At 61.6% G+C, this 57671-nt stretch carries 50 protein-coding genes and 2 pseudogenes (1 of these 52 running past the window's edge); 21 read left to right on the top strand and 31 right to left on the bottom strand.

What is annotated here, in order from left to right; genetic code table 11:
* Both FFS45_RS30185 and FFS45_RS30190 read right to left on the bottom strand, forming a co-directional pair.
* A partial coding sequence (locus FFS45_RS30185) for a DEAD/DEAH box helicase (protein ID WP_137958300.1) occupies nucleotides 1-2034 on the bottom strand: 2034 nt, incomplete at its 3' end.
* Nucleotides 2031-3791, bottom strand: a complete 1761-nt coding sequence (locus FFS45_RS30190) for a VRR-NUC domain-containing protein (RefSeq protein ID WP_137958301.1) — start codon at nucleotides 3789-3791, stop codon at nucleotides 2031-2033. The genes FFS45_RS30190 and FFS45_RS30185, both read right to left, overlap by 4 nt.
* A gap of 185 nt (nucleotides 3792-3976) precedes the next feature.
* Here FFS45_RS30190 and FFS45_RS30195 point away from each other — a divergent pair, with 185 nt between their 5' ends.
* From FFS45_RS30195 to FFS45_RS30215, 5 genes are all read left to right on the top strand, one after another.
* The gene (locus FFS45_RS30195) at nucleotides 3977-5059 is read left to right on the top strand and encodes a histidine kinase (RefSeq protein WP_137958302.1); all 1083 of its coding nucleotides are present in this window, start codon (nucleotides 3977-3979) and stop codon (nucleotides 5057-5059) included.
* Nucleotides 5047-5751: a response regulator gene (locus FFS45_RS30200; RefSeq protein WP_137958303.1), complete on the top strand. Its 705-nt coding sequence runs from the start codon at nucleotides 5047-5049 to the stop codon at nucleotides 5749-5751. The genes FFS45_RS30195 and FFS45_RS30200 overlap by 13 nt, the downstream gene beginning before the upstream one ends.
* A 109-nt stretch (nucleotides 5752-5860) precedes the next feature.
* The gene (locus FFS45_RS30205; protein WP_137958304.1) at nucleotides 5861-6772 is read left to right on the top strand and encodes a sterol desaturase family protein; all 912 of its coding nucleotides are present in this window, start codon (nucleotides 5861-5863) and stop codon (nucleotides 6770-6772) included.
* Nucleotides 6773-6818: 46 nt separating this feature from the next.
* The gene (locus tag FFS45_RS30210; RefSeq protein ID WP_249362990.1) at nucleotides 6819-7403 is read left to right on the top strand and encodes a DinB family protein; all 585 of its coding nucleotides are present in this window, start codon (nucleotides 6819-6821) and stop codon (nucleotides 7401-7403) included.
* Between the two features lie 39 nt (nucleotides 7404-7442).
* Nucleotides 7443-7997, top strand: coding sequence for a class I SAM-dependent methyltransferase (locus tag FFS45_RS30215; protein WP_137958305.1), 555 nt, complete (start codon nucleotides 7443-7445; stop codon nucleotides 7995-7997).
* A gap of 52 nt (nucleotides 7998-8049) precedes the next feature.
* Here FFS45_RS30215 and FFS45_RS30220 read toward each other — a convergent pair whose 3' ends face one another.
* The 3 genes and pseudogenes from FFS45_RS30220 to FFS45_RS42515 form a co-directional block, all read right to left on the bottom strand.
* Nucleotides 8050-9150: a beta-eliminating lyase-related protein gene (locus FFS45_RS30220; protein ID WP_137958306.1), complete on the bottom strand. Its 1101-nt coding sequence runs from the start codon at nucleotides 9148-9150 to the stop codon at nucleotides 8050-8052.
* A gap of 79 nt (nucleotides 9151-9229) precedes the next feature.
* Nucleotides 9230-9670: a DUF1801 domain-containing protein gene (locus tag FFS45_RS30225; protein ID WP_137958307.1), complete on the bottom strand. Its 441-nt coding sequence runs from the start codon at nucleotides 9668-9670 to the stop codon at nucleotides 9230-9232.
* A gap of 16 nt (nucleotides 9671-9686) precedes the next feature.
* Nucleotides 9687-9837, bottom strand: a pseudogene (locus FFS45_RS42515) (helix-turn-helix transcriptional regulator); the annotation flags it as partial.
* A gap of 91 nt (nucleotides 9838-9928) precedes the next feature.
* On the opposite strand from FFS45_RS42515, the gene FFS45_RS30235 reads away from it, so the two are divergent.
* The gene (locus tag FFS45_RS30235) at nucleotides 9929-10357 is read left to right on the top strand and encodes a MarR family transcriptional regulator (protein ID WP_137958308.1); all 429 of its coding nucleotides are present in this window, start codon (nucleotides 9929-9931) and stop codon (nucleotides 10355-10357) included.
* Nucleotides 10354-11757, top strand: coding sequence for a DHA2 family efflux MFS transporter permease subunit (locus FFS45_RS30240; protein WP_137958309.1), 1404 nt, complete (start codon nucleotides 10354-10356; stop codon nucleotides 11755-11757). The genes FFS45_RS30235 and FFS45_RS30240 overlap by 4 nt, the downstream gene beginning before the upstream one ends.
* Nucleotides 11758-11839: 82 nt before the next feature.
* Here FFS45_RS30240 and FFS45_RS30245 read toward each other — a convergent pair whose 3' ends face one another.
* From FFS45_RS30245 to manD, 4 genes are read right to left on the bottom strand one after another with little or no spacing between them, the layout of a single operon-like run.
* Nucleotides 11840-12622 (bottom strand): GntR family transcriptional regulator, encoded by a 783-nt coding sequence (locus FFS45_RS30245; RefSeq protein ID WP_249362991.1) that lies wholly within the window; start codon nucleotides 12620-12622, stop codon nucleotides 11840-11842.
* 33 nt (nucleotides 12623-12655) lie between these two features.
* Entirely contained in the window at nucleotides 12656-13954 is a 1299-nt protein-coding gene (locus FFS45_RS30250) for an MFS transporter (protein WP_137958310.1), read from the bottom strand.
* A gap of 51 nt (nucleotides 13955-14005) precedes the next feature.
* The gene (locus FFS45_RS30255) at nucleotides 14006-15052 is read right to left on the bottom strand and encodes an L-idonate 5-dehydrogenase (protein WP_137958355.1); all 1047 of its coding nucleotides are present in this window, start codon (nucleotides 15050-15052) and stop codon (nucleotides 14006-14008) included.
* Nucleotides 15053-15088: 36 nt separating this feature from the next.
* A complete protein-coding gene (gene manD / locus FFS45_RS30260; protein ID WP_137958311.1) occupies nucleotides 15089-16297 on the bottom strand; it encodes a D-mannonate dehydratase ManD in 1209 nt (402 codons plus the stop codon).
* A gap of 93 nt (nucleotides 16298-16390) precedes the next feature.
* On the opposite strand from manD, the gene FFS45_RS30265 reads away from it, so the two are divergent.
* Nucleotides 16391-17863, top strand: a complete 1473-nt coding sequence (locus FFS45_RS30265; RefSeq protein WP_137958312.1) for a mannitol dehydrogenase family protein — start codon at nucleotides 16391-16393, stop codon at nucleotides 17861-17863.
* A gap of 30 nt (nucleotides 17864-17893) precedes the next feature.
* Here FFS45_RS30265 and FFS45_RS30270 read toward each other — a convergent pair whose 3' ends face one another.
* Entirely contained in the window at nucleotides 17894-18934 is a 1041-nt protein-coding gene (locus FFS45_RS30270; protein ID WP_137958313.1) for a helix-turn-helix domain-containing protein, read from the bottom strand.
* Between the two features lie 125 nt (nucleotides 18935-19059).
* Between FFS45_RS30270 and FFS45_RS30275 the strand changes: the two genes are divergently transcribed.
* Complete coding sequence (locus FFS45_RS30275) at nucleotides 19060-20031, top strand: LysR family transcriptional regulator (RefSeq protein WP_137958314.1); 972 nt, start codon at nucleotides 19060-19062, stop codon at nucleotides 20029-20031.
* A 2-nt stretch (nucleotides 20032-20033) separates the two neighbouring features.
* Here the strand turns inward: FFS45_RS30275 and FFS45_RS30280 are convergent, their stop codons facing one another.
* From FFS45_RS30280 to FFS45_RS30305, 6 genes are all read right to left on the bottom strand, one after another.
* The gene (locus FFS45_RS30280; protein ID WP_137958315.1) at nucleotides 20034-21512 is read right to left on the bottom strand and encodes a M81 family metallopeptidase; all 1479 of its coding nucleotides are present in this window, start codon (nucleotides 21510-21512) and stop codon (nucleotides 20034-20036) included.
* A 38-nt stretch (nucleotides 21513-21550) separates the two neighbouring features.
* Nucleotides 21551-22714, bottom strand: a complete 1164-nt coding sequence (locus FFS45_RS30285; RefSeq protein WP_137958316.1) for an iron-containing alcohol dehydrogenase — start codon at nucleotides 22712-22714, stop codon at nucleotides 21551-21553.
* Between the two features lie 24 nt (nucleotides 22715-22738).
* Nucleotides 22739-24133: an aldehyde dehydrogenase family protein gene (locus FFS45_RS30290; protein WP_137958317.1), complete on the bottom strand. Its 1395-nt coding sequence runs from the start codon at nucleotides 24131-24133 to the stop codon at nucleotides 22739-22741.
* A 21-nt stretch (nucleotides 24134-24154) separates the two neighbouring features.
* Nucleotides 24155-25552, bottom strand: a complete 1398-nt coding sequence (locus tag FFS45_RS30295) for a glutamine synthetase family protein (RefSeq protein WP_137958318.1) — start codon at nucleotides 25550-25552, stop codon at nucleotides 24155-24157.
* 406 nt (nucleotides 25553-25958) lie between these two features.
* On the bottom strand, nucleotides 25959-27230 hold the full coding sequence (locus FFS45_RS30300) for an HD domain-containing protein (protein ID WP_137958319.1): 1272 nt from the start codon (nucleotides 27228-27230) through the stop codon (nucleotides 25959-25961).
* 11 nt (nucleotides 27231-27241) lie between these two features.
* Nucleotides 27242-27967, bottom strand: a complete 726-nt coding sequence (locus FFS45_RS30305) for an epoxyqueuosine reductase QueH (protein WP_137958320.1) — start codon at nucleotides 27965-27967, stop codon at nucleotides 27242-27244.
* Nucleotides 27968-28277: 310 nt separating this feature from the next.
* On the opposite strand from FFS45_RS30305, the gene metE reads away from it, so the two are divergent.
* Together metE and FFS45_RS30315 are read left to right on the top strand one after the other, a co-directional pair.
* A complete protein-coding gene (metE, locus tag FFS45_RS30310; protein WP_137958321.1) occupies nucleotides 28278-30575 on the top strand; it encodes a 5-methyltetrahydropteroyltriglutamate--homocysteine S-methyltransferase in 2298 nt (765 codons plus the stop codon).
* Nucleotides 30576-30787: 212 nt separating this feature from the next.
* Nucleotides 30788-32071 (top strand): cystathionine gamma-synthase family protein, encoded by a 1284-nt coding sequence (locus FFS45_RS30315; protein WP_137958322.1) that lies wholly within the window; start codon nucleotides 30788-30790, stop codon nucleotides 32069-32071.
* 52 nt (nucleotides 32072-32123) lie between these two features.
* On the opposite strand, the gene FFS45_RS30320 is transcribed toward FFS45_RS30315, so the two are convergent.
* Both FFS45_RS30320 and FFS45_RS30325 read right to left on the bottom strand, forming a co-directional pair.
* Nucleotides 32124-33146: an SGNH/GDSL hydrolase family protein gene (locus FFS45_RS30320; protein WP_137958323.1), complete on the bottom strand. Its 1023-nt coding sequence runs from the start codon at nucleotides 33144-33146 to the stop codon at nucleotides 32124-32126.
* A gap of 127 nt (nucleotides 33147-33273) precedes the next feature.
* Complete coding sequence (locus FFS45_RS30325) at nucleotides 33274-34245, bottom strand: LysR family transcriptional regulator (protein ID WP_349292333.1); 972 nt, start codon at nucleotides 34243-34245, stop codon at nucleotides 33274-33276.
* A 249-nt stretch (nucleotides 34246-34494) separates the two neighbouring features.
* Between FFS45_RS30325 and FFS45_RS30330 the strand changes: the two genes are divergently transcribed.
* Entirely contained in the window at nucleotides 34495-35244 is a 750-nt protein-coding gene (locus FFS45_RS30330) for an aspartate/glutamate racemase family protein (protein WP_137958356.1), read from the top strand.
* 108 nt (nucleotides 35245-35352) lie between these two features.
* Here the strand turns inward: FFS45_RS30330 and FFS45_RS30335 are convergent, their stop codons facing one another.
* From FFS45_RS30335 to FFS45_RS30355, 5 genes are all read right to left on the bottom strand, one after another.
* On the bottom strand, nucleotides 35353-36387 hold the full coding sequence (locus FFS45_RS30335; protein ID WP_137958325.1) for an NAD(P)-dependent alcohol dehydrogenase: 1035 nt from the start codon (nucleotides 36385-36387) through the stop codon (nucleotides 35353-35355).
* Between the two features lie 48 nt (nucleotides 36388-36435).
* Complete coding sequence (locus FFS45_RS30340; protein WP_249362993.1) at nucleotides 36436-37404, bottom strand: sugar-binding transcriptional regulator; 969 nt, start codon at nucleotides 37402-37404, stop codon at nucleotides 36436-36438.
* 73 nt (nucleotides 37405-37477) lie between these two features.
* On the bottom strand, nucleotides 37478-38329 hold the full coding sequence (locus tag FFS45_RS30345; protein ID WP_137958357.1) for a carbohydrate ABC transporter permease: 852 nt from the start codon (nucleotides 38327-38329) through the stop codon (nucleotides 37478-37480).
* 29 nt (nucleotides 38330-38358) lie between these two features.
* Nucleotides 38359-39297 (bottom strand): sugar ABC transporter permease, encoded by a 939-nt coding sequence (locus FFS45_RS30350; RefSeq protein ID WP_171029794.1) that lies wholly within the window; start codon nucleotides 39295-39297, stop codon nucleotides 38359-38361.
* Between the two features lie 70 nt (nucleotides 39298-39367).
* Nucleotides 39368-40720, bottom strand: coding sequence for a sugar ABC transporter substrate-binding protein (locus tag FFS45_RS30355; protein ID WP_137958327.1), 1353 nt, complete (start codon nucleotides 40718-40720; stop codon nucleotides 39368-39370).
* A 247-nt stretch (nucleotides 40721-40967) separates the two neighbouring features.
* On the opposite strand from FFS45_RS30355, the gene ugpC reads away from it, so the two are divergent.
* From ugpC to FFS45_RS30370, 3 genes are all read left to right on the top strand, one after another.
* Nucleotides 40968-42092 (top strand): sn-glycerol-3-phosphate ABC transporter ATP-binding protein UgpC, encoded by a 1125-nt coding sequence (gene ugpC, locus FFS45_RS30360; protein WP_137958328.1) that lies wholly within the window; start codon nucleotides 40968-40970, stop codon nucleotides 42090-42092.
* Between the two features lie 293 nt (nucleotides 42093-42385).
* Entirely contained in the window at nucleotides 42386-42862 is a 477-nt protein-coding gene (locus tag FFS45_RS30365; RefSeq protein ID WP_212745778.1) for a nuclear transport factor 2 family protein, read from the top strand.
* 135 nt (nucleotides 42863-42997) lie between these two features.
* Nucleotides 42998-44470: a benzaldehyde dehydrogenase gene (locus FFS45_RS30370; protein ID WP_137958329.1), complete on the top strand. Its 1473-nt coding sequence runs from the start codon at nucleotides 42998-43000 to the stop codon at nucleotides 44468-44470.
* On the opposite strand, the gene FFS45_RS30375 is transcribed toward FFS45_RS30370, so the two are convergent.
* Nucleotides 44471-45124, bottom strand: a complete 654-nt coding sequence (locus tag FFS45_RS30375; protein ID WP_249362997.1) for a LysR substrate-binding domain-containing protein — start codon at nucleotides 45122-45124, stop codon at nucleotides 44471-44473.
* A 75-nt stretch (nucleotides 45125-45199) separates the two neighbouring features.
* Nucleotides 45200-45373 (bottom strand): annotated as a pseudogene (locus tag FFS45_RS42520) (LysR family transcriptional regulator); the annotation flags it as partial.
* A 176-nt stretch (nucleotides 45374-45549) separates the two neighbouring features.
* On the opposite strand from FFS45_RS42520, the gene FFS45_RS30380 reads away from it, so the two are divergent.
* The 3 genes from FFS45_RS30380 to FFS45_RS30390 are packed head-to-tail and all read left to right on the top strand — an operon-like array spanning nucleotide 45550 to nucleotide 48179.
* A complete protein-coding gene (locus FFS45_RS30380; RefSeq protein ID WP_171029795.1) occupies nucleotides 45550-45936 on the top strand; it encodes a nuclear transport factor 2 family protein in 387 nt (128 codons plus the stop codon).
* A gap of 21 nt (nucleotides 45937-45957) precedes the next feature.
* Nucleotides 45958-47184, top strand: coding sequence for an MFS transporter (locus tag FFS45_RS30385; protein ID WP_212745779.1), 1227 nt, complete (start codon nucleotides 45958-45960; stop codon nucleotides 47182-47184).
* The gene (locus FFS45_RS30390) at nucleotides 47184-48179 is read left to right on the top strand and encodes an SMP-30/gluconolactonase/LRE family protein (protein WP_137958332.1); all 996 of its coding nucleotides are present in this window, start codon (nucleotides 47184-47186) and stop codon (nucleotides 48177-48179) included. The genes FFS45_RS30385 and FFS45_RS30390 overlap by 1 nt, the downstream gene beginning before the upstream one ends.
* Before the next feature lie 68 nt (nucleotides 48180-48247).
* Here FFS45_RS30390 and FFS45_RS30395 read toward each other — a convergent pair whose 3' ends face one another.
* The 6 genes from FFS45_RS30395 to FFS45_RS30420 form a co-directional block, all read right to left on the bottom strand.
* Nucleotides 48248-49387, bottom strand: coding sequence for an FAD-dependent monooxygenase (locus tag FFS45_RS30395; protein WP_137958333.1), 1140 nt, complete (start codon nucleotides 49385-49387; stop codon nucleotides 48248-48250).
* A gap of 68 nt (nucleotides 49388-49455) precedes the next feature.
* On the bottom strand, nucleotides 49456-51147 hold the full coding sequence (locus FFS45_RS30400; RefSeq protein ID WP_137958334.1) for an AMP-binding protein: 1692 nt from the start codon (nucleotides 51145-51147) through the stop codon (nucleotides 49456-49458).
* 26 nt (nucleotides 51148-51173) lie between these two features.
* A complete protein-coding gene (locus FFS45_RS30405) occupies nucleotides 51174-52037 on the bottom strand; it encodes a VOC family protein (protein WP_137958335.1) in 864 nt (287 codons plus the stop codon).
* A gap of 15 nt (nucleotides 52038-52052) precedes the next feature.
* Nucleotides 52053-53312, bottom strand: coding sequence for an alpha/beta hydrolase (locus FFS45_RS30410; RefSeq protein WP_137958336.1), 1260 nt, complete (start codon nucleotides 53310-53312; stop codon nucleotides 52053-52055).
* 72 nt (nucleotides 53313-53384) lie between these two features.
* Nucleotides 53385-54080, bottom strand: coding sequence for a TetR/AcrR family transcriptional regulator (locus FFS45_RS30415; RefSeq protein ID WP_249362995.1), 696 nt, complete (start codon nucleotides 54078-54080; stop codon nucleotides 53385-53387).
* Nucleotides 54081-54166: 86 nt separating this feature from the next.
* Nucleotides 54167-54934 (bottom strand): SDR family oxidoreductase, encoded by a 768-nt coding sequence (locus FFS45_RS30420; RefSeq protein WP_137958338.1) that lies wholly within the window; start codon nucleotides 54932-54934, stop codon nucleotides 54167-54169.
* Nucleotides 54935-55211: 277 nt separating this feature from the next.
* On the opposite strand from FFS45_RS30420, the gene FFS45_RS30425 reads away from it, so the two are divergent.
* The 3 genes from FFS45_RS30425 to FFS45_RS30435 all read left to right on the top strand — a co-directional run.
* On the top strand, nucleotides 55212-56531 hold the full coding sequence (locus FFS45_RS30425; RefSeq protein WP_137958339.1) for an MFS transporter: 1320 nt from the start codon (nucleotides 55212-55214) through the stop codon (nucleotides 56529-56531).
* A gap of 28 nt (nucleotides 56532-56559) precedes the next feature.
* Nucleotides 56560-57330, top strand: coding sequence for an aldolase (locus FFS45_RS30430; protein ID WP_137958340.1), 771 nt, complete (start codon nucleotides 56560-56562; stop codon nucleotides 57328-57330).
* Nucleotides 57331-57424: 94 nt separating this feature from the next.
* Nucleotides 57425-57671, top strand: partial view of a helix-turn-helix domain-containing protein gene (locus tag FFS45_RS30435; protein WP_137958341.1) — the beginning only. The gene runs 782 nt beyond the window's last position; the window shows 247 of its 1029 coding nt (coding positions 1-247); it begins with the start codon at nucleotides 57425-57427; its stop codon lies beyond the right edge, outside the window.

Consider the following 57671-nt stretch of genomic DNA (forward strand, 5'->3'; position numbering starts at 1 on the left):
CACCGCAAAACCCACCCCCTGGCCCGTCGATCTGAAGCGCGCCAGAAAGGCTTCCCGCGCAGCCTCGTCCATGCCCTGCTCCTGCGCCCACACCGGCAGATCGGGATGGCGTTCGCGCATCAGCGCCACGACGCGCTGCAGATAATCGAAACTGCTCAGGAAACCCAGGTAATTGCCGGGTTGCGTGGCGTACTGCCGCGCAATCAGATCGACGATTGGCGCAAGCGAGCGCTCGCGGTCGCGCCAGCGGGTCGACACATGACCGGCCACATGCACTTTCAGTTGCTCCGCGCGAAACGGCCCCTCTACGTCGAGCCAGCGGGTGTTTTCCGGCAGGCCGAGCGTGTCGCGATAGAAATGATGCGGGCTAAGCGTGCCCGAGAACATCACCGTGGTGCGCGCCGCTGCGTAGCGCGGCGCGAGGAATGGCGCGGGAATCACGTTGCGCACGCACAGGGTCGAAGCGGTTCTGGGACGCGCGCCAAGGCGCTCCGGCGCGAGCGTGGTGTCGAACACCGAGTGCTCACTCAGTTGCTCGGCGAGCGCGACGAAATGCATCGCGTCGAAATAGAAACGCAGTTGGGTCTCGTCGATCGACAGCGGCGCTTCGGTCATCTGCGCGGTCACCGCGCCAATCAGGTTTTGCGCCGCGCTCAGGAGGCCGGGCGGGATGTCCGGGTGCACCTGGTAGACGTCGGTCTGGGCGCGATTCAACGCGTTCCACTCGCGATTGAGCCGCTCGAGCGGCTTGCGCAACGCAGTGGGGGCGCTCTTGCGGGCCGCCCGGAATGCGGTTTGCTCCAGCGCGGCCGAGTACATGCGGCGTGCGCGGTCCAGCAGGTTATGCGCTTCGTCGACCAGCACGGCGACCCGCCACTGGTTCACTTGCGTGAGCGCATACAGCAGCGCGCTGCTGTCGTAGTAGTAGTTGTAATCGCCCACCACCACGTCGCTCCAGCGTGCGAGTTCCTGCGCGAGGTAGTACGGGCAGACGTCGTGCGCGAGCGCCGCTGCGCGGACTGCCGAGCGGTCCAGGCGGCGCCCCGCCAGTGCCGCGCTGCGGGCGGCGTCGAGGCGGTCGTAGAAGCCGCTTGCGAGTGGGCAGGAGTCGCCGTGGCAGGCCTTGTCGGGGTGTTCGCAGGCTTTGTCGCGGGCGACCAGTTCCAGTGTGCGCAATGGGAGAGGCGGCCTGGCGGAGGAATTCACGACGGCGTTGCCGGGGCTCGCGCTAGCAGCAACGTCTGCCTCGGCGGCTGCACCGGCACTGGCGTGCAGCGTCTCGATCGCATCCAGCGCCAGTGCGCGCCCCGGCGTTTTGGCGGTCAGGAAGAAGATCCGCTCCACCTGATCCCCGGCGCAGGCCTTCAGCAGCGGAAAAATCGTTGCGAGTGTCTTGCCGATACCGGTTGGCGCCTGCGCCATCAGGTTCTGCCCATCGCGCGCCGCACGATACACCGAAACCGCCAGCTCGCGCTGCCCGCTGCGGAACTGGCCGTGCGGAAAAGCCAGCACGCTCAACGCCGCGTTGCGCGCGCTGCGATGCGCTTCCTCCTGCATGGCCCAGCCGATAAACCGTTCGCACTGCTCGACAAAAAACGCCTCCAGCTCGGCCGCACTGTGCGATTGCGTCAGGACGGTTTCCTTCTGGCTGCCAATGTCGAAGTACACCAGCGCGACCTGCAATTCGCCCAGCCCGCGTGTCTGGCACAGCAGATGCCCATAGACGAGCGCCTGGGCCCAATGCAGCACACGGTGATTGTCCGGCATCGCGTCGAGATCGCCGCGATAGGTCTTGATCTCCTCGAGCCGGTTGAGCGTCGCATCGTAACCGTCGGCGCGGCCGCGCACGCTGAGGCTGCGGTGCGTGCCGCCCAGTGTGATCTCCGATTCGTAGCCGCGCCCCCGCCGCGAAGCCACGGTGGCGTGTCCAGCAATCCCTTCCGCCGCCGTGGGCGCGGGGGTAAAGCGCAGGTCGAGATCGCCGCGCCGCGCGGTGAACTCGCACATCGCCCGCACCGCCACCACGTAGCTCATGCCGCCGCTCCGACGCCGGCTGCGAGTGCATCGTCGGCCCAGCGCACGTCGAGCACCCGCACCGGCATGCCGTGCTGCACGCAGTATTCCAGCCAGCGGATCTGGTTGTCCTGCAGACGATCGCCCGGCCCCTTCACCTCGATCAGCTCGTAGCGCCGCTCGCCCGGCCAGAAGCGCACCAGATCGGGCAGGCCGGACCGGTTGCTGCGGATATCGCGCAGCAAGCGCTCGAACCACAGTTTCAGATGCGTGGCCGGCAGACAGTCGAGCGCCAGCCCGACCAGTTCGGCTGTCAGCACACCCCAGAACACAAACGGCGACTGCAGGCCGGCTTTGCGCTCCATGTGCCGCAGGATCGTCTCGCGATATGCGCCGGTGTCCAGTTGCGCAAGGCAGGCATCAAACTGCGCGGCACGGCGCAGATGAAAATCCGGCGCATGCAGATCGGCCGGGCCGCGCTGGAACGGATGGAAAAACGCGCCTGGAATCGCCGCAAAAACCGGCTCCCAGCACAGCAGGCCGAATAGCGAGTTGATCAGCGCATTCTCGACGTAATGGACCGGCGCCTCCGCGCTGCTCAGGTGATCACGCGCGGCATACTCGACGGTAAGCGGCGCACTGGGTCTTGCCAGCACCAGCGCGCTGCGCTCGATACGGCCTGCCGCGGCCGCCCTCGCCACCGGCTGGCCCAGACGGCGCTGCAAACGCGGCAGCATGCGCGCCACGCGCTGACGCTCCTCTTCGCTTTCCGGCGCTTCGGCCGCCTGTGCCGCCAGCGTCAAAGCCGCGTCGAAACGATCGCAGCGCTCCAGCACCCGGATGCGCCGATGGCGTGCTCCGGGCCAGACACAGCCGCTATAGACGGCAAGCGCCGCGTCCCACTGACGGTGACGCTCGCAGTGCTGGCCGACGAGAAACAGCAGCTTGGCGCGACGCGTTTCCAGCCACGGGTTGGCGGTTTCGACGGCGCCGATCTCGCCGAGCAACGGCTCGACAGAATCGCCCTGCGCGAGCGTTTCAAGCGTTTCGCGGCAGGCTTGCAAGGCGAGATAGCGGTCCACGTCCTCACGCTGCTGGAACGCCCGCGACGACGGCGCAAACGGCACCGTTTCGTACTGGAACACCCCCAGGTCCGCGAGGACGAACTCGGACCAGTCCTGATGCAGGTTACCGAAAAACATCAGCCGCAAACGCTCGCACAGCGGCGCAATCACGACGTGGAAAACCGGCTCGGTGGACTGCGGGTTCCAGGCGCCAAAGGGACGCGCTTCGCCATGCGTGGCCCGCAGCGCGTCGAGCAGATCCGACTTGCGGCTGCCTTTGCGCGCAGGGGCATCGGTGAACATCTGCTGTAGTTCGGGGCGGGTCGCGAGCGCGAACAGTTCGTCAAGGCTCAGGTACGGCGCGGGGTCGATCCAGCCGAGCGCGATCAGCGGCGCGGCGGCTTGCAACGGACAGCCGATCTCGTCATACGTCAGCCGGCTCGCTCTGAACAGCGTACCCTTGCGCATCAGCATGCGTACCAGTAACGCCCGGGACGCCTGCGGCAGGCCGCGGAATGCGTCGAGAAAGCGGCGTTCGTCCGGGCCGAGGATGTCGTCATAGCGCTCGGCAAGCCATGCCAGCGCGCGCTCGAAGTTCAGCAGGTAGTAGAGGGCGGCGGCCGGCGTCTCAGGTGCGCCGGCCGTGGCTGAAGGCGCGCCGGCCGCGGCAAAGGGAACCTCAGCAGGAGCGACGGAGGGCGCGTCAGGAAGCATCTGTCACCACGGGGCGATCATGGGTAGCTGTATGTTTATACAGTAATGATAGCAAAACCAGTGGGACCGGCGCGCCTTCGCGATTACCATGGTCGTCGCCTGGCGACGCCGAACCGTCTCCGGCGTGCGCCTGACATGCCGTGCCTCGCGCCCCTACCCCAGACCAGCTCGAATGACCCGGGTCAATGAACACTAGCTGCCTCGTCGATGAACCCAGACCGCCCAACCCGTGGCGGCGCCTCGTCTGGCCCTGGGCCGCGTTCTGGCTGCTCATGCTCGCCGTCGGGATACAGCAGTCCCTCTGGACAGGCGAGCTGCATGTCTGGCGGCCGCTCGTCGACTACGGCACGTCCGCGCTCGGCGCCACCCTGCTCCTTGCCGTGCAGATGAAGCGCACCGCGCGGCTCGATCGCTTCCTGAACCATCCGCTGCAATGGTTTCTGCGCGCCTGCGCATGGATGCCGCTGCAAATGATCGCCTACCTCAGCGCGATGTTTGCGATGCGCATTGGCATCTACGCGCTGGGTGGCTTACGGTACAAGCATGGACCGTGGCACGAAGTCCTGGTCTACGAAGCGACGACTTTCACCCTGTACTACACGTTGTTCAGCGGCATTCATTTCGGCGTGCGCTCGTACCTCGCATGGGCGACCGAACGCCTGCGCACGGAACAGCAGGCCACCCTCGCTCGCGAAGCCCAGCTTGCGCAGCTGACCCAGCAACTCCAGCCTCATTTTCTGTTCAACGCGCTAAACACCATCTCAGCCCTGATGCACAGCAATCCCGACGCCGCCGACAGGGTGCTCACCCGCCTCGCGACCCTGTTGCGCGCGGCCACTGACGCGAGCCGGCGCCCCGAACAATCATTGGCCGAGGAGCTGACCTTGCTGCGCGCCTATGCGGACATCATGGTGCAACGCTTCGCCGACCGCGTGCAGATTTCGTGGCAGGTGGACGACGCGGCGCAGAACTGCCGCGTACCCACGCTCGGCCTGCAGCCGCTGCTGGAAAACTGCTTTCACCACGTGGTCGAGCGGCGCAATGCATTCACGCACATCGTGATACGGACGCAACTGAGCGCCGGCATGCTGCATGTCGAGATAGAAGACGACGGCGATTTGCAGCAGCTCCCCGCCACACGCGGAGTCGGTCTCGGCAATCTCGTGGACCGCCTGCAGTCGCTGTACGGAACGCGGGCGAGTCTCGAACTGAAGCTGCGGCCAGGCGGTGGCCTGATCGCGGAAGTGAGGTTGCCGTGCGCGCGCTGATTGTCGATGATGAAGCGCTCGCGCGCAGCAAGCTGCTGCGCATGCTTCGCGCGTTTGCCGATGTCGACGTGGTCGGCGAAGCCTCCGACGGCGCGGCGGCTCTCGCGCTGACGATGCAGTTGCGGCCCGACGTGATCTTTCTCGACGTACAGATGCCCGGGGTGGACGGTTTCGACGTCGCCGCGTCGTTACCGGACGACGCTCCGGCGCTGGTCTTCGTGACCGCCTTCGACCAGTACGCATTGCGGGCATTCGACACCCATGCCACCGACTATCTGCTGAAGCCTGTCGAACCGGAGCGACTCGAGCGTGCTGTGCAGCGGCTGCGCGATTCGGTGCGTGGCGCGACACGCCCGCGGATTGGTGCGCCAACCCAGTTGATGATCGCCGATCGCGGGCAAACCCATGTCGTGCGCTGTGCCGACATCGAATGGCTGGAGGCCGCCGGCAACTATGTCACGCTCCATCTGCCCGGGCGAACCCTGCTGATCCGCCGCACACTCGCTTCGCTGCTTGACGATCTCGACACCCTGTTTGTCCGCACGCACCGCGGCGCGGCCGTCGCGCTCACCGCCGTCGCCACCGTGCGGCCACGCAGCAAAGGCGATGCCGTCGTGACGCTGCATAGCGGCGCCGAGGTGCCGTGCAGCCGGCAGCATCGCGAGGCGCTTATGCAGCGCCTCTTGCAATAACGCCAATCGCCCGGTTCGTCACACGCAAGACCCGACTCGTCCCAAGTCAATTGCCAGGTAACTAGCCTCGAACTACGCTGAACAACATCATCCTGTCGAAGCTCCGATCATGGCCACCTTGCTCATCCTGCTCAAATACGCTGTGTACATCGTTCTCGCGTCCTCGATGGCCGAGGCGCTCGTGCTGTCGGTGCGGCACGGTTGGCGCGGCTATGACTGGCGCGCCACCTCCGTGTCGGTGATCGATTTCCTGGTTCGCGAGTATCCGTTGCAGTGGTTGCTGCCGCTGGCGTTCTGGGGCCATGCGATGGACTGGTTCTGGCAGCACCGGCTCTGGACCTTGCCGATGAACCATTGGAGCGGCTGGCTCGGCTGCTTCCTCGGCCAGGAGTTCTGCTATTACTGGTTTCACCGCGCGGCGCACCGGACGCGCTGGTTCTGGTGCAACCACTCGGTCCATCATTCGCCCAACCAGCTCAACCTCTCTGCCGCGTATCGCTTCGGCTGGTTGGGGCGGCTGACGGGATCCACGGCGTTTTTCGTACTCGCACCGCTGTTCGGCATGCCGCCAAAGATCGTACTCCTGATGCTTTCGCTGAACCTGCTCTATCAGTTCTTGCTGCATGCAACATGGATTCCGCGCCTGGGCCCGCTGGAGTGGATTCTGAACACGCCTTCCGCGCACCGGGTGCATCACGCGTCTAACCTCGAGTACCTGGATGGAAACTATGGCGGCGTGCTGATCGTGTTCGACCGTTTGTTCAATACGTATATTGCCGAAAAGCCTGGCATACCGTGCCGCTTTGGACTCGTTACGCCGATGACGACCTATAACCTGCTAACGGTCGAGTTCAATCAATGGCGCGCATTGTGGCGCGATCTGCTCGAGGCGCGGTCCATACGTGAAGTGTGCGGCTATCTCTTCATGCCGCCCGGGTGGCGCCCGGATGGCAAGGGGGAGACCACCGCGGATCTCAGACGCCGCATGACTACGCAGTCTTTAGGTGCGCGGCAACCCTAGGAGAATCCGCAAACGCAAGTAGACATACGAGGCCCGCGCGGAAATAATGTGGCACCAACCCCACATCTATTATTCCGGCGAGGAGATCGACACGATGGGTGCACGCGAACTGCTGCTCAAGATGTTCCGTTATCAGGCCTGGGCTAACGTCGAACTCCTCGACGCAATTGATAGCCTGAGCGCCGAGCATCATTCGGCGGAACGGCATCTTGCCATCCGGCTGATGAATCATTGCCTGGTGGTGAACCGGATATTCGCAGCGCATCTTTTGGTCGAAACACATCACTTCGAGTCGGACAATACGCCCCACACACCCGATCTCGCGGAACTGCGTGCCGGCCACGCGGCTACCGATCAGTGGTACCTCGACTACGTGGGGACGGTTACGCCCGCGATACTGTCCGAATCGGTAGCCTTTGCCTTCACTGATGGCGACAAGGGATACATGACGCGCGACGAGATGCTGACCCACGTCGTCACGCACGGTGGTTATCACCGTGGCGAGGCAGGACGGATTCTGGTCCAGGTTGCCAACGGTTCGGAACAGGCCGTTAAACTGCCTTGGGACACCTACGCCGTGCATCTCCACAGGACGGAGCCCGAGCGCCGGCTGCAAGGGCAGGCGAATTGACGGCGTTTCAACGGGAAAATAACAAACCGGCAGTCCGCCATGTCAGATATCGTATCGTTTCTCGTGATGTTCGCCGTCGTAGTCGGCTGCCTTTCGCTTGTTGTCGTTCAGCTACTCACCGGCGTCCCCTCCCTCTCCTCGAGCGCTGCTGAAGCCGCTGACGCAATCGCGCTATTGAAAGAAGCGAACCTTCCGCAACGGGCGATCATCTATGAACTCGGCAGCGGCTGGGGTGCGCTTGTGATCGCGTTGGCGCGCGCGTTCCCGGATGCCCAGGTGCGTGGGATCGAAATGTCGCCGCTACCCTACTGGATTGCCCGGCTACGGACTCGCAAGATGTCCAATGTGTCGCTGGTCTGGGGAAACTTCAACAAGTGCGACTTAGCGGACGCCGATGCGGTGACCTGCTATTTGATGCGCAGTCCTATGGTCAAACTGGCGGAGCTTTTCGACGGCATGTTAAAGCCTGGCACGAGTGTCGTCTCGGTGATGTTCTGGTTTCGCGGTCGCCAGGTCACGGCCACCCGGCAAGGACGCGTGCGGGGAAGCGTTGCGTTGTATAAATGGCCGGCGCTTGAGCGCAAAGCGCTCTAGCGAACCGCTGAGAGGCACGCATGCATGCATTACGTGCGCAGTGATGGCGGCGTCAGGACCGGCGCGCTTCGGCCATCAGCCGCTTGAACATCGGCAAGACCTGCTCGTCCGCCATGGCAAGCAGGCCGTCGCCGACGTAAATCTCAGCCAGACTCCAGCCCGGCACGCCCGACTCCCTGGCTCCGTTGAATAACCAGTACCCTTGCGTCGAAGCGATCGCATCGCGCCGATCGTTCAGTTCGTCGACGCCTGTCTCGAACAGGACGTGGAGCATATTGACTTGCGGAATACGCGGCAGCGTCCTGATCCCGTCAATCGCGTTCAGCCCTTCGGCAAAGCTTATGGTCCTCGCATAGAGAGGTTCCATCATGGCAATCCGTGCATCGAAATTCATTGCCGCGGAAACCAGCATCGGGCTTTGACTAATGAGTCTGCCGCCCATGCGCTGGCGCCAGAGTCTGGCTGCCGCAATGAAGTCTTCGCTGCCCGCGAGAACCGCACCCGCGATGCCGCCGATTCCCTTGTAAAGCGACACGTAGACCGAGTCGAATCCATCGGCTATTTCAGCGTATGAACGGCCGTAAAAAGCCCGGCACTCCCAAAGCCTGGCGCCGTCCATATGCAGCGGTATCCCGCGTTCACGAGAGGCCGACTTCAGGGATTCAAGCTCTTCCCATGACGGCAGGCGTCCACCGATCTCGCGCATCGGCAATTCGACGATCAGACATCCCAACGACTCAGCAAGGTTTGCAATATCGTCCGCCACAATAGGCCTGAAAGGCTGGCCGATTTTTACCCCCTGCAATCGGAAGAGCGCCTGATAGGCCTGCTCCTCGTGATTTTCCAGGTGCGAGGTGACATGCAGACCGATGCGCGCTGCGCGTTGCCGCTCGGTCCAGATTCGTACCGCGACGAGTTGGGCCATGGTTCCGCTTGGCACGAATACCGCAGCCGGCTTGCCGAGCAAGGCCGCGATCTTCTGCTCAAAATGCTCGATAAGATCGCCCTCGCCATAGCGATCGTAATCGACATGATTCGCTTCACACCAATCCGCCATTTGCCGAAATAGCGTTGCGGGCCTCGGCTCGATAAACCCGGACACCTGGTGCGGGCACTTGCGGCGTAAAAGCTTGCGATCTTGGGCGGATAACATGTTTGGCGGCGGCAGAGTCCGGTGTGGGAGTCAAATCTTAATCTATTTAGTGCCGCGCACTTCGGAGGCGGCAGCTTCATCAGGCCTCTTTGCCCTTCACTTTCGCCTTCACTTTCGCTTTCGCTTTCGCTTGCAGCCCCGCAGGCGCGTTCTTCTTCAATTTGCTCTGGTTGTATTCGATAGCAGCAAGGACGAGTTTTTTCAGGGCGCGCTCGTTAACCGCATCGCCCTCGAAGAAATCGATCGCTCGTCTTGCGTTGCCTTCCAGGCCCGCGTTAAAGAGCTTGTCGGGATCGGCGAGACCCGCCCCATGGGCAAAGGTCAGCTTCACCTTTCCCTTGTGGGCGTTAGCAACCGCGATCATTCCATCGCGGGACCACACAGGGCTTCCCATCCACTTCCATTCCTCGATGATCTCCCGGTCGGCGCCGAGGATAATCTTGCGGATACTGGCGAACGTCTTGCCGCGCCAGTCGGTGATTCCCGCTATCAGTTGATCGATCTGTTCCGATGCATCCATTGGCTCCCCCGCTTTGAATCAGGCCGGCCTGCTTCAGCAGCGCGAGATGCCCGAACACCGCCAGCTGTGAAATGCCGGCTTGGGCTGTCAGCGCCGCGAACGTTTGCCCTCCTTCGCGGCATACGCTCGAAGATAGCTCGCCGGGATGCATTACAGCTTACATTAATTCGCCAGCCAAAACTTAGAAGTTTACCTTGCAAGTTTATCTGTCTACCTTCATCATGAACGCAGACTCAAGCCAACCGTATTTGAACCACCATGCCCGTCACGCCCCTCGATCAAGCCGTTATCGATTTCATGCAGTCGCTGGGCCTGCTGATCCGGCGCACCCGCAGCGAATCCTATGCGGGAGAGTTGTCCATGACCGAAGCGGTCGTCATGTCGCGGCTGGCTAACGACGGCCCCGCCACTATCGCGGCACTGGCGCGAGCCGAAGGAATGCGGCCGCAATCAATGGGAACGACGATTGCGTCGCTCGAGGAGCTGGACATCGTCAAGCGCACGCCGCACCCTAGCGACGGCCGCCAACTGCTGATCGAGCTGACGCCAAAGGGTGTTCAGTTGCGCAAGAAGAACCGCGAGGCGAAGCAGATGTGGCTCTCGAAAGCGATCTCGGAGCTCGGCGCAGAGGAACGCGACACCTTGCTCAAGGCCGGTGAAATCATGAAGCGGCTGGCCGAAAAATGAGCGAGGCCAGTACGAGCGCCAGCGCGCCTCGCGGCATCGGTTCGTCGGTGTGGAAGGTGGCGGTTGTCGCCGTGATCGGGCCGTTTATGACACAGCTCGATTCGACCGTGGTCAACGTTTCGCTATCCACCATCAGCCACACGCTTGACGCCTCGATTGCCACTGCGCAGTGGGTCGTCAGCGGCTATCTGCTGGCCATGGCGCTGATGCTGCCGCTCAACGGCTGGTTCGTGGATCGCATCGGCGCGAAGCGGCTCTACCTTATCTGCTTCTCGACCTTTACGCTCGCCTCGATTCTATGCGGCGCGTCCCGAACCATGGGCGAGCTGATCGCTGCCCGCGTATTCCAGGGTCTCGTAGGCGGCGTGCTGGCGCCCATGACGCAGATGATGATTGCGCGCGTGGCCGGAAAAAACATGGCGCGCGTGATGGGCTACACCGCCCTGCCCATTCTGCTTGCGCCCATTCTGGGCCCCGTACTGGCCGGAACGATCCTCGCGCGGGCTGCATGGTCGTGGCTGTTTTATCTCAACGTCCCGATCGGCATTCTCGGTGTCGTACTGGCTGTGCTGCTGCTTCCGCGCGACACCATGTCTTTACAGAAACGCCCGTTCGACTTCCCCGGTTTCGTGTTGATATCGCCGGGCCTCGTTGCTTTCATCTATGGGCTGCAAAACGCGTCGCATACCGAGGGGCAATGGGTTCTGCTAGCCGGCGTCGTGTTTCTTGCGGGATTCCTCGCACACGCAGTGCGCAAAGGCAGTTCGGCACTGATCGATGTAACGATTTTTACGCAACGGACTTTCTCGGTCGCAGCGACCACGCAATTCTTCGCCAACGGCCTGTTGTTTGGCCGGCAACTTGTCGTGCCGCTGTACCTGATAGGAGGGTGTGGGTTGAGCGCCGCGCACGCGGGTTGGCTCATCGCGTCGACGGGTATTGGCATGATGTGCCTGTTTCCGTTGCTGGGATTTCTGACCGACAGATATGGTTGCCGCGCGGTCTCGGCAGGAGGCGCGCTGCTCGCTTTCCTCAGCACGCTCCCGTTCCTATGGATGATAGGACATCAATTCTCAGCGACATGGGCTGTGATAAGTCTGTTCCTGGCCGGAGCGGGCCAGGGAACGATCACCATACCGTCGATTTCGGCAGCGTATTCGTCAATACCCAAAGCGCGGCTTGCCGTGGCGAACACCGCGTTGAACATTGCACAACGGGTCGGCGGTCCGATTTCGACTACCCTGCTCGCGGCAGTCATCTCGCTGACCGTCCGCGATCATACGGGCGCTCAGCCGCAGGAATTTCTGATGACCTTTGTTGCGCTGTCCTGTCTGCATCTGCTGGCGTTCGCAGCGGCAACAATGCTGCCGGTGCGGATACATCGCTCATCCGAAGCATGAGGTACCCCGGCTAGTGCAACGGGCGGGGATAGCCGGACGCTGCCTGCCCCGACCACCTGACTCTCCAGGCGGGCGCCGCATCTCACAGCGTCAGGGCGACCAGCTCCGGCTCATCCGGTTCGAACCAGTCGGGATTTCGCTCGGCGACCGGCCCGAGAGACACCAGAATCTCGCGAAGGTGGGCACGCATCGCCTCTTCGGCGGCTTCGGGATCGTGCGCTTTCAACGCGTTGACGATGTGCACGTGCTGCCTGATGAGCAGATCCAGCGGTGATACTTCATGCAGGCTCAGGTAGCGCACCCGGTCCATCTGCGCCTTGATGTCCTGAATGGTGTCCCACGCTGCCACACAGTCGATCGACTGCGCGATCAGGAAATGGAACTGCTCATCGCAGGCGAGAAACGCGGCGGTGTTGTTGGCCTTCGAAGCGGCCTTCTGTTCACGCAGATTAGCGGCGAGCCCCGCTAGCTGTTCATCTGTGATCGCCACTGCAGCCTTACGCACCACAGCCGCTTCGATCGCCTCGCGAATGAAGCGGCCTTCACGCACCTTGCGCGGCGAAATCCGCTTAACGAAAGTGCCCCGTTGCGGCAGCACCTGAAGCACACCGGCCTCGACCAGCTTGATGAATGCCTCGCGCACCGGTTGCCGGGACACCTGAAACATTTCCGACACTTCCTTTTCCGATAGTGGCGTGCCGGGTGCGAGCAAGCCGGTAAAAATCGCCTCGCGCAGCGAGCGGAAAATCTGCTTCCCGATTGGCTCGTGCGATTCCAGAGACAGGCCCGCTACCGCGTCGGGAAGCGATGTTTTGGGCGCCCCACTGTCGCGCCCACGGCGCGCGGACAAGCTGGCATTTTTCATACGTAAATGTGACAGTAAGCGGATGTCACAACGCTACCATACTAGTTTACGTTCCGCTGCGTCTTTTTGTGCTCTCGGCTCGCGAACCCAGATCAGCGCGCACATTGCCCCCAGCACGGCAATCGCCCCCGCCAGAATGAACGCGCTGCCGTAAGCGCCGTGCGTGGCCTGCACGATGAAGCCTGTCACCGCCGGCCCGATCACGCCCGCAAGATTGGCGAGCAGGTGCACGAAGCCGCCCACACCGCCCACGTTCTCGCGCCGCACGGTGTCCTGGATCACGGCCCAATAGACGGAACCCGTGGCGTACAGGAAGAAGATCGACACCGACATCAGCGCGACCGCCCCTTCCATGCTCTGCACACGTCCGGCGAATGCCACGCAGACCGCCGCAATACCCAGGCACAACGAAAGCACGATTCTTCGCGACAGCAGCGGCTTGCCGGTCGCGCGCAGGATCAGATCGGTGATGAAACCACCCGCCGCGAGTCCGATGCTGCCGAGCACCCACGGAATCACCGTGGCAATGCTCATGTCGTGCAACGACATATGATGAGCTTCGGTCAGGTAAGTCGGAAACCACGACAGGAAGAAAAACAGCACGTAGTTGTATGCGAAGAACGCGCACGCCGTAGCGAGGATAATCGGCTGCCTGAGATAGAAACCCAGACTCGCCTGCTTTCCCGCGGGCGTATGCTCCATTGACGCAGCCTGCTGCTGGCCCGCGACGATCAGTTCGAGTTCAGCCGCCTTCACGCGGCGATTCTGCTGCGGGTGTTCGGTTGTGGTGAGCGTCCATAGCACGAGCCACGCGAGTCCGAGCAGCATGATCGCGACAAACGCCCAGCGCCAGCCGAAGCGGATCGCCATATAGCCGACAACCGGCCCTGCGACTGCCCCGCCAAGCGGCGTGCCCGAACTGATGACACCGATCGCACTCGCTACCTCGCGGCGCGGAAACCAGTTGTTGACCATCTTGCTGTTGGATGAACTGAACGGGCCTTCGCCCATTCCGAACAGCACGCGCAGCACGATCAGCGACACAAGGCCGCTCGCGAGCGCGGTCGCGCCGCAGAAGATCGACCAGATGCCCATCGCCGCGCCGAACACGCGTTTCGCGCCGAACCTGTCCGAAGCCACGCCGCCGACGAAGTTGAACAGCGCATAGCCGAGAAAGAAGCTGCTGAACACGATGCCCAGTTGTGCATGCGAGAAGTTCAGGTCTTTCTGGATCAGTGGTGCGGCGATCGAAAGCGCCGCACGGTCCAGATAATTGACGACGCCTGCCAGAAACAGCAGGCCGACGACGAACCATCGCTGGCTCTTGATCATGACATGTCTCCGGTGCCGCCTCTTGTTTTGTTGGGCGGTTCGAGTTTCGAGTTAGTCGAACTGCAAGTGCACCTTCATTGACTGGTTGCGGTCGTGCGCCACATCGAACGCGTGGTTTGCTTCGGCCAGCGGGAATGCGTGGGTCATCAGCGGGCGAAGATCGATCTTGTGCGCACCGAGTTCTTCGGCCGCCACCGCGTATTCATGGGTAAAGCGGAATGAGCCCTGATAGCGCAGCTCCTTCGACATCACAAGATTCGCGGCCACGGGCGACTGCCCCGCCGGCAGATTGCCGACCTGGATCACCGTGCCGCCTGCGCGCGCCGCCCGCAACGCGGTATCGAGTCCGGCGGGACTGCCCGATGCTTCCAGCACGACATCGAACGTCCCGCGCTGCTGCGACCATTGGTCGATACGCGCCTGATCGTCGGCGAGCACGGTTTCGTCGGCGCCGAGCGTCGCCGCCATCTGCAGCGCCTTGCCGGCGAGATCGACCGCGACGATGCGGTGCGCACCCGCACGCCTCGCCACCGCCAGCAGAATGCAGCCGATTGGCCCACAACCGACCAGCAGCACTTTCGCGCCGACCAGCGAGCCGGCCAGGCGTAGCGCATGCAACGCGACGGCGAGCGGCTCGGCCATCGACGCCTGCGCGAAGTCGAGGTTGTCGGGCACCGGCACGCACTGACGCGCATCCACCGCGATGAACTGCCGGAACATGCCCTGCATGTGCGGAAACGTCGAGGCACTGCCCATGAAGCGCATATTCAGGCAATGATTCGGCATACCCTGCACGCAATAGCGGCAGGTGCCGCAGTTGAGCCCAGGATTGACCGCGACACGCTGCCCGACGCTCAGGCCGCTCAGGCCGCTCACGCCCTCACCCAGCGCGGCAATTTCACCCGCGACCTCATGCCCAAGCACGAACGGTTCGCGCACAGCGAAGTCGCCGCTCTTGCCCTTGAAGTAGTACGACAGATCGGAGCCGCAGATGCCGCCCGCTCGCACGCGAATCTGCACCTGGCCTGGCTGCGGTTGAGGGGCATCGAGTTCATCGATGACGAGTTTTCTGGGTTCGTGCAGAACGGCTGCCAGCATCATGCTGCTCCTTTGCGTCTTTATTTTCGTCTCAGGTCACCAGTTCCACAGCGTGCCGTCTTCGAGACGCGCGACCGGCAAATAGGCGGGATCGTAGGGGTACTTCGCGGCCAGTGTCTCGTCGATATCGACGCCGTGCCCCGGCGCTTCGCCCGGATGCATCATGCCGCGCTCGAATGTCCACGCATGCGGGAACACATCGAGCGCCTCCTGCGGAAAACCCATGTATTCCTGCACGCCGAAATTCGGCACCCACAGATCGAAATGCAACGCTGCGCCCATGCACACCGGCGACAGATCCGACGGCCCATGACAGCCGGTACGCACCTGATAAAGCGAAGCGAAGTCGGCGATGCGCTTCAAGTGCGTGATACCGCCGGCGTGGGTGAGCGTCGCGCGAATGTAATCGATCAACTGCTCTTCGATCAGTTGCTTGCAGTCCCAGATGCTGTTGAACACCTCCCCCACCGCGATAGGCGTCACCGTGTGTTCGCGGATCAGGCGGAAGCCGGCCTGATTTTCGGCGGGTGTCGGGTCTTCCATCCAGAAGAGCCGGTATGGCTCGACCGATTTCCCAAGCCGCGCCGCCTCGATGGGTGTGAGGCGGTGATGAACGTCATGCAGCAGATGCGATTCGAAGCCGAACTTCTCGCGCACGGCTTCGAAGAGCTTGGGCACGAAGTCGAGGTATTTTTCGCTCGACCAGCTTTGCTCTTCCACGCCGCCCTTGGTCGCCGGTTCGTACATGCCGCTGCCCTTCGCCACACCGTACACGGAGCGCATGTTCGGCACGCCACACTGGATGCGGATTGCCTTGTAGCCCGCTTCGATATGCTCGCCGTAGCGGTCCAGCGCTTCGGGAATGTCGCGGCCCGTTGCGTGTCCGTAGACCATCACGCCTTCCCGGGACGCGCCGCCCAGCAACCGGTACAGCGGCAGGTTCGCCACCTTGCCGAGAATGTCCCAGAGCGCCATGTCGACGGCGGCGATCGCCGTCATCGTGACCGGGCCACGGCGCCAGTAAGCGCCCTTATACAGAAACTGCCAGATATCTTCTATACGGCCTGGATCGCGCCCCACCAGCAACGGGCAGACGTGGTCTTTCAGATACGAGGCCACGGCCAGCTCACGGCCGTTTAGCGTAGCATCGCCAATGCCATGGACTCCCTCATCCGTCACCACTTTCAGCGTAACGAAATTGCGCCCCGGACACGTCACAATCACGTCGGCGCGAACGATTTTCATGGGGATTTCCTTGAGTGGCATGCGTTGAAACCGATGCTACCATACAAGTATATTAAAACGTCAACCGCGGGTTTTCCCGCTTCGGATCTCAGGATGAACGCCAGATCGACCCTTTGCCGCCGCGCCCTGACCTCATTGACCGGTCACCTGCTTGCGCCCACCTGGCGCGATCCTGACATGGGTATCGTGCATCTCGGGATCGGTAATTTTCATCGCGCCCATGAGGCCGTTTATACGGAAGAGGCGATGCTGGCGGCGGGCGGCGACTGGGGCATCTGCGGTGTGACGCTGCAGGGCGACGTCAGCAAGCGCGACGCGTTGATGGCGCAGGACGGGCTTTACAGCGTAGTCGAGCGTGGCCCCGAGGGCGTGCGTGTGACGGTGATTCGCGCGCTGAAGGAAGTGCTGGCCATGCCGCACGACCGCACACGCCTTTTCGAACTGCTTGCGGATCCGAAGGTACGCATCGTCTCTCTGACCGTGACCGAAAAGGGCTACTGCCGGGACGCGCGCACCGGCGAGGTTGATCTGGGCCTCGAAGGCATCCAGCACGATCTGGCACATCCCGATGCGCCGTCGAGCGTTCCCGGCATCCTGTGCGCCGCGCTGAGGCAGCGTCGCGACGCCGGAACGGCGCCGTTCACCGTGCTCTCCTGCGATAACCTCTCGCACAACGGCGCAGCGCTGAAGAAGGTCGTTATTTCGTTCGCGCATGCAGTCGACGCCGGACTCGCCGGGTGGATCGGCACTCATGTGGCGTTTCCGTCCACGATGGTGGATCGCATCGTGCCTTCCACCACTGACGCCGATCGCGATGCCGCCCGTCACGCCCTAGGACTGGACGATGTCACGCCCGTCCCCTGCGAGCCATTCCGCCAATGGGTTATCGAAGACCGTTTTCCGGGCGGACGTCCCGCGTGGGAGCGCGCAGGCGCGCAGCTCGTCGACGATGTCATGCCGTTCGAGCTCGCCAAGCTGCGCATGCTTAACGGCACGCATTCGACGCTCGCCTATCTTTCGATGCTAGCGGGCTTTTCCACCATTGATGAGGCCATCGCGCACCCGCCGCTGCGCGCCTTGATACACGTCATGATGACGCACGAGATTGCACCCACGCTTCACGTGCCGCCTTCGTTCGACGTGCTCGCTTATCGCGACGGGCTGCTCGCGCGCTACGCCAACGCCGCGCTCAAGCATCGCACGGCGCAGATCGCCATGGATGGCAGCCAGAAGATCCCACCGCGTCTGCTTGCGACGATTGAAGCCCGCCTCGACGCCGGCGAATCGATTGGACGACTCGCATTTGCAGTTGCCGCATGGCTCGTCTTCCTGCGCGGCCATGCCGACGACGGCGCCCGCTATGAAATCAGCGATCCGCTCGCAGCGCGTCTCACGGCCAATTATCCGAGGGAGCCGGAACGACTGGTCGAGACGATGCTCGCCATCGAGGAGGTGTTTCCGCCCACGCTTGCACGTCGCGAGACTTTCCGGCGAGCGTTGCTGGACGCCGTTACGCTGCTGCAATCCGGCGCGCGGCGAGCCATCGAAATCGTGCAGCAAGGCTGACGCGCGGTTTCCGGCGGGCTGACGAAGCAGTCAGTAGACCGCCTCACGCAGGGACTCCGAAGGCCGCTTGCCGAATAGCTTGCGATAATCCATGGCGAACTGGCTCAAATGCCAAAAGCCCCAATCGGAAGCGACATCCTGCACCGTTCTGGCCAGCCGGGGCTGCGGTGCACTCAGGTCGCGCCGCACGCCATTGAGCCGGATCGCCCGCAGATATGACATGGGCGTCATGCCCAAGGTCTCCTTGAAACAGTATTGCAAGGTGCGTCGGCTCACATGAAACTGGCGGCACAATTCAGGCACCGCAACCGGACGGTTACGGTTGGCAAGAATATACTCACGCGCCTGCATGACGATCCAGTAGCGGTCCGATTTCGAGCGGTATTCAGGCAGATCGTCGGTACGCCACGAACCCGCCAGATCGAACAGCATGGCAAGCACGCATGACTGCACGTTGCCGCTTGCAACCGCGGAAAGTGGCTGCGCACCGGCTTGCGCGGTCTGCAAAAAGACCGATAACGTTTCGCACAAACCAGTCTTGCGCCGAGCGCCGACGTGCAGGATCTGTCGGCTCAGCATCTCGTCAGAAAAATCGATCCGCTCGACCTCGCGGGCATACGTGCGCAATTCGGCTTCGTCGATCACCACACCGAGGATCCCGTATCCGCCCGCTGTCACCAGCTCGAATTCGTCGTGCCCCCGCATCACCGCGAGCGCGTCGTCCGTAATCAGATGGCCGTCGATCAGGCCCGATCCTTCATTTCGCAATGGAATGCCGAACCAGTAGGCATCCATGCCAATCTCGCAGGTTTGCCGCAACGCATGACTGGTGGTTTCACAAAATACCGTGAGGTCCTGCAGGCATAACTCGCTCACGCTGCCGGAGAACGTACCGGGTGTCAGTTGATCGTAGGTCTGCCGCCAGCCGGAAAGATTTCTGGCCTGCTCGTCGGCATCGCTGGCGATCCGCGTACTGACGCAAAAGCCAGTTGAGCGCTCCGGCGCCGTGGCGTCCGCAATCGGCAACCCATCGGCTCCTTCAGGCTCTGGCTCAGCAGAAAATAAACTCATATGCGTATCTTCCAGAGTTGAGTGGCACTTTTTACACCACCGGTAACAGCGGGTACACTACGCCGAGGTGTGGCGCGCCCCACGCGCGCCTGGCTACTTCTCGCGACGGCAAATCAGCCGGTCTTATGCAAAACGGCATCCATTTCGATCTGAAAGCGCTCGAAGTCTTCGTGCTTGTCGTCGAGTCCGGCGGCATGACGGCTGCCGGCCAACGGCTCAACCTCACACAGTCTTCAGTCTCGCAAACGCTTTCGAACCTGGAGCAAACCCTCAACCTGCAGTTGCTGGATCGCTCGCAACGTCCTCCCATGCTCACGCCCGTGGGCCGTCAGTTCTACAACCGGGCCTGTACGCTGCTGGATGACGCAAGGCATCTGAGTCAGGAGTTCGGCAAGCCTCCCGGTGAGCCGCTCAAACATATCCGCATTGCGCTGGTCGATTCCATGGCCACCAGCATCGGCGCCGAACTGCTGGCTGCGATACGGCAGCGCACCTCCAACTGGTCGATGGTGACCGGCCAATCGCATCAGCACGCTGAAGCGCTGTTGTCCAGACGTGTAGACATCATCATTTCCGATGACCCGGTGCTGAAAAACCCCGCGCTATACCGCCAGCGCATCCTGCGTGAACCGTTCGTACTCGTGTTGCCCGGCGACTTCAAAGGACCCGTTCCGTCGCTGCGCAGCCTGCTGGTCCGAGACGACTTCATTCGCTACAGCAATACCACCGTCATTGGCCGCAGCATTGAAACCCAACTGGAGAAATGGGGGATTCAACCGCCGGTGCGCCTGCAGCTCGACAACACGTTCGCCATCATGTCTCTCGTGATGGCCAATGCCGGCTGGACCATCACCACGCCGCTGTGCCTGTTGCAGTCGGGGCTCACCGCGGACAACAGGTTCTCTCAAGCGTTTCGCCTGTTCCCGATTCCCGGCGAGGAGTTCTTCCGCGAACTCACCATGGTCGCCCGTCAGGACGATCTCGGCCTGCTGCCGCAGCAACTCGCCCAGGACAGCGTGCAATTGCTGAAGAATCGCTTCCTGCCGATCATCGACGCCAATGCGCCCTGGCTACTGCCCTCCATCGTGCTGGGCTGATTTCAAAGCAGGTTGACGCCGGGCCGCAATTTTTCGTAGCGCAACTGGCGCAGGTCCGCGACATTGACGCCGGGCGCGGCCACCACCAGGATTTCATCCGCCAGCGTGGCAAAATCGGCCCGGAAATGTACTGAGCTCTTGAGAACCAGGATGCGGTAATCAGCCGGATCGGCGCCGACATGGCGAAACATGGCCTGATCGGCAGCCTGCTGTTTGCGGCTCGACACCACAATCTCCATGCCGCGAGGGCCGCCGCAGCGCACGCGCGTCATGGGCCCGAGATCCATCTGGCAGCCCAGATAGAACGGCCCCGTGCCGGTGAAGCGGCCGCTTTCCAGCGCCAGCACCTCAAATGACGCCTCGAGCGGCGCTGCGCCAATCCCGCTGGCGCCGCCCAGCGGAACATCGATCACCGCGCCGATACCTGCAAGCCTCGCCGCTTCGACGAACCCGGCATCGCACAACACGCCGGCGCACACGCGTTGCGCGTCTTGCCGCAGCAGTTCGTGCAGCAGATCGGTCGTATCACCGCTGCCTCCGCCGCCCGGATTGTCCTGGGTATCGGCAAGGATGACTGTGCCGCTCGCCTTACGCGCCCCGCGTTCAATCGCATAGGCAACCGCCTCGGTCGGCGCATACAGGTGCCCGCCGAAATCGGCACGGCACGTGCGGGCAGCCTCGGTCAAGGAATCGACTGCACGCTCGACCGCCATCCGGTCATAGCCGTAAGCAATGACACTGGGGCCGCTGTGATAAATATCGGCAAGCGGAAAACCCGGCACGAACTCGGCCGCAAAAACCTGTTCCGATGCCAGCGATTCACCGAGCGCCATCAAGCCACGCATCGGTTCGGTCAACGTGCTCTGCCAGGGCATGGGAATCAAAAAAGGCAGTTGCCGAAAGCTCTTGTGCAACACTCTGCCGGCAAGCAAGCGGTCAAGCAGCACCTGTGCACGCTGCCCTGTCTGCGCCATGTCGACATGCGGATAACTGCGATACGCCAGCAGGCCGCTCGCATGCTCGAACATGGCCGGCGTGATATTGGCGTGAAAGTCGAGCGCCACGACAATCGGCATCGCAGCGCCGACCCTGTGCCGCAGGCGCCGCAGCAACTCGCCCTCGCCATCCTCCAGATGTTCGCTCACCATTGCGCCATGCAGATCGAGAAACAGCGCGTCCAGCGGGCCGGCATCGCGGATCATGCGGTCGAGCATAAAGGCAATCGCTTCGAACGCGTCTTCTGTCACCGGGCCACTGGGGTTGGCCGAGGCCCACAATAGCGGCACAAGCTGATGCGAACTCTGTGCAGCGCGGATAAAACCGTCGATTGCCAGATTCACACCCGAGACCGCGCCGAATATCTCCTCGCCGACCAGCAAACCGGGCCACGCGTCCGCCTCGACGAACGTGGCGAAGCGCGCCCGGCTGGCGGCGAAGGTATTCGTCTCATGTAAAAAACCCGCGATCCCGATTTTTGCCACACCAACCCCTCAATAACGCTGACTCATTGCACCAGGCGCTACAACAAGCCGTCGACCGCCGTAACGAAAATGCGGCTATAGTCAGCAGCACTAAACGCAATCGGATTGGTGCCGGCGGAGCCATCTATCACGGCCATTTCGCCGACCTTCGCCGCCTCCTGGGCACCGATGCCGATCTCATTCAGCGTATGGGGAATGCCCAGCGATTCGCGCATCGTCAGAACCCAGTCGAGGAAAGATGCAAACGACGGCTGTGCGAGTTCAAGGTAGCGCGCCAGCAACTCGATCCGCTCGGCAATGGCCGATTCGTTAGCCTTGAGCACATAGGGCATCAGGATGGCATTGAGCATGCCGTGGTGCGCGTCGTACAGCGCGCCCAGCGGATGAGCCAGCGCATGCATTGCGCCGAGGCCGCGCTGAAATGCCGTGGCGCCCATGCTCGACGCCACCAGCATTTGCAGGCGTGCTTCGAGATCCTGACCGTCCTTGACTGCGCGCGGCAGAAACTGCTTGATCAGGCGAATCCCTTCGAGCGCGATACCGGTCGCCATCGGATGATAAAACGGCGAGCAATAGGCTTCGAGGTTGTGCGACAGCGCGTCCATGCCGGTTGCCGCCGTCAGTTTTGCCGGCAGGCCCACCGTCAGCTCGGGGTCGAGAATAACAACCGCAGGCAGCATCTTCGCGTGAAAGATGATCCGCTTGACGTGTGCGTGCTCGTCGGTGATCACCGAGGCCCGGCCGACTTCCGAGCCGGTCCCGGCGGTGGTCGGCACCGCCACGACCGGCGCCATACCGGCCACGTTGACGCGCAGATAGTTGTCGCCGACATCTTCGAAATCCCACAGCGGACGATCCTGCCCAACCATCAGCGCCACGGCCTTGGCCGCGTCGAGCGCCGAGCCGCCGCCGAAAGCGATCACGCCATCATGCCGGCCGGCCTTGAAGACCGTCACGCCATCGTCGACATTCTTGCCGGTCGGGTTGCCCTTGATATCGTGAAACAGGCCGCATTCGAGGCCGGCGGACCGGCAGTGATCCAGCACGCGGGCGATCAGCGGCAATGCCGCGAGGCCCGGGTCGGTAATCAGCAGCGGCCGGCGCATGCCGAGGCTTTCGCACCATTGCGGCAATTCGCGGATACGGCCCGCACCGACCTTGACCGCGGTCGGGTAATTCCAGTTGACTGAGGGGAGTGACATGCGAAATTCCTTCAATGGTATCGGTCAAACGCCGGTTTTCAGATGAAAGGACTTGGGGCGCGTCAGGTGTTCATAACCCACCACCGACAAGGTCGCGCCCCGGCCCGTGTTCTTCACTCCGGTCCATGCCAGCGCCGGGTCGAGATAATCGCAGCGGTTCATGAAGAAGGTGCCGGTTTCGACACGGCGGCCAATCGACAGCGCGGCTTCTTCGTCGCTGGTAAACACCGCGGCGGTCAAACCGTAGGGACTGTCGTTCATCAGCTCGATTGCCTGTTCGTCGTCGGACACAGGCATGATGCCGACCACCGGTCCGAAGCACTCGTCGTTCATCAGCGTCATGCCGTGATCGACGTCCACGAACACGCCTGGCGCCACATAAGGTGTGCCGGCGCGCGACAAGCCGAAACGGCTTTCCTCGATCAGATTTTTAGCGCCTTTGGCCAGCGCGTCGGCGATCACCGCGCGCACGCCCTCCGCAGCGGCCGTTCGCACGACCGGCCCCAACGTGGTCTGCGTGTCGAGCGGATTGCCCAGTACATACTGATTCGTCAGCGCCACGGCGCGCTCGACAAAATCCTTGTACAGCGGCTGCGCCACATAAATTCTCTGGATACCGCAGCATGACTGGCCTGAATTGAAGAAGGCGCCGTCGACCAAGGTCTCCACCGCATGATCGAGCCGTGCATCGCTTCGCACATAGGCCGGATCATTCCCGCCCAATTCCAGCCCAACACCAATGAAGCGCCCCGCCGCCGCTTCCTCGACGATCCGGCCGCCGCCCACCGAACCGGTGAAGCAGACAAAGCCGATTTCATCCGCGCGAATCAGGCGGCGAACACGCTCATGATCGACGTGCAGATACTGGAACACACCCTCGGGCAATTCGGCCTGGACAAAAGCCTGATGGATGAGTTCGGCGCACAGCGGCGTCTGGTCGGAGTGCTTGAGAATCACCGCGTTACCTGCAAGCAAAGCCGGCACGATGCTGTTGACTGCGGTCAACAAGGGGTAATTCCACGGCGCGATGCTCAACACCACGCCCACTGGTTCACGCGAAATAAACCGCGTAAAGCCCGCCTGCGGTTCCACCCGAACGGGCTTCAACGCATCTTCGGCAATCGCCATCATGTGGCGCGCCCGCGCGGCAAAACCGTCCACCTCACCCGCGGTGTAGCGCAGCGGGCGGCCAATCTGCCGCGTAATCGCTTCGGCGATAGCGGCCTTGTTCTCGACAAAGTGCTCGACAGCACGGCCAACCAGCGCCAATCGCTCCGACAGCGGTCTTGCGGCCCACGCCTTCTGGGCAACTTGTGCACGCTGCAGCGTCTGCCCGATCTGCGACTCGCTCGCATAAGGACGGCGCACAAATTCGCTGCCGTCGATCGGGCTAATGGTAATCAACTCGTCTTTCGTCATGGTGGGCTTGAACTCTCGGACTCAGATAATTTCGAAGTAGCGCGCCAGCTCCCAATCGGTCACATGCCGACGGAACTGCCGTTCTTCCCATTCGCGGGTCGCGGCAAAGTGCTCGACAAACGCTTCGCCAAACAAGGTCCTGGCCGCTTCGGAATGGCGCAGGCGTTGTGCGGATTCCCAGAGGGTGCAGGGCAATTTCAGGTGGGCCGGAAAATCCTGCGTGTAGGCGTTGCCCTGAACGATCGGCTCCGGGTCCAGGCCCTGTTCGATCCCATGCAAGCCGGCGCCCAATGCGGCTGCCAGTGCGATATAAGGATTGGCGTCGGCTGAGCCGATGCGAACTTCAACGCGCTGGGATTTCGCCGAACCCGGGATCAGGCGCAAGGCCGTGGTTCGATTCTCGACGCCCCAGGTGGCATCGAGCGGCGCCCAGTAACCGGGCACGAGGCGCGAATAGCTGTTGACGGTCTGCGCGAACATTGACATGAACTCGGGCAGGTAACGCTGCACCCCCGCCATGAAACGGGCTTGCGTGGCGCTCATGTTATACGGACGGCTTTCGTCGTAAAACACGGGTTTTCCGGTGCTCTTTTCGCGCAACGACAGGTGGATATGGCCGCTCTGTCCCGGATGGTCATGCGACCATTTCGCCATGAAGGTGGCCATCAGATTGTTCTTCTGCGCCAGCGCCTTGGTAAACGTCTTGAACAGGATGGCCTTGTCCGCCATTTCGGCCGCATTGTCGACCGCGAGTGCCGCTTCCAGCACGCCAGGGCCGGTTTCGGTATGCAGCCCCTCGATCGGCATATCCATCTGCTCGCACAGATCGAGCAACTGCCGGTAGAAATCGCCTTCGACCGTACTGCGCAACACCGAATAGCCAAAATTGCCCGGTGTCCAGTTTTTCAAGCCGCGATAATTTTTTTCGCGTGCCGAGTGCGGCGTCTCTTCGAACATGAAGAACTCATATTCGAGTGCGGCAGCGGCTTCGAAGCCCATGTCACCGGCGCGCTTCAATACACGTTTGAGCAGGCCGCGCGGACAGATTGCTTCGGCATCCTCTACGAATTCGCACAGGAAGAACAGCATGGCCTCCCCGTCACCCTGCTCCAGCGGCAAGCGCCGGCAGCTCTCCGGGATGATGCGCACCATGGCGTCCGGATAGGCGGTGTGCCAGCCCGTATACTTCGTATTGTCGTACATCTGGTCGTCCACATCCCAGCCCAGTACGACATTGCAGAAAGCGAAACCGGCACGCAGTGCCCCGATGAATTTATCCTTGCGCAGATATTTGCCGCGCAGAATGCCGTCGACGTCGGACAGGCCGACCTTGATATGCGTCAGCCGGCTCGCCTCCACCAGGCGAATCGCATCCTCTACTGTTTTGATTGCCCGTTCGGGCTTCGCATGCGCATCCATAGACAGTGTCTCCGGGTTACCGCTTGTTTCAGACGGTCGATTCATCTTAGGAACGAGAAAATTCCCGATCAACAACAATCGATATTCCTTATGGTGATGATCGGCTGGGGTAATACTCGATGCTCCGTGGTCCTGGCACCACCCCTTCCGCTAGCGCCGGCCGGGCAGGCCGCCGCATCGGCAACAGGTGCAAACGATCATAGGGGGACGAAAAAATGGAGTGTTATCGAAAAACGGCAATATCCGCGTCACGAATCACGAAGGAATAACGGGGGCTGGCGAGGCCGATCCGATTGACCGGCAAGCGTGGATTCCAGACCGGCGGCGAGGCGCGCGCGGCCTGCTGGCGTGGCGGGAGAAATGCGCCTTAAACGCTATGGTGCGAGGGTTGAATCGTGGAGCAGGGTCAGACGTGCCGCGACGTAAGCTCGCACGGCGTCTGGAACATCTCGCTCGCAATCTGCGCGGCGCGCCCGACCGCATGCGCTGGCACGAAGACATAGAACCGCCACAGATCGGCGTAGCGGTCCTGCAGTGCGCCTATCTCGGCGAAGGTGCCGCTGTCGGGAGCGTTCAGAGATTCGACACCCCGGCTGGTTTCGACCGGCACGGCGGCTTCCTTCATGGCGCTAAGCGCCGGGCAGTACAGCACAATGTCCGCGAAGGGCAGATTCAGCTTTTCCGCGAGTTCCGCCTCGGCCTGTGCGCGCTGCGTGCGCGACTTGTGGTACCGGGTCACCCATTCCTTGCGCAAGGCAAGCGGCACACTGCGGCCGGACACAACATAGCCGCGTTTGAGCAGGTCGCGGTTCAACGTGCGGCGCGCAAGGGCAGCGGCATTAGCGACACCGCAGCGCGCGAGGCGCTCCAGCAGCGTCCAGTCGTTGAGTTCAAGCAGGTCGCTCTCGGCGAGCACGCCGTTGTCGAGGGCGATCTCCACCGCTTTGGAAATCATCGCGCCCGCCACCACCTTGGTGTGGTGATAGTAGACGCGCTCGGTGAGGAAGTATCGCAACCGCAGCACGCCGATGATTTCCGAACGGGCGTCGGGCCGGTCCATGCCATGTTTGGAGAGCCGGATCACCAGACGGTCGTCGTGCTCGGCAAAGCAGCGGAAGATCCGGTCGTCGTAGTTGTGCGAGAGACCGGTAAAGAAGCTGTCGCGGCGCAGGTAGTCGAGCAGATCGGCGTCGATGCTGCCCGACACGATGTCCTGGGCCCAACGCGGCACGCCTTGAGGAGACGGCTGGCCGAGCAGGCTGGCCACAACATCCCGAATGCCCAGGCGGGTCAACGCATCACCCAACTCACCCGCGAACATATCCGCGAGACGCGAGCCTTTGTCGTGCCGCGCAAACAGGCGGCGCTCGTCTTCCAGCGTGTGGCCGAACGGCACGTGCGTGACGTCGTGAAGCAAGGCTGCCACGCCAATGGCTTCTTCCAGTTCAGCGGGAATATTCTGGACACCTGAGCGGCGCAGCCCCGTCACGATCCGGTGCGCGACCGCACAGACTCCGATGGAGTGATCGAAGCGCGTGTGCAGCGCTCCCGGATAGACGAGGTGCGCCGTGCCAAGCTGCTTGATGCCGCGCAGCCGCTGCATCACGGGCAGGTCGAGCACCGCCGTTTCGACGCTGCTCAGTTCGATATCGCCGTGAATGGGGTCGCGTAGCAGCATGGGCTCAGCGCTTAGCTCGAAGAACTCGTATCTGCATCAGGCGCGCTGGGCGCCATAGGTGCTGCCGTCTCCTGCTCGCCCGCCGGCGCTTGCCCGTAATACAGCTCGCCGAGCTTGATACGCTCGCGCCCCATCGCCACGCGGTGTTCGTTGGTATCGCGCAAGGAGTAGACGCAGCCGCAGTATTCTTGCTGATAGAAGTTTTCCCGCTTGCTGATCTCAATCATCCGCGCGGAACCGCCGCCCTTGCGCCAGTTGTATTCCCAATAGGTCAGATCCGGGTAGTGTCCGGCCGCACGCACGCCGCAGCCGTTGATCTGATTCATGTCCTTCCAGCGCGAAATGCCCAGCGAACTGGTGATGACCGGAAAGCCATTCTCATGCGCGTAGAGGGCCGTGCGTTCGAACCGCATGTCGAAGCACATCGTGCAACGAATGCCGCGCTCGGGCTCGTGTTCCATACCGCGCGCCCGCTCGAACCAGTTGTCGCGATCGTAATCGGCGTCGACAAACGGAATGCCGAACTTCTCCGCAAAGCGGATGTTCTCGTTCTTGCGCAGCTCGTATTCCTTGAGCGGATGGATGTTCGGGTTGTAGAAAAAGATCGTGAAGTCGATGCCCGACGCCTGCATGGCTTCCATCACCTCGCCGGAACACGGCGCGCAGCAGGAATGCAGCAGAACCTTGCGGTGTCCACCGGGCACGGTCAGCGGCTTACGTTCAAGAGATTGTGTCATGGTGTTTCCACAGTTTCATTCAAGGCCGCTGCCGGCTTGCGCGCCGGCTCAATAAAGGCCTTGAGGCAATCAATTTGTAATCAATTTCGGTGCCGGTCCTGCCGGCGCACAGGATTTCCGCGCCATGCTCAGCGAGCCGTGCTTGTCCAGCGCCTGGACGAGGGACAGAGGGATTCTCTCAAGCATGATGGCACATGGGCAAGTAGCACATGAACAAAACTAATGGCTTGTTGAATTATCGACATTTTACTTCATAAACGGCCTTCGCTAGGATGCATCATCCCCAACCTGATCGAACCAAGGTGACACCATGGCAACGACACACAATCTGGGCTTCCCTCGCATCGGCGCGAAGCGCGAACTGAAATTCGCACTCGAGTCCTACTGGAAAGGCGAGTCCTCGCTCGGCGCGCTGAAAGCGCTGGGCGCCCAGTTGCGCCAGCGCCACTGGGCCCATCAGGCCGACCTCGGTCTCGCCGCCGTGGGCGATTTCGCCTTCTACGACCAGGTGCTGGACATGAGCTTCACCCTGGGCAACCTGCCGGAGCGCGTGCAAGGCTTCCACGGCGACACGCTCGACAACTACTTCCGCGTTGCCCGCGGCCGCTCGGCCAAAGGTGCCGAAGACCACGCAGCGTGCTGCGGCGGCGTCGCTGCCGGCGAAATGACCAAGTGGTTCGACACCAACTACCACTACATCGTCCCCGAATTCAGCGCCAGCACCGGATTCAAGCTCGACGCGTCGCGCCTGCTCGAACAACTGGGCGAAGCGAAGGCACAAGGCGTCAGGGCCAAGCCGGTGATCGTCGGCCCTGTGACCTATCTGGCGCTCGGCAAGGCCAAGGACGATTCCGACAAGCTGGCCCTGCTGCCGCGTCTGCTGCCAGTCTACGCTGAACTGCTGGACACCCTGGCCGCGCAAGGTGTGGAGTGGGTGCAGATCGACGAACCGATCCTCGTTACTGAATTGTCCGCGCAATGGCAGCAAGCGTACGTCACGGCATACGACGCGCTGGCGAACAGCAAGGTCAAACTGCTGCTGGCAACGTACTTCGGCCAACTGCTCGGCAACCTGCCGCTGGCTGTCAAGCTGCCGGTGCACGGCCTGCATCTGGACGCGATCAATGCGCGCGCCGAAGTCGACGCCGTGATCGCTCAACTGCCGCAAGACCGCGTGCTGTCGCTTGGCGTGATCAACGGCCGCAACATCTGGAAGACCAACCTCAACGGCGTGCTGGACTGGCTCGAACCGGTCGCGAGGCAACTGGGCGAGCGCCTGTGGATCGCTCCGTCGTGCTCGCTGCTGCACGTGCCGGTGGATCTGGAAAGCGAACAGAAGCTGGATGCGGAAGTCCGTTCGTGGCTCGCTTTCGCGCTGCAAAAGCTGGGCGAACTGAAGGTGCTGGCTACCGCGCTGAACAACGGCCGCGACGCCGTCAAGGCAGAACTGGCCGCTAACGGCGCCGCCATTGCCGAGCGCCGCGCCTCGCCGCGCGTGAACAACCCGACCGTCAAGGCCGCCCTCGCGAAGATCAACCCGGCGCTCGGCCAGCGCAAGAGCGCCTACCCCTCGCGCGCCGCCAAGCAAGCTGCCCTGCTGAACCTGCCGGCTTATCCGACCACGACGATCGGCTCGTTCCCGCAAACCAGTACGATCCGCCATGCGCGCAGCCAGTTCAAGAGCGGTACGCTGGACGAAGCCGGCTACAAGGACGCGATGCGTGCCGAGATCGAACGCAGCGTGCGCGAGCAGGAAGCGCTGGGGCTGGACGTGCTGGTGCACGGCGAAGCCGAGCGTAACGACATGGTCGAATACTTCGGCGAGCAGCTCGACGGTTACGCGTTCAGCCAGTTCGGCTGGGTGCAGTCGTATGGCTCGCGTTGCGTGAAGCCGCCTATCCTGTTCGGCGACATCAGCCGCCCGAAGGCCATGACGGTCGAGTGGATCAAGTATGCGCAGTCGCTGACCAGCAAGCCGATGAAAGGCATGCTGACCGGCCCGGTCACGATCCTGAACTGGTCGTTCGTGCGCGACGATCAGCCGCGTTCGGTGTCGTGCTACCAGCTGGCTCTGGCGATCCGCGAAGAAGTGCTGGACCTCGAGAAGGCCGGCGTGCGCGTGATACAGATCGACGAAGCCGCACTGCGCGAAGGCCTGCCGCTGCGCAAGTCGCAGTGGGGTGAGTACCTCGACTGGGCCGTGACCTCGTTCCGTATCACCGCCAATGGCGTAGATGACGAAACGCAAATCCACACCCATATGTGCTATTCGGAGTTCAACGACATCATCGCGTCGATCGCCGATATGGACGCCGACGTAATCACCATCGAGACCTCGCGCTCGGACATGGAGTTGCTGGACGCGTTCGACAACTTCAACTACCCGAACGAAATCGGACCGGGCGTGTACGACATTCACTCGCCTAACATCCCGACCGAAGAGCATATCGTTCAACTGATGAAGAAGGCGGCTGAACGCATTCCGGCGCAACGCCTGTGGGTAAATCCGGATTGCGGCCTGAAGACGCGTCAATGGGAAGAAGTCATTCCCGCACTGACCAACATGGTGGCGGCTGCCAGGAAGTTGCGCGCTTCGGTCCACGGCTGATCGCGAAGCACTGCGCATAAGGTACCCACAAGCAGGAAACGGCCGCCTTCGGGTGGCCGTAGTCATTTCCGGCCGTACTGCTCGCGATAACCTGTCGCTATGGGGTAGCATGGACCCGCGCTGGCCCAAAAGAGCGATCCTCTTTGAGCACGATGCGCGCTGGGACTGCAACCACCGTTCAACCCTCCCCTCGACATGGCATGGAGCAAAGCATGACCTATCGCACCTATCACAAACGCACGATTGCCGGTCGCGATCTGCATCCCGAAACCCAGATGATGTCTTATGGCTACGATCCCTTTCTGTCCGAAGGGTCGGTGAAGCCACCGGTTTTCCTGACGTCGACATTCGCGTTTCGCACCGCCGAGGACGGCGCCGAGTTCTTCGACATGGTGTCGGGCCGCAAGCCTTTACCCGAAGGCGAAAGCGCGGGCCTCGTGTATAGCCGCTTCAATCATCCGAATCTCGAGATCGTCGAAGACCGTCTTGCCTTGCTCGACGATTCCGAAGCCGCTGTTGTGACCTCCAGTGGCATGTCGGCAATCGCGGCCATCCTGCTGGCATTCCTGCGGCCCGGTGATTGTGTGGTGCAATCCGTGCCGCTTTATGGCGGCACAGAGACATTGATTTCAAAGTTTCTGCCCGAATGGGGCATCCGCTCCCAGGTGATCGAGGATGGTCTTTCGGTACCGGCGATTCACGACGCGCTCGAAGCCGCAGCGCAAAAGGGCCACGTGCGGATGTGCTACATCGAAACACCGGCCAATCCGACCAATGCACTGTTCGATCTGGAAGGGCTGCGCCGCGAGATCGATGCGTTTGAACAACGCCACGGCTATCGCCCTCTCTCCGTGTGCGACAACACGCTGCTGGGCCCGTTGTATCAGAAGCCCACGCGGCAAGGCATCGACCTGAGCGTGTATTCGCTGACGAAGTACATCGGCGGCCATAGCGATCTGGTCGCAGGTGGCGTCACCGGCAGCCGCAGTCTCATCACCAGGATTCGTGCGATCCGCAGCACGCTTGGCTCGCAACTCGATCCGCATTCGTCATGGATGATCACGCGCTCCATGGAGACGCTGGTGCTGCGCATGCAACAGGCCGCGCGCAGCGGTAGCGCCGTCGCGCGCTGGCTCGCGAGCAATCCGTATCGCCCGGTGAAAGTCCTGCACTCCGAACTGATCGAGGACCCGGCCTACCAGGCGGTTTATCAGCGTCAATGCACCGGGCCCGGATCGACGTTTGCATTTGTCCTCGACGGCGGCCGCGAGCAGGCGTTCCGCTTCATCAACGGCCTGACGCTGTTCAAGTCGGCAGTGAGCCTGGGCGGTACGGAGTCGCTGATCTGCCACCCCGCTTCGACGACGCATTCAGGCGTTCCCGCCGACGCGCGCGCGGCAGCCGGCGTCACCGAAGGCTTGATTCGCGTGTCGGTTGGACTGGAGCATCCCGACGACCTGATCGCAGACCTCTCGAACGCGCTGGAACACTGTTAAGGCGAGCAGCGTGAGCAGGAACGCCCCATCGTGGGCGTTCCTGCTTTCAGTCTCAATGACCCAGACCGCTCGCGGCGATCTGCTGCTCGACATACTGTGCGAAGAGCGCATGCAGATGCGTGGTCGGATGAAGATCGTCCGCGAACATATAGGTCTGGTCGGCATTGGCGCTTACGTAGGTGGCCGGTGAGCACAGCAGCGAGGTGTCATCCGGGGTTTTCGAAGGGTCACAGGCCTGGCCGGTGTTCGACACCGTGAAGCCGTTGGTCTGAAAGTTCGAGATGATCTGGTTCAGCCACGTATAGGCATCGATCTGGATCACCTTGCTTTGCACACCATCGCTCTGCAAGGCGGAGTTCAAGGTGCTGTTGAAGAGTTGCGACAACTGCGTGTAGGTTGCGCCGCCGTCCGACTGGGCGAGGCCCTTGGGCGAGAGCCCAATGTTCGGAAGATTGACCACCACGACATGAGTCGCGCCGGCCTGTACGATCTGCTGCACAAGCTGGGCAAGCGTGGTCGCCGCCGTCTCCACTGTCTGCGCCGCGGCCGGCAGCGCTCCGGCGCGCAATACATCGTTCGCCCCGGCCCACACGAGCACCAGTTGTCCTGAGTTAAAACTCTTGTAAGTGCCCAGGTAGCTCGAAACCTGCTGGTTGACAGGCATTTCGACATCGCCGATCACGTCGGTCAGGAAATCGTTCTGGCTAGCCGGCGTTGCCACCGTCGCGCCCCCTTCCGCATAGCCCATGCCGCCCTGCGGACTCAGCTTTTGCGTCAGATCGATCGTGTAGGCGGCGCTTAGTGTATTGCCGTAGTACTGCGCGACATTCTGGGTCCACACCTGCCCGGGATTGGTCGTGAAACGGCCTCCGCCCACGGCGCTGGCGATCGGCGCGTAGGTTCCGACGTCCGACAGGCTGTCGCCGAACGAGACAATCTGCAGGTTGATACCGCCGCTCGGTGTCGAGCTGCCGCTACCCGAGCTACTGCCGTGCCCGCCACCACCACATGACGCAAGCACTGCAATTGTCATGGAAAAAATTGCAGCCCGTACCACGTTTTTGATTGCTCGCATTGCCGCTCCTCCGTGACTGGCTGGGGAGCTGCGGCCACGTCGTGACCTGATCTCGCGCTTCACCCTGCCGATAGTGTCTACGAGGTAGCAAGAAGCGTGCACCGCTGCGGTTGCACGGCAGCAGGGATCACGATCCGTTGCCCAGATGGTTACCGAGGTGGTCGACCAGCATCCGCGCCGGGAGCGGCAGCGTGTCAAAATTTCGGGCGATTATCGACAGCGGCCGCAGCGACCAGGGTTCGTCAAGCTCAATGACGCGAAACGGCGCCGAATGCATATAAGGCGTCACGCTGCCTTTGGGCAATAGGCCGATCCCGAGGCCCGCACTAACCATGTTGCGCACGCCCTCGAAACTGGTCACTTCTATGCGCACGCGCAGCCGTCTGCCGCTACGCTCTGCGGCGGCGCGGCACAGTTTCGGAATGGACGTGCCATAGGGCATGCTGACGAAGTCGTCCTCCAGCACTTCCTCGAACGCCATGCTTGTGCGCCCGGCGAGCCGGTGATCCGACGGCACAATCACCACCAGCTTATCGACGCCATACGGGCGCCACTGCAGATCGCCAAGGGCGTCCTCCGTAGCCGAGCAGATGCCGAGATCGGCGACACCGCTGGTAATCGCCTGTACTACCTCATCGCTCGACTTCTCGACCATATCGATCCGCACTTTTGGGTTCTCGTGCAGAAACGAGCGCAGCGCGTTTGGCAAATACTGCACCATCGCGGTGAAGTTGACATAGATTCGGGCGTGCCCTCTTATGCCGTCGGAGTACTCAGACAGTTCGTCCGCAATCTGCTGCAAATGCTCGCCCAATCGCCTGGCGTGATGATAGAGCGCCTCGCCGGCGGGCGTAGCTTGTACCCCGCGGCTATGGCGATATAGCAGCGGTGTTCCGGCGTCGTCTTCAAGATCCGACACGCGCTTGCTGACGGCCGATGCCACGATGTGCGTGCGGGCGGCGGCCGCGGCAATGCTGCCCTCCTCGATGACCGCCACGAAAATACGCAGCGACTCGATATCAAGGCGTAACGGACGATCTGCTGAAACCCGCATCCTCGCTCCCTGGGGTGAATTTCGGGCCGATTGCGGCCATCTCATTTGGCGATGCCTGCACTGAACATTGAGAACTTCTCAGCACGCCTGCAAACCGCCATCCTACGTGCATAGCTTTCGAGCGGCACAAGGCCGGTGATCGAAGCGCGGCAGCAAACGCTGCGCACCGCGATTCTATGCCGGCGAGGCGAGTTTGTCCTGGCAACCCGTCTACGGGATATCGAACACTACCGTTTAATTGGCAGCTTGTTAATTATTTCGCATACCTTATTTAATATTTTACTGGAGATTAAAATGTCTCAGAGTTTTCGCATTGGACAGATCGTTCCTAGTTCAAACACGACTATGGAAACCGAAATTCCCGCCATGCTGCGCGCCCGAGAAGCCATTCGACCCGAGCGATTCACTTTCCATTCGAGCCGGATGAGAATGCACAAGGTTACGAAGGAAGAATTGACCGCGATGAACAAAGAAGGCTTGCGCTGCGCGGCAGAACTTGCTGACGCCCGTGTCGATGTAATGAGCACGGCATGCCTCGTCGCAATCATGGCGATGGGGCCCGGATATCACCGGCAAACCGAACGCGAACTGCTGGAAGTGGCGCGTGCCAACCATTGCCTGGCGCCGGTCATGACCTCGGCCGGAGCGTTGGTAGAAGGCCTGAAAACCCTCGGCGCACGCCGCATTTCGCTGATGGCTCCGTACATGCGGCCTTTGACGGATCTCGTCGTCGCTTACATCGAAAACGAAGGAATTGAGGTCATCGATTCCCTCTGCTTTGAGATCCCCGACAACCTTGAAGTCGGGCTGCGCGCCCCGCGGCAACTGCTTGAGGACGTTCGTCGCCTGAACACCGAAGGCGCGGATGTAGTCGTAGCGTCCGCATGCGTCCAGATGCCGTCATTACCGGCAATTCAGCGCATTGAAGACATGCTGGGAATCCGCACCGTTTCAACTGCGGTATGCACAGTCCGGGGTATGCTCGATCGGCTCAGGCTCGAACCAGTCGTCCCAGGCGCCGGCGCGTTGCTTGCCGGCGCTTGAGCGGGCCAGATGCCGCGTGAACGCCGACAGATTGGCAGGCAGGCGCCATCCCATGGGCGCCTCGCGCGAAAAACCCCGGGCCGTGCGGGCAATGCCTCTCGGCCACGCTCACTCCATGACAATCTGGACTTTCACGTCCGTGGGCTTGCCGCTTGCCGCTTCTTCGAATGCGCGAATGCCGTCCGCGAACGCAAACGAACGCGAGATAAACGGCTTGATATCGAGCCGGCCTGAGGCGATCAACTGGATGGCTCGCGGGAACATGTTGGCGTAGCGGAACACCGATTCGATGCGCGCTTCCTTGATTTGCAGCGCGACAATATCGACCGGTACCGCGTGTTGCGGCATGCCGACAAGGACGAGGCAACCACCGGGACACAGCAGGTCGACAATGCCGTCGAATGCCCTTTCGTTCCCGCTGGCTTCGAAGACCACGTTCGCCCCCCAACCCTCCGTGAGTTCCGTGACAACGTCCTTCACTTTACGGTCGCGGATATTGACCGCCGTCACGCCCTGCACGTTGCCGATCAGTTCGAGTTTCTCGGGCACCAGATCGCAGACGATCGCGCGGCTGCAACCACCGGCGAGCGCCGCGAGAGCGCACATCATGCCGATCGTTCCCGCACCGAGAATAACCGCCACGTCCCCCGGCTTTATCTTCGCCTTCGTTGCGGCCTGCATGCCGATAGCCAGCGGTTCGACAATCGCGCCTTCCGCAAAACTGACGTTGTCCGGCAGCCTGAAAGTGAACGCGGCGGGATGCACGACAAACGGTGTCAGGCAACCATGCACCGGTGGCGTCGCCCAGAAGCGCACGCTCGGATCGAGGTTGTACATGCCCTCGCGCGATGCCCGCGATGCCATGTCCGGCACCCCAGGTTCCATGCAGACACGATCGCCCACCTTCAGGTGCGTCACTTCATCGCCAATCTGAACCACGGTACCCGCCGCTTCGTGACCCAGTACCATCGGTTCGTTGACGACAAATGGTCCGATACGGCCGTGCTGATAATAATGGATGTCGCTTCCGCAGATGCCTACCGTATTGATGCGAATGCGTACGTCGTGCGAACCGACAACCTGCGGCAAGGTGAACGGGCGCAAGCTGATACGGCGTGCTTCTTCAAGAACCAGTGCTTCCATGATTGAAGCCCTCTGCTATGGAATGAACGGAATGAAATGCAGTGCTCGTCAAGGTTCGTCGCAGAGACGGCGTGCGGTCTGCTCGTCGGTCACCAGCACCGACGGGTAGCGTCCACGCAACGCGGCCCGCGTCACGGCAAATTTCTTCGTGCCGCCGCTCACCAGAATCACGCGCTGAATCTTGCGCAGATCCTCGAGCGAAATCGCGACCGTGCGACGGTTTAGCGGATGATCGATTGCCTCGCCATCGGCGTCCATAAAGTGGCCGAGCATATCGCCTACTGCGCCCGCTTTTTGCAGCGCCCTCACCTGTTCGGGATCGTTGATGCCGTAGGTCACCACCAATGACTCCGTCAGGTCGCCGCAGGTCAGCAGAACCAGATCCGATTGGCGCGCCCGCTCATAGGTCTCGCGCACGGCATCTTCCTTGAGCAGGATGTCGCGCACCGCCTGACTGCTTACATAGATTGGCGCGGGAAACAGGAAGCCGTCGGCCTGACACAGGTCCGCAAAGTCGGACACGATGTCGAACGTGTTAATGCTCGGGCAATGCGAGAGGCCGCCTTGCAACGACACCGCCGAAAGCCCTCCGTAAGTCCGTTGCGGCAAAGCGCGCAGCACAGCGCGGATCGTGCGTCCCCAACCCAGTCCGATCGTCTGTCCCGCCTCAATTTGTCCTGCCAGGTAGTTCGCCGCGCCTATGCCGATCGCAGCCATGTTGGCCTCCGTATCGGCGCCCGAGGGCACCACAACCGCGGCTTCAAGCCCGAAGCGCTTGACCAGCGTCTCCTCGAGCGCGACACAAGGCGTGAGACGGCTATTGATGGTGATCTGGACCATCCCTGATTCGCGGCTTGCGGCGAGCAGCCGGTTCACCCGCACCCGATTGCTGCCAATGAGCTGTGCAATCTCCTGTTGCGTCAGATTGCCGACGTAGTAATGCCATGCAACGCGCGCCTGCAACTCCTCTTCCGTATCAACAGACGATTCGCCCGGCGACGTGACTGCGGGTGGCATGGATTTATTCATGAGCATGATGGGTTTTGATTGGCACAACCGGATAGTAATTCACCGCCCCTTGCGCCGAGCTTCATTTCACCGCCCCCATTGTCAGCCCCTGCACCAGCCGCCCCGATACGGCCAACGCGAATACCACCATCGGCAGTACGATCAGCGTGCCTGTGGCCATGATTTCACCCCACGGCAACTCGTAGCCGCTCATATAACTGGTGGCCGCAACCGGTGACGTGATGGCGTCGCTGCGGGTGAGCACCAGCGCGTAAAGGAGGTCGTTCCACGAAAAGATAAAGGCGAAGATCGCCGACACGACGATGCCCGGCATCGCCAACGGCAAGTTGATCCGCCAGAACACGCGCCACGCGGACGCACCGTCAAGACGCGCGGCTTCGTCGAGTTCGACCGGAATATTGCGGAACTGATCGGTGCAGATCCATACAACGATCGGCAGCGAGAACGTCAGATAGAGCAGAATCAGCACGATATGCGTGTCGACCAGATCGAGCCTGGTGGCGATCAGGAAGAACGGCACCGCCAGCACCACGGGGCTCACCATCCGGTTCGAGATAAACCAGAACCACAGGTCTTCCTTGCCGCGAAATTCGAAGCGCGCGAGCGCATAGGCCGCGGGGGTGCCGAGCAGGATCGACAGAAACGTTGTGCTGCTCGCCACGATCAGCGAGTTCAACAGGCTTTGTGCGACGTCGTGTTCGAACAGCGCGTCCGTGTAGTGCGAGAGCGTTGGCGTGAAAAACCACACCGGTGGCATGGCGAGCGCATCGGCCTGACTCTTCAGGCTGGTCGTTACCATCCAGTAGAACGGAAACACTGACGTGAGAAATACAATCAGCAAGCCGATTGCGTGCCACACCGTTGCACGGCGCCGTGCGTTCCTTGCACGGCGTGAACGCGGCGATAGCGGCACAGCCTGAATGCTGGTATCCGTTGCGGTACTCACACGGCCTCCCGATAGACAAAACGAATATAGAGCCGCGACAGCACGATGGTCAGGATCAGCAACAGGACCGCCTGAGCCGATGCCATGCCCTGATCGAAGAGGCGGAATGCGATGCGCTGGATATAGATGCTGATGAACTCGGTTGCCGTGCCTGGACCGCCGCGCGTCATCGTGAACACGGCGTCGAACATCTTGAGCATGTCGGCGGAGCGCAGAATCAGGATTGCGGTGAGCCCCGGCAGCAAGTAAGGACGCTGCAGATGCCAGAGGATCTTGCTCCACTTCGGCGTTTCGAGCCGCGCCGCTTCTTCGGCTTCCTTGGGCACCATCGCGAGACCCGCAAGCAGGATCAGCGCGCAGAATGGCGTCCATTGCCAGATGTCCATGATCATCACCGACACCACGGCGAGCGTGGGGTCGGCCAGCCAGTCGAGCGGCGGAACACCGAATAAGCCCAGCAGGTAATTGACCACGCCGAACTGGCGGTTGAAGATCAGACGCCCGATCAAACCGACCACCGCGTAGGTGGTCGCCATCGGAATCACGAGACCGACACGTGCCGCCACCCGCAGCCACGGGAGCGCCGTGCGGTGCAGCATCAAGGCAGCAAATAGCCCCAAAGCGATTTCAATCGGCAAGGTCAGGCAGAGGAATAACACGGTACGGCCGAGCGCCCCCCAGAAAGACGGATCGGAAAGCGTGGCGATGTAGTTGTCGAAGCCGACAAACGGCGTACCAGCCGCCACATCCGCGAGTTTGTAGAGGTGGAACGAGTTGTAGAGCGCGAGCAGCAGCGGGTAGATGCCAATGACCGCCAGCGCTGCGACGGCTGGAAACAGGAACCAGAACGCGGGCGAGCGCGGCATGAAGCGAAAGCGCGCAGGCCGGCGCGGGCGCATTGCGCCGCTGGCGGGTGGTACCGTGGTCTTGAGCATCAAGCATCTCCGCGGGTTGGCTTGCATCAGCAGGCGAGGCGGCACATCTGGCGCCCCGCCCGCGCCGGTGTTACTTCAGCAAAGGCTTCTTGCCGTCGTAATAGCCCGCTTTCTGCAGGATTTCCTCCGTCTTGGCGCCGATGGTCTGCGCACCGTCCTTCACCGAGACCTGCCCGAGCATGATCTTGCTGCCCCACTCGCCGATCACCTCAGACACTGCGGGCCATTCCGGGAAGCGGGGCCGATAGTCGGGCACACCGCCCTGCCACGACTCCACCATCGGCTTCACAAACGGATACTTGCTCTGTACCGCCGGGTCCTTGTAGACCGACATACGGCCGCTCACGCCGCCCGCATCCAGATACGGCCTCGCCATCTGTTCCGAGGTAATCCACTGGATGAACAGCCACGCCGCAGCCTGCTTCTTCGCACTTGACTTGGCGTTCACCGCCAGCGAGAAACCGCCAAGCGCGGGCTTGAGGCCAGCGGGTCCTTTGGGCTCCGTGGTGATGGCGAGACAGCTACCGATCTTCGACTTGCTCGGATCGGTCAGCGTCGGATAGAACGCCGACCACTCGGTGATCATGGCGACCTGGCCCTGGGCAAGCGCGTTCACCGACTCCGCGTGGTCATAGTCGACGATGCCAGGCGGCATGTACTTCATCAGCTTTTGCCGATATTCGAGCCCGGCCTGCGATTGCGGCGACATCAGGTTCGACCTGAACTTTGCATCGAGCAACGAACCTCCATTGGGCCACAGCATGCGCATGAAGCTATCGGCCGATTGCGTTTCACCACGGCGCGACTGCAACGCGAACGCATACTGGTTCTTGTCGGGCTTGGTGAGCTTCGGCGCGTAGACGTTGAGCACCTCGTCCCAGGTCTTGGGCGGCTCGTCGAAACCTGCGTCCTTCAACATGCACTTGTTGTAGAACATCAGGCCCGAGTAGTTATCGAACGGCAGACCGTAAGTGGTCTTGTCCCACGTGCCGAACGAATCGAGCAGGATCGGGAAAAAGCCCGCAAGGTTGAGATTGGGGTCGGCCAGTTTGGGGTTGTCGGTGAAGGTCTTGATGGGAACCAGCCACTTGTTGCTGGCAAACTCGCCGATCCACACCACGTCGACCAGCACGACGTCCTGATCGCCGCCCCCCACGAAATTCAGCACTTCTTTCTCACGGGTGTTCTCATAGGGCACAACCTCCGTGTGCACCTTGATGCCGGTCTCTTTCTCGAACTGCGGGATCAGCTTCGACGCCGCCTTGTAGCCTGGCCGGTCGAGAAAAATGGCATTGATAGTGGTGCCCGAATACGGCTCGGCAGCTTCCTTCAGCGTCCACGCGGACGCGTTGGATACCGCAAGAAACGACGCTGTGACGCCGAGCAGCGCGAACGCCGCCGCCTGCGCGTAGTGCTTCTTCATGCCTGTCTCCTGAATAGTTCTTCTTGCAAACGCCCGCAACGGGCGAGGTTGGCCGCGAGGGTGGACTGCGAGGTTGGACCGATTCGTTTCACTTGTAATTTCGTAATTACAATTGTATATTTGGACCCGAACCGGTTGTCAAGAACAAATTCGACAAGCGTCGTATGCTGCGTTGCAGGGCGAAGACGCGTGCATGGGACCCGAGCAAGCGCTAAAGCGCTCACTCTCGTCCACACAGGAGACAAGCATGAGTGCAGTTCAAGTGCAGCAGATCCGCAAGACGTTTTCCGGCACGGAGGTGTTGAAGAGCGTGGACATCTCCGTGAACGATCGTGAGTTCATGGTGTTCGTCGGACCTTCCGGCTGCGGCAAATCCACCCTGCTTCGCACCATTGCCGGCCTGGAGCGCAGCGACTCCGGGCAAATCCTGATTGGCGCTGAAGACGTCACCGAACTGGAACCATCACAACGGGGCGTGGCGATGGTGTTTCAGTCCTATGCGCTGTATCCCCATATGTCGGTCTACGAGAACATTGCGTTCGGACTGCGTATGATCAAACTGCCTGAGGCCCAGATCAAGGAACGTGTGCAGCGTGCGGCACAGATCCTGCAAATCGAGCAGTTGCTCGATCGCAAACCTCGTGCGCTCTCCGGCGGACAACGCCAGCGCGTGGCGATTGGGCGCTCAATCGTGCGCGAACCGAAAGTGTTTCTCTTTGACGAGCCCTTGTCCAATCTCGATGCCGCGTTGCGCGTTCAGATGCGGCTTGAACTGATCAAGCTGCATAAGCAGCTCAATGCAACCATGATCTACGTTACGCACGATCAAACCGAAGCCATGACCATGGCCGACCGGATTGTCGTGTTGAACGGCGGCAAGGTTGAACAGATCGGCTCACCGCTCGAGCTATACCGGACACCGGTAAATCGCTTTGTGGCAGGGTTTATTGGATCGCCGAAGATGAACTTCCTCGACGTGAAAGTGCAACGTGCCGATACGGCAGGCGTTACGGTCGGTTTGCCTGGCGGCGCGGCCATCGCTTTGCCGTTCCTCCCGGACGGCGTAAAGGCAGGCGACGCGCTAACGCTCGGCATCCGGCCCGAGCATCTGTCCGAGACGGCCGCGAGCGATTTGCAGGGCAAGCTGTCCGGCAAGGTGATGGTGGTCGAGCATCTCGGTGGCGAGACCTTGCTGCATGTGAATCTGGACGATGGAGTCCTGATTCAGGTCAAAGGCTCGGGGGAATCGACCACGTCCGACGGGCAATCAGTGGACGCCAGTTTCGCGCTGCGGCATGTTCATCTGTTCCGCGAAAATGGCGAGGCGCTGGCACGCCTTAGAACGGTGAAGCAGAAGGCGGCGACGGCTTGAGGGATGAACGGCGGTTTGGGAAACTGACCGTTCATTGAGAAATAAAAATTCGCCTGCCAACCACCCTTGCGTGACCGCTTCCGGCACTCCTGCCGCATCCAGCCCCAGGCACAACACCCATCCCCACATTACGTGAAGACTGCGGACCTTCTGTCCGCATTAAGTGGATGATCACCCCGCTTTTTCCCCCTACGCGTTCCCAGCTAGCATCCTCAGACAGCAATCTCCATGGAAGTGGCCGAGTGGCGCGAACTCACGCTATCCACGGATTTCTCAACGACGGAGAATGATTGATGAATATGCAAGATCTGGCGCAGCGTCTGGACACCCTGGAAAGCCGCTTCGCTCTGGAACGCCTGATAGCCGCCTACAACCAGGCGTTCGACAACCGCGACGAAGTATTGCTTCGCAGTATCTGGCACGAGGACGCCAAGCTTCTGTTAGGCGACGCCTTCGGCAACTATACGGGCGTTGACGCGATCATTGACTCAGCGCACAAGAACTGGCAGCAGATGCCGCATATGCATCACTGGATGGCAAATGCGCTGATCGACATCGAAGGTGATAACGCTACTGGAACGGTGGCGCTAAACGCGTTGGTCACGCATGTCGAGCTCGGTCCGGCTCAGATAAGCGGGCGTTACAACGACCGGTTCGAGCGTCGTGGCGCACGATGGGCGTTCATCGAGCGGCGCTTCGAGTTGCACTACCTGACGCCACTCCCAAACTGGAAGCCGATCACCGGGAGCGAAGCCGCCGTCGCAGCCTGATGAACGTCAAGGACGAAACGCGACGGCCATCAGGCTTGCCGCGCGAATCACAGCAAAGCATTTCATGTAAGGAGACCCCGCCTCTTTGCCCGACCAAGGGGCGGTGATTGACCCATCGTTTCTGGAGGATTCAACATGACAAACTCGACACTGCTAAAGCCCACCGACTTGTGGAGCGAGAAAATCTATAGCAACGGCTGGAGGCGCCCGGGCCTTGGCACCGAGGAGGTGAGCGAGAAGGCAACGGGCGCGAAACTCGGAACTATCGGAGTTGCATCGCAGGAAGATGTCTCCCTGGCGGCATTGGCGGCGCGCGAAGCGCAGAAGGAATGGGCCAAAGTACCCGGCCCGGCGCGCGGCGACATCTTGCGCGAATTCTCGCGCCTGGTGCTGGTCCATGCTGACGAGATCGCCGATCAGATTGTCAGGGAAACGGGCTCGATCCGCGCCAAGGCATTCTGGGAAGTCCAGGTGTCTGCCCGCGAAGTGCAGGAAGCTGCCGCACTCGGCAGCCAGCCGCAAGGCATCCTGGCTGCCACCGAGGCGCTAGGCCGCCAGAGCGTCGCCCGGAGGATTCCGGTCGGCGTGGTCGGCGTCATTACTCCGTGGAACTCGCCTTTTATTCTTGCTTCACGCGCAATCGGCCCGGCTCTCGCCATGGGCAATGCGGTGATCCTCAAGCCCGATTTGCAAACGCCCATTGCCGGCGGCGTGACGTTCGCCCGGCTGTTCGAAGCCGCCGGCCTGCCTGCGGGCCTGTTCCATGTACTGCCCGGTGGCGCCGACACGGGCGCGGCGCTCGTTAGCGAACCCGTTATCGACATGATCAGCTTCACCGGTTCGACTCGCGTGGGCCGGCAGATCGCCTCGATTGCCGGCGCACAGCTCAAGCGCGTATCGCTCGAGCTCGGGGGCAACAATCCGTACGTTGTGCTCGAAGGCGCTGACATCGAGGCTGCGGCCAGCGCCGGAGCCTGGGGCGCCTTCTTCCACCAGGGGCAAATCTGCCTGACCGCGGGGCGGCATCTGGTTCATGAGCGCGTTGCCGACGCGTATGTCGAGGCGCTCGTCAGGAAGGCCAAAGCGCTGGTCGTGGGCAACCCATTCGACGACCGCGTCCAGATTGGCCCAATCATCAACGAGCGCCAGGCCGTCAACGTCGAGCGGATTGTCGCGGCAACGCGCGCGAGCGGCGCAACGGTTCTCACCGGCGGCAAGCGCAATGGCCTCTTCTTCGAGCCCACGGTCATCACAGGCGTAACGCCTGGCATGGCGGCCTTTGATGAAGAAATCTTCGGACCCGTTGCGCCCATCACCACGTTCCGCACTGACGATGAAGCGATCGCGCTCGCCAACGCCACTGAGTACGGCCTGGTGGCCGCTGTCGCATCGGCCGACCTTGCGCACGCCCAGCGCATCGCCGACCAGTTGCACTCCGGTATCGTCCATATCAACGACCAGACCGTGCTGCACGAGGTCTATGGTCCGATTGGCGGCGTCGGCGCATCGGGCAACGGCTTTAACCACAGCACGCTGACCAATGCGGATCAATTCAGCGAATGGCAGTGGATCACGACACGCCAGCAGATTCCCGCCTACCCGTTCTGATCATTGACGGCTTTTTTCCAGTGCCACGTGCTGGCTGGCGAAATCGATAAACGCCCGCAACTTGGGCGTCACGTGACGGCCTGACGGCCAGAGCAACTGGAAGGTGTTCTGCTCGGTGGTGTACGCGTCGAGAATCGTCACGAGCTGCCCCGCATCCAGCGCGCGACGCACCAGGAATTCGGACACGTACGCAATGCCCAGCCCCTCCAACGCAAAGCACAGGCGCGCCTCGTTGGTATTGCAGGTGACCGTCGTCGACAACTGCAGGTCTTGTTCAGGTTCGTCGGCCTCGCGCCGCAACTGCCAGACCTGCAGTTTTCCTGTGTTGGGCATGCGGAACTGAATGCAATCGTGATGAACGAGGTCGCGCGGATGCGTCGGCCTTCCACGACGTTCGAAATAAGCCGGTGCTCCGACCAGAAGCATGCGGAAGTGGCCAAGCATGCGCGATGTCAGGCGGGAGTCCTCAACATCGCCGCTGCGTACGACGGCGTCGTAACCCTCTTCGATGATGTCGACCTTCCGGTTGTCAAAATCGAGGTCGAGCTCAATCTCCGGATAGCGGCGGCGAAATTCGGCCATTACTGCCAGAAAGGGTTCGCCGACCATCGGCAAGCCAATTCGCAATCGCCCTTTCGGGATCGTGCTGATCACCGACAACTCAGCCTGCGCCGCATCGAACTCGGCGAGTATGCGCCGCGCACGCTCGAGAAACATCTCGCCTTCGGCCGTCAGGCTGACACTGCGCGTGCTCCGATGAAACAGCCTTACACCGAGGCCCTGTTCGAGTCGCGTCACGCTTTTACCAATTCCGGAAGCCGAAATCCCCAGCGTGCGGCCTGCCGCTACAAAACTGCGCGCGTCTGCGGCCTGAACGAAAACGTTGAGAGCAAAGCTATCCATAGTTTCATGACCCGGTTTTTTGCGGACGTATTGTCCGTTCTGCTGGGAACTCTACCTTACTTAATTCACCGTTGGAAAGACGTTACTTTTGCGTCTGTCGCATGCGTCGGCATGAACGAGCACAACGCCCGACGAATCGGCCAAACACTTTGGTATTGCTAACCCTGGAACCTGTCATGACATCTGCCCAAGAACTTCTCCAGCTTGCGTCCGAACTCGAAACAAGACGATGGAATCTGGCGCTGGCCGCCGATATCACCATGCTCGCCGATCTGCTCTCGGACGACCTCCAGTTCGTCCATTCGAGCGGTTTGCAAGATGACAAGCAAGCGTACCTCGCCACCCTGGAAACCAGGGCGGTTATCTACCACCGGGCGGACCCGAAGATCCAGAAGGTCGTGCCACTCGGCGATCAAGCCTTCTACGTCAACGGTACAGTCACGCTGGAGGCCACGGTACGCGGAACCGGGCGAGTCATGCGTTCGGTCTTCACTGTGGTCTGGCGCCGCGAGCAAGACGCCTGGAAACTCGTCATGCACCAGACCACCGCCATGCCGGCCTAACGCATCGCTCGCACAGACATCATGAAATCCGTACGCGCCATGCCGTTTGTCGTACTAGGCCTGTTCGGGCTGTATACGCTCGAATTTGGCGTAGTGGGTATCCTGCCCGCGCTCATTGAGCGCTTCCACATCACCGTGTCGCGAGCGGGTCAGTTGACCGGCCTGTTCGCCCTGACCGTAGCAGTCTGTGGGCCCGCCCTGGTCCTGTTCTCCGCAAGGCTGGAGCGCAAGAAGGTCCTGGTCGTTTCGCTCGCGATGTTCGCGGGATGCAGCGTCCTGTCAGCCAGTGTCCCCGAGTTTGGCTGGATCCTTGTACTTCGAATGATTGCAGCGCTGTTCCACCCCATGTTTTATGCGGCAGCGCTCGCCACCGCGACTTCGCTGTTCCCTCCTGAGCAGACGGGACGCGCGGTGTCGCAGGCGGTGATAGGAACCACGCTCGGACTGGTCGTCGGAGTACCGATGATGAGCGCCATTGCCTCCGCTGCGAATTACCAGGCCGCATTTCTGTTTTGCGCAGCCGTATGCGTGATCGCCGCGACGGGCCTGTTCGTCATGCTTCCCAAAGCACCGAAAAGCGCCCCGCTCGGCTTCGGCGAACAACTCTCGATCCTGCGCAAACCTGCAGTGTGGATGAATATCGTCGCCGTCGTGCTGATGTTTACCTCGCTCTTCTCCGTGTATGGATATGCGGCCGAATATCTCAAGCGTCAGGTAGGTCTGAGCGATACGCATATCAGCGTGACGCTCGTGCTGCTCGGCGTTGGCGGGGTGCTCGGCAACCTCCTGATCGGCAAGCTGCTGGACTCGCATCTGGTCAAAGTGGTGCTAATTCAACCGCTGGCACTAAGCGCCGTCTATCTGATTCTCTTCGGTTTGGCGCGCAACTGGATGCCCGCCATGGCCCCAATCGCCATGCTTTGGGGCGCTGTGCATGCATGCGGCCTGGTTGCCAGCCAGATGTGGTTGCGCTCGGTTTCGCGCGAGGCCCGCAGCTTCGCCACCAGCCTCTATCTGACTGCCGCCAACCTCGGCGTCGTGGGCGGTTCATTCGCGGGAGGATGGGCCATCAAAACCTTCGGCATGCGCGGTGCGATTGGATGCGGCATCAGCTTCGCCGCGCTGGCAATCATGGCAATCGTGCTCAAGCTCGCCATCTATGGCGTCCATGCGAGCCGCGCGGAAGCAATCGCAGCGCGCGGCCGGAAAACCTCTTCACGCTATCTCAACCAACAGGAACAATACTGATGATCAAACCGTACACCTGTCTCCGGGGCTTCACTGGCCCCGAAGACATTGCGTTGACACCCGACGGTACGCATCTTGTGGTCAGCGAAATGCCTGCCGGCTTTGTCAGTCCAGATGGCCCAGCCCTGATGCAGGTCGATCTCGCGAACGATCGCGTCAGCCCCATGCCGATCCGCTTCCAGCCGGAGCCCGGCTGGGGCGACCCGGCCTGCGGCGCACCCACCGGAATTGCGAGTCATGGCCTGCATATATCGCAACGGCCGGACGGACGCACACAGCTTCTCGTGATCAATCATGCGCGCGAGTCTGTCGAGGCGTTCGAAATCGTGCCCAGTGCCGGCAGTTATGATGCGCTCTGGCATGGCGGTGTGAAATTTGAAGGTGGCTTGCTCAACGACGTCGCTGCCACGCCCGACGGTGGTTTCATCGCGACCGTGATGCTCGATAACGCGCTGATCGGTGATCAGGATCCCATGGCATTCATGTTCAGTGGAGCAAAAACCGGCTACCTCGCCGAGTGGCACCCTCAAAGCGGCTGGAAGCGCTTGCCCGGCAGCGAGGCAGAGCTGAACAACGGCATTCAGATCAGCAACGACGGCCGATACGTCTGGTTTGCCGCCTGGATCAGCGGCGAGGTGCTGGAATACGATCGCGCGGCGCAGCGAATTACCCGCGTCGCAAAGATGCCGTTTCAGGCCGACAACCTGACGTTGAACCGCGACGGTTTGCTGGTCGTGGCCGGTATCGACGATCTCGACTATTGGCGCGAATGTACCGAGGCCGAAGGAAAGCTCTGCCAGGAGAAGCTGGCCTTCTCGGTCGCCACGCTCGATCCGGCAAGCTTTACGGTGAGGCCGTTATTCCAGGGCACATCAGGTCTGCTGCAAGGCGGCGCATCCGTTGCGCTTGCAAATGGAAATGCGCTTTATATCGGCAGTTATACGGGCGAGTGCCTGCTCAAGGTTGATCTGAGTGAGTCGGGCGACGCCGCCTGAAGCGAACACGCTGCGATTGTGGATAGGGTTGCGCGCACGGTTGCCGGGCAAACGGCGCGCCCCCTTACCTAGCTCAGCGTCTCGCCGTGAAGCCGCTCATATTGCCGGATCAACGCCGGAGAGCGCCGGCGCAAATCCTCGTGCGTCACACGCCCGGTCCGGCGCATGTAGTCGTAGGTAAAGTCGACCGAGTCGAGATGCATCTTGTCGGCTACGTTCTCATACCAGTCCAGACTCTTCGCGGCAGCCTGCTGGAAGCGATCCGACGCAGGCCGACGCGCCGCTTCGAAGTAATCGAAAACAGCGGCGAGATCCGCCCCATGTGTGCGCAGGCCGTCGCATAGTGCGATCGCGTCCTCCATGGCCATACGCGTTCCTGATCCCAGCGAGAAATGCACGGAACGCAACGCGTCGCCAAGCAACACGATATTGCCGTGATGCCAGCGCTCGTTTTTCACCGTTACGGCTTCGAACCATGTGGATTTGTTGGACAATAATTCATGTCCGCCCAGATCGCCGGCAAAAATGCGCTCGCACAAGGTCCGGCTCGCTGCGTCGTTCATTTCTCCGAGTCCGGCACGCTCCCATGTCAGCGGATCGGTCTCGACGAGGAAGGTGCTCATCCCCTCGCTGTACTGGTAGCTGTGCGCGATGAAGATTCCATCTTGTGTCTCGCGGAAGATCAACGATACAGCAGGAAAGAGTTGAGTGGTGCCGTACCATGCGAACCTGTTGCGACGCCTGACAAACGATGGGTTGAAGGCATCGGCGAGCTGGGCTCGCATCCGGCTGTTGACGCCGTCCGAAACCACGACAAGGTCTGCATCGTGCAGCATCGTCACGTCATCTACACGTGTGTTGAATAGCAACTCGACACCGGCGGCACGACACTCGGCATGCAGGAACTGCAGCAAATCGATTCGTGCGACCCGCGAAAAACAATGCCCATCGATCGAAACGTGCACACCGCGATGTACGATTTCCATGTGACTGGAACGCACATGCCGCGCGGTAAACCGATTGAAAAATGCGGGGTCCGCTTTTTCCAGAAAGGACAAGGCGACGTCCGAGAACACCACGCCCCATCCATAGGTTGCGGCCGCGTCGTTCTGCTCGAACACCCGCACGGTCCACGCAGGAAACTGCTTTTTGACGAGGTATGAGAGAAACAGACCTCCTGGACCACCGCCGACGATATCGACTTTCATTACCACCTCTTCTGCAAAGCGAGCTTCGCTGCCTTCACCCGTCGATCCAGCAGCCGAGCTCGCTCATTTCAATGATCTTGCGTGGACGCGGCTGAGCGATTGGCAGCTTCGGACTCGAGGATGCTCGCGATCACGCGCCGCATTGCCGGTTTGTCTACTTTGCCGACGCGTGTCACCGGAAACTCCTCTACCACCTCGATGCGTTCCGGACACTTGAATTTCGCAAGCCCCTTCGAGCACAGGAAATCGATCATCTCCGCAACGGTGGGTGCGGCATGACCCTGGCGAAGAATCAGAAACGCGCAGCCCTTCTCGCCGTACAACGGATCCGGCATTGCAACCAGTTTCGCGTCCAGCACGGCCGGGTGATGGCTCAGAAACGCTTCCACTTCCTCAGCGCCAATCTTTTCGCCACCCCGGTTGATGTTGTCACGCAAACGTCCTTCGAACGAAAACCAGGTCTCGCCGCCGATGACGTGGGCGCGCATCATGTCACCGGTACGAAAGAATCCGCTGCTCGTGAACGCCGTTGCATTTGATTCGGGCGCGTTGTAGTAGCCGCGCAGACTCGACGGTCCCCGGAAACACAGTTCGCCGGTTTGCCCCGGCGCCACCGGTGTCTCGCTGTCCGGATCGAGCAGGACCAGTTCGTCCTGCGCGCAGCCCGAGCGCCCATGCGTGTGATGACGCACATACTCTGCTACCGAAGCACCGGAGCCGATCAACAACCCCTCCGTCGTGCCATACATGTTTGAACAGGGCACACCGATGTACGACTGGAGGTTATCGGCGCGCGTCAGACTGAAGAACAGCTTCAGCGAGGAAAGATCGTGCTCCAGCACCTGCGGATTCGTCATGATCTGCGGCGCAACCGGACCAATCGAAACCGCATGCGTCACACGATGCTGCTCGATCAACTCAGCCATGCGCACCACGTCCACGTTCGGCATCAACACGGTGGTCTGCCCCATGGCAATGGTGGGTACCAGCGCGTAGAGATGCGCGGCGTTGTGCAGCAATGGTAGAGACCAGATCAGCGTCGCGTGTTCGCCCGCCTCCACATGCCTCGACCAGGCCACGGCATGTCCAAGATATTCCGCGTGGAAGCGCGGAATGATTTTTGGCACGCCTGTCGTGCCGCCCGAGAGCTGAAAGCTCAACACATCCTCGGAGCCGATCTGCACACCGCCCAGTATCTCCCGTGCCTGCACCAGCGAGATCGAGTCCATCAGCGCGGCCATCGACTGCGCAGCATCCGGCGCCTCACCGCGTGCAACAATCAGGTGCCTGAACGACGCATGCTCGCGGCACATCGTTTGGGCGAATCCGACCAGGTCGAAGCGGCCGATATCGCCTTGCACAAAATACGCTTGCGGCAGCGAAAGATCGGCGAGCTTGCCGATCTCGACCTCGCGGTATTGCGGCAGCGAACACACCGGCACAATACCGCTCTTGTAGCATGCGCAAAGCGCTAGCACCGTGTCGACGGTAGTGCCCATCTGGAACATTGCCCGCGCACCGCGTTCGAGCCCCAGACGTACCAGCGCGGCGGCGAGCCGGTCGCTCTGTTCATCCAGTTGCTGAAACGTAATGCTCCGTTCGTCGCTGATAAATGCGGCTTTGTCAGGCAAACGCTTCGCCGTCTCCACGAGCGCCTCGCCAAAGGTCTGATCGATCCATGCTCCGGCACGGAAGTACTGCTGCGCGCTCGCCGGGTCGCAGTACGCAACGCCTTCGAGGCGAAATTGAATTCCCGCCATGTCTGTCTTCTCCAGTCAGTCTTCCGCTATGCCGCGACGACGCGCACGCGATCTTTGTCGAATGTGTCTATTCTGCCGCGCAGTCCGCCGGTAAAGAGCCCGTACCAGACGGCCGGCTTCAGGCCGAGCTCCTTGCGATGGAACTCGAGGGCGGTCTTGCCTTCGATCAGGAAGTAGCCTGTCGATGGCCGGGATACCTTGCATTCCGTGTCGCGCTCCGCTGCCTCCACGACGCTTGCAAACTCGGCCAGTGCCGGAATGAAAATCCCCGGTGCGTCCCCGGCGACACCGAACTTTCCGCTCAACAGTCTGCCCTTTTCTCGCCAGACCGCGTCAATCTCCCGTACTGGAAGCGCCGCTTTCCCGGCGGCACGCTCGGCGTCGATGGCGGCCTGCAACGTCAGGGCCGCATCCTGAGCGTCCAGCGATTGCAGCGGACGCAGCTTGACTGTGATCTCGATGAAATATCCGTTCGGATCCCGAAAGTAAATTGATTCGATCAACTCATGCTGGGTGGTCGAGGACACCTCCACCCCTTTTTCTTCAAGCATCGCCTTCCACGACAGTAACTGCTCGTTGCTGTCCGCAAGCCATGCGGTGTGGGTTGCGTCGAATACGTGGTCATCCGGAGTCGGGGGCATTGATGGCCGTTCCGCCGGACCCGCCTCGCCAAGGTAGTAGAAAAAGGCAATCGTGCTGCCATTACCGCTGTCGAAGAAGAAATGCAGAAAGTCCGGGTGTGTCTTGGGACCCCAGCCGCGCGCCGAAATGGTGTGAACGAGCGGCAGCCCCAGTATGTCGCGATAGAACTCGACGGTCTCGCGCAATTTCCAGGTGGGGCGCGCGGTGTGGTCGACCCCGTGCAGGCCGAGCGATACTGATTGATTCATCCTCTTACTCCTTGCCTATAAGAAAGCGCGTTCCTGTAGCCACCCACTGATCACGCGGGCCGCGACGTAGCGCCCGGCCTCTTCATCGGGTGCAAGCGACCTGCCGTGGTGGTCGCCGCGGACCCGGACATGCGTTTTGTCGGCCGAGCCGATCTGCCCGAAAATTTCACTGACCGCCAGCGGAAAGGTGGTCTGGTCGCCGGTGTATTCGACCAGCAGCGTCGGCACGTCGAGCGCCGGCGCGGTCAATTCGAGTGCCGCATTCGACGCAAGCCCCGACCAGGTCGAGAGCCACGACTCTGGCGAGCACAACCGCCCGAAGCCAACCGAGCCGTAATTCGACACGACCGGGTTCGGCGACCACAGCGAACCGGGATGGCGATCCGATGCATCGAGGGTCTGGTCGAGACAGCGCAGATCCGCGTCAGTGCGCCATACGGTCATGATGGGGGTGTGGTTCGCCTCGATCTTCTGGCGCTGCGCCGCGCGCTTTTCCTTCACCGCAAGGCGCGCATCTTGCCGCACCGCGATCAGCCGGCGAGCGAGCCCGTCGAGCCGCGCCACCCTCTCGCGCTGCGCCTGACGGTAGCGGGTCACGAATTCGGCGCTGTACCGCGTCACGCCCGGCTCGCGCGAATAGCCGTTCGCAGGATTGAAGGGATTCAGGCTGTCATCGATCGAAAGCGGGTCGGCCTCATCTACCACCGAAGGATCGATACACCCCAGCAGCAAACGTCCCTGCCCCGGATGCGGTGCGAGGTAAATCATGCCATCAGCCTTGGGCATCGCGGCTGTCTCAAGATGCGTCGGGCGGCCGCCGGGCGTGCGTGCGATTCGCTCCGAACCGGGCCGGCGGGCCTGCTGGTGGTAGAGACTGTAAAGACCTGAGCCGCCGGAATTGCCAAGCAACACGATGCGCTCGAAACCCGCCTCGCGCAGGTACCGCAAACCAGCCGCGACATCGTGCAAGGCTAGTTCGTGCTCGAGCCGCAAGTCATTGCCGACCGAGCGCGCCGCCTGCGCCCAAACCGACGCGCCGGCGCGCAGCAGACCCGGAATCATGTAATGAAAACTGAAGTTCTCGCGCGGGTGCATCAGGCACACCACGGTCTTTGCAGACGCGCCGCGATACAGGATGCCGGAAGTCGCCGCGCCGTCCTCGGTACGCAACGTCACGCTGGATTGCCGCGTGGACGCCGGCACGGACTCGGGAAACCAGTCGATCGTCAGCGCGTGAGGACCCTCGCTGACCACACTGGCGGACCTATCGTTCATGGGTTGTCTCCTTAGTTTGACATAAGTATAGATTTTTTGACGTTAATGTCAAATTCCGTGCAAAAAAATTTTCTAGCCTGACTTCGGCGGCTTTTCGATCATCAGCGACAGGTGATCCAGATCCTCACGCAGCAGGGCTATAACCTCCGACACGTCGCCGCCGCCCTTCAACTGGCGCCTCGCAGGGCGCACGACCGACTGTACTGCGAGTTCGGCGATCGTATCGGCGATCTCCACCGCGCTTTTTGCGCCATCCGGCTTGTACCAGAACGCCGGCCAGCTACACATGCCAATCATCGTAAACGCCGCCACCTTTGCGTCGACGACGCGGAATAGGCCGGCTTGCACCCCCGCTTCGATTGCCGCCGTGAAGTTGTTCAGCACAGCGCGCTTGGCATCTTCATTCGCACGGAACGCTCGGTCCGGCAACTGCTGCTCGGTCCGGTCTATCACGCGAAACTCGTTGTGGTGGCTGAGAATCAGCATCGCGTGCTGATGGACCAGGGCACGCAGCCGTTCTTTCGGATCAGCGCCGGCCTCCGCCGCCACGCGGCTCGACAGACGCCGAGCCTGCAACGTGACCTCTTCGACCAGCGCAGCAAGGATCTCGTCCTTGTTCTTGAAGTAGTAGTAGACGGCCGTGCGCGTCATGCCCAAGGCTTCCGCGATTTCCTGCATCGATGCGCCGCCATACCCCTTCTCGATGAAGAGCCTGGCGGCGGCGTTCAGGATCTGCTCCTTCTGCGCGTCAGCGTTGACCTTTGACACAAAACACTCCTGTTGACGATGGTGGGCCAGCCGGCAAGCCGCCCCACCGCATTGTAGTTTCCAGGATTGTAGCGCCGAAGGCCGGATTACCAGACGGAGTCGCCACGGATCATGACATCCGCCCCACCATCGATAAAGATTGTCTGGCCCGTCATATGGCCGTTCTTTTCGCTGGCCAGCCATGCAAGCAGTTCGGCTGCCGCCACAGGCTCGTAAGGGCCGCTCAAAGGCATCGGCGTGCCGGCGCTGATCCGCTTCTTCGTGTCGGGATCGTCGAACAGGCGTTTGAGCAGCTCCGTCTTCACAAGGCCTGGAGCGATTGCATTGAGCGGGATATTCGAACCCGCCCATTCCGCCTTCAGAGCGTGGCGGCGAATCCAGCGCGACAAGGCCCGCTTGGTAGTGGCGTAGACGTACTTAACCTCCTCGGCCTTCTGCAGTGCGATCTCCTCCGTGCCGTCCAGCAGCGCGTTGAGCAACTGATCGTCAAATGGATGGACCGACGTGATCGACGATACCGCGACGGCGCGCGGCGCGGCGGAACGCAACAGCAACGGCCGCAATCCCTCCAGCGTGGCGATTGCCCCGTAGTAATTGATCGCCACCGTTACGGGGCCGTTCGTGTCGACGCCTGCCACAGCCAGCACGGCGTCGATCGCGCCGCCGCTGATCTCCGTGACCCGCTCGACCAGCGCCAGACGTCCTGCGGGCGTGCCAAGATCGGCGATCACTTCGGCATCGCGAATGTCGGCGCCAATCACGCGATGGCCGAGCGACTCGAGAAGCCGCTTTGTTTCCCGTCCGATTCCGGAAGCTGAACCGGTAACGACATAGGTTCTAGGTGAGTTCGACATACTTCTTCTCCTGCATGGGATGTGTAAGCAAGGTGCCTCGCGCAGGTTTGGAAAACCGTTCAAAGCAAGCGCTGCAGGAGCGAATTTAGTCACTCGATCTCCCTGAAACAACCAGTCGGCGGTCCGCTCAGACTGGACAGCCCGTCAGCAATCGAGGCGCGGCATCGAGGACGAAGCCAGTTCACTCTGGATCAAGCTCCAGATTCCGTCACGGACAATCCGCCAGTTCGGCCAAAAATTATGCTGGGAGCACAAAACCAGACGCGTTGAGGAACACATGTCCCCAAACCCACCCAAGCACGGGCGGTACGTTTTCATCTCGGCGTTTCTCGGCACCGCCATCGAGCAATACGATTTCCTGCTGTACGGGACGGCATCGGCACTCGTCTTCGGCAAGATTTTCTTCCCTACGCTCGATCCGCTCGCGGGCACGATAGCCTCGCTCGGCACCTACGCAGCCGGCTATTTTGCGCGCGGCGCGGGTGCACTGATCTGCGGGCATTTCGGCGACCGGGTCGGACGCAAGACGCTGCTGCTCGCCACGCTGCTCGTGATGGGCATTGCGTCGACACTCGTTGGTTGCCTGCCGACGTATGCGCAGATCGGCATCTGGGCGCCCATTCTGCTAACGCTGCTGCGAATATTCCAGGGGTTTGCGATCGGAGGCGAGCAGAGCGGCGCCACCGTGCTCAGCGTGGAAAGCGCACCCGCCGGTAGCCGCGGCCTCTACGGAAGCTGGAGCAACTCAGGCAGCTACGGGGGTGCCTTGTTATCGACGGGCGCCTTACTCCTCACCTCGAGGCTGCCGGAAGCCGACTTCCTCGCCTGGGGCTGGCGCATGCCGTTCCTGTTCAGCGCGGTGCTGGTCGTAATCGGACTGACGGGACGCGCACGCTTGCCGGAAACCCGTGAATTCAGACAACTGCAGGCAACCCGAATCGTCGCGCGCTTCCCACTCGCCGACTTGCTGCGCGAGAACCGCCGCGAAATCGCGATTGTCTTCATGGCGCGGCTCGGCGAAATCACGTGGTCGATCTTCGTGCTGCTGTTTTCCGTGGCCTACGTGAGCGTTCATCTGGCGCTGCCGCGCCAGGTGGTGCTCATGGCGATCATGGCGGGTGCAGGGTTGGCCGTCTTCATGGTGCCGCTGTTCGCGGCGCTCTCCGACCGGATTGGCCACAAGCCAATCTATCTGGCAGGGCTCATCGCTTGTGCGTTTTACGTGTGGCCCTACTTCAACCTGCTGAACACGCGCGATCCGGCGCTCGTCAAGCTCGCCATCGTCATTGCAATCGGCCTGATCCATCCGTTGATGTATGGCCCGCAAGGCAGCTTCTTTGCCGGCATGTTCGACGTCAAGGTGCGCTTTTCCGGGGTATCCGTGGGGGCGATCGGCGCGGTGATCGGCGGTGGCATCAGCCCGGTGATCTGCGCGACGCTGCTCGCCGCGCGCAATGGCGATCCACTCTGGGTCGCGTGCTATGTCGCGGCAAGCGCATTGATCGCCGCCAGCTTCGTGCTGCTGGCGCCGCGCGGCGCCAGCGCACCGGGCGTGGCGCCCGAGCCGGCCGCGTCATCGCAAGCCGGTCAATCGTAAGTACTTGTCCGAACACAAGGAGGCTCACATGAGCGAACACGACAAATCAAACCTGACTCGCGGCATCGTCACCGAGATGGACCGCAAGCTCGATCAGGGCGCATGGGACGAGCGGCAGAAGCTCGCGCTGACGTGCCGGATGCTCGCGCACGAGGGACATTCGGAAACGCTCGCAGGTCAGATCACCCTGCGCGCTGCCGACGGCACGTTCCTGACCACCGCGATGGCGGTTGGCTTCGACGAAGTCACGCGCAGCAGCGTGATTCGCATTGACGATGCCATGCAGGTGCTCGAAGGCAACGGCATGGCCAACCCCGCCATCCGTTTTCATCTGTGGATTTACCGGCGCCGGCCGGACGTCAACTGCATCGTCCATACACATCCACCTTATGTGAACGCCCTGTCCATGGCCGGCTTGCCGCTCGAAGTCGCGCACATGGATGCCACGCCATTCTTTAACGACTGCGCCTTTCTGAAGGAATGGCCGGGACTTCCGATCGCAGACAGTGAGGGCGAGATCATCTCCGGCGCGCTCGGCAACAAACGGACCATTCTGCTGGCGAATCACGGATTCCTCGCGGCCACTTCCTCGATCGAGGAGTCGGCCTATCTGTCCGTGCTGATTGAACGCGCTGCGCGCAGCCAGATTCTTGCCAGATCCATGGGCCAGATCGCGCGTATCGACCCCGCACTAGCGCAGGAATCGCACGACTTTCTGCTGTTGCCGAGCATCGTCAAGGCAAGTTTCGCGCTGTTCGGGCGACGCGTGATCCGGCGTGAACCGGACGTGCTTTTCTAGTTTATTTCCGTCGCTTTGGCTGAGCACTGGACTTGGGGGATAATCGAACGACACGGGCGGGCGCCGCTTTCAACGCTGTTTCCGGGAGTTTGTCATGCACACTATCGACTTGCCGTATGCTCCGGCGCTCCGCGAAATGCCCGCACGCTGTCTCGACGAATGGAAGCTTTCGCTCGACGACATTGTCACCCCGGGCGACATTCTGCTGGCCGGAGACACGTCAGAAGGCGAGATCCGCGCGGGCAGGCTCATGGGCGGTGGGGTGCTGGCAACCGTGCAACTGGGGCGCTCGGAAGTGCGTCATGAAACGGCGCATCTGCGGAATCTGGCTGGCGATGACG

It is taken from the genome of Burkholderia sp. 4M9327F10, assembly GCF_005503145.1.
In the GTDB taxonomy this organism is placed as follows: domain Bacteria; phylum Pseudomonadota; class Gammaproteobacteria; order Burkholderiales; family Burkholderiaceae; genus Paraburkholderia.

Coding starts and splice junctions, on each gene's coding strand:
- FFS45_RS30305 (WP_137958320.1), bottom strand. CDS start 27,967: ATGACACAATCTCTTGAACGTAAGCCGCTGACCGTGCCCGGTGGACAC.
- FFS45_RS30265 (WP_137958312.1), top strand. CDS start 16,391: ATGAACGCCAGATCGACCCTTTGCCGCCGCGCCCTGACCTCATTGACC.
- FFS45_RS30405 (WP_137958335.1), bottom strand. CDS start 52,037: ATGAATCAATCAGTATCGCTCGGCCTGCACGGGGTCGACCACACCGCG.
- FFS45_RS30425 (WP_137958339.1), top strand. CDS start 55,212: ATGTCCCCAAACCCACCCAAGCACGGGCGGTACGTTTTCATCTCGGCG.
- FFS45_RS30285 (WP_137958316.1), bottom strand. CDS start 22,714: ATGTCACTCCCCTCAGTCAACTGGAATTACCCGACCGCGGTCAAGGTC.
- FFS45_RS30430 (WP_137958340.1), top strand. CDS start 56,560: ATGAGCGAACACGACAAATCAAACCTGACTCGCGGCATCGTCACCGAG.
- FFS45_RS30300 (WP_137958319.1), bottom strand. CDS start 27,230: ATGCTGCTACGCGACCCCATTCACGGCGATATCGAACTGAGCAGCGTC.
- FFS45_RS30250 (WP_137958310.1), bottom strand. CDS start 13,954: ATGATCAAGAGCCAGCGATGGTTCGTCGTCGGCCTGCTGTTTCTGGCA.
- FFS45_RS30225 (WP_137958307.1), bottom strand. CDS start 9,670: ATGGATGCATCGGAACAGATCGATCAACTGATAGCGGGAATCACCGAC.
- FFS45_RS30370 (WP_137958329.1), top strand. CDS start 42,998: ATGACAAACTCGACACTGCTAAAGCCCACCGACTTGTGGAGCGAGAAA.
- FFS45_RS30385 (WP_212745779.1), top strand. CDS start 45,958: ATGAAATCCGTACGCGCCATGCCGTTTGTCGTACTAGGCCTGTTCGGG.
- FFS45_RS30340 (WP_249362993.1), bottom strand. CDS start 37,404: ATGCCACCCGCAGTCACGTCGCCGGGCGAATCGTCTGTTGATACGGAA.
- FFS45_RS30255 (WP_137958355.1), bottom strand. CDS start 15,052: ATGCTGGCAGCCGTTCTGCACGAACCCAGAAAACTCGTCATCGATGAA.
- ugpC (WP_137958328.1), top strand. CDS start 40,968: ATGAGTGCAGTTCAAGTGCAGCAGATCCGCAAGACGTTTTCCGGCACG.
- FFS45_RS30355 (WP_137958327.1), bottom strand. CDS start 40,720: ATGAAGAAGCACTACGCGCAGGCGGCGGCGTTCGCGCTGCTCGGCGTC.
- manD (WP_137958311.1), bottom strand. CDS start 16,297: ATGAAAATCGTTCGCGCCGACGTGATTGTGACGTGTCCGGGGCGCAAT.
- FFS45_RS30290 (WP_137958317.1), bottom strand. CDS start 24,133: ATGACGAAAGACGAGTTGATTACCATTAGCCCGATCGACGGCAGCGAA.
- FFS45_RS30410 (WP_137958336.1), bottom strand. CDS start 53,312: ATGAACGATAGGTCCGCCAGTGTGGTCAGCGAGGGTCCTCACGCGCTG.
- FFS45_RS30275 (WP_137958314.1), top strand. CDS start 19,060: ATGCAAAACGGCATCCATTTCGATCTGAAAGCGCTCGAAGTCTTCGTG.
- FFS45_RS30390 (WP_137958332.1), top strand. CDS start 47,184: ATGATCAAACCGTACACCTGTCTCCGGGGCTTCACTGGCCCCGAAGAC.
- FFS45_RS30205 (WP_137958304.1), top strand. CDS start 5,861: ATGGCCACCTTGCTCATCCTGCTCAAATACGCTGTGTACATCGTTCTC.
- FFS45_RS30210 (WP_249362990.1), top strand. CDS start 6,819: ATGTGGCACCAACCCCACATCTATTATTCCGGCGAGGAGATCGACACG.
- FFS45_RS30245 (WP_249362991.1), bottom strand. CDS start 12,622: ATGAAAAATGCCAGCTTGTCCGCGCGCCGTGGGCGCGACAGTGGGGCG.
- metE (WP_137958321.1), top strand. CDS start 28,278: ATGGCAACGACACACAATCTGGGCTTCCCTCGCATCGGCGCGAAGCGC.
- FFS45_RS30330 (WP_137958356.1), top strand. CDS start 34,495: ATGTCTCAGAGTTTTCGCATTGGACAGATCGTTCCTAGTTCAAACACG.
- FFS45_RS30400 (WP_137958334.1), bottom strand. CDS start 51,147: ATGGCGGGAATTCAATTTCGCCTCGAAGGCGTTGCGTACTGCGACCCG.
- FFS45_RS30235 (WP_137958308.1), top strand. CDS start 9,929: ATGCCCGTCACGCCCCTCGATCAAGCCGTTATCGATTTCATGCAGTCG.
- FFS45_RS30395 (WP_137958333.1), bottom strand. CDS start 49,387: ATGAAAGTCGATATCGTCGGCGGTGGTCCAGGAGGTCTGTTTCTCTCA.
- FFS45_RS30380 (WP_171029795.1), top strand. CDS start 45,550: ATGACATCTGCCCAAGAACTTCTCCAGCTTGCGTCCGAACTCGAAACA.
- FFS45_RS30215 (WP_137958305.1), top strand. CDS start 7,443: ATGTCAGATATCGTATCGTTTCTCGTGATGTTCGCCGTCGTAGTCGGC.
- FFS45_RS30335 (WP_137958325.1), bottom strand. CDS start 36,387: ATGGAAGCACTGGTTCTTGAAGAAGCACGCCGTATCAGCTTGCGCCCG.
- FFS45_RS30220 (WP_137958306.1), bottom strand. CDS start 9,150: ATGTTATCCGCCCAAGATCGCAAGCTTTTACGCCGCAAGTGCCCGCAC.
- FFS45_RS30240 (WP_137958309.1), top strand. CDS start 10,354: ATGAGCGAGGCCAGTACGAGCGCCAGCGCGCCTCGCGGCATCGGTTCG.
- FFS45_RS30190 (WP_137958301.1), bottom strand. CDS start 3,791: ATGCTTCCTGACGCGCCCTCCGTCGCTCCTGCTGAGGTTCCCTTTGCC.
- FFS45_RS30420 (WP_137958338.1), bottom strand. CDS start 54,934: ATGTCGAACTCACCTAGAACCTATGTCGTTACCGGTTCAGCTTCCGGA.
- FFS45_RS30315 (WP_137958322.1), top strand. CDS start 30,788: ATGACCTATCGCACCTATCACAAACGCACGATTGCCGGTCGCGATCTG.
- FFS45_RS30325 (WP_349292333.1), bottom strand. CDS start 34,245: ATGAGATGGCCGCAATCGGCCCGAAATTCACCCCAGGGAGCGAGGATG.
- FFS45_RS30295 (WP_137958318.1), bottom strand. CDS start 25,552: ATGGATGCGCATGCGAAGCCCGAACGGGCAATCAAAACAGTAGAGGAT.
- FFS45_RS30320 (WP_137958323.1), bottom strand. CDS start 33,146: ATGCGAGCAATCAAAAACGTGGTACGGGCTGCAATTTTTTCCATGACA.
- FFS45_RS30350 (WP_171029794.1), bottom strand. CDS start 39,297: ATGCTCAAGACCACGGTACCACCCGCCAGCGGCGCAATGCGCCCGCGC.
- FFS45_RS30270 (WP_137958313.1), bottom strand. CDS start 18,934: ATGAGTTTATTTTCTGCTGAGCCAGAGCCTGAAGGAGCCGATGGGTTG.
- FFS45_RS30195 (WP_137958302.1), top strand. CDS start 3,977: ATGAACACTAGCTGCCTCGTCGATGAACCCAGACCGCCCAACCCGTGG.
- FFS45_RS30365 (WP_212745778.1), top strand. CDS start 42,386: ATGAATATGCAAGATCTGGCGCAGCGTCTGGACACCCTGGAAAGCCGC.